Source organism: Streptomyces sp. NPDC091282 (assembly GCF_044757385.1).
GTDB classification, from domain to species: domain Bacteria; phylum Actinomycetota; class Actinomycetes; order Streptomycetales; family Streptomycetaceae; genus Streptomyces; species Streptomyces gramineus.
In genome coordinates this window covers 1,431,798-1,488,830 of sequence record NZ_JBIVUX010000001.1, presented here as the reverse complement: position 1 = coordinate 1,488,830, position 57,033 = coordinate 1,431,798, and the positions used below count along the sequence as shown (strand labels likewise).

At 71.5% G+C, this 57,033-nt stretch carries 53 protein-coding genes, 2 tRNA genes and 1 other RNA gene (2 of these 56 running past the window's edge); 44 read left to right on the top strand and 12 right to left on the bottom strand.

Going from position 1 to position 57,033, the window contains the following annotated elements; genetic code table 11:
- The 3 genes from ACIQOE_RS06860 to ACIQOE_RS06850 all read left to right on the top strand — a co-directional run.
- On the top strand, positions 1-1,067 hold the 3' portion of the coding sequence (locus ACIQOE_RS06860; protein WP_351941276.1) for a serine/threonine-protein kinase. Its footprint begins 166 nt before the window's first position; 1,067 of the gene's 1,233 nt are visible here — the last part of the coding sequence; the start codon falls outside the window, past its left edge; it ends in the stop codon at positions 1,065-1,067.
- Between the two features lie 50 nt (positions 1,068-1,117).
- The gene (gene prfB, locus ACIQOE_RS06855; RefSeq protein WP_351322894.1) at positions 1,118-2,224 is read left to right on the top strand and encodes a peptide chain release factor 2; all 1,107 of its coding nucleotides are present in this window, start codon (positions 1,118-1,120) and stop codon (positions 2,222-2,224) included.
- A 325-nt stretch (positions 2,225-2,549) separates the two neighbouring features.
- The gene (locus tag ACIQOE_RS06850; protein WP_399007978.1) at positions 2,550-3,173 is read left to right on the top strand and encodes a hypothetical protein; all 624 of its coding nucleotides are present in this window, start codon (positions 2,550-2,552) and stop codon (positions 3,171-3,173) included.
- 139 nt (positions 3,174-3,312) lie between these two features.
- Here the strand turns inward: ACIQOE_RS06850 and ACIQOE_RS06845 are convergent, their stop codons facing one another.
- Positions 3,313-3,504, bottom strand: a complete 192-nt coding sequence (locus tag ACIQOE_RS06845) for a hypothetical protein (RefSeq protein ID WP_351322896.1) — start codon at positions 3,502-3,504, stop codon at positions 3,313-3,315.
- A 248-nt stretch (positions 3,505-3,752) separates the two neighbouring features.
- Here ACIQOE_RS06845 and ftsE point away from each other — a divergent pair, with 248 nt between their 5' ends.
- The 7 genes from ftsE to ACIQOE_RS06810 all read left to right on the top strand — a co-directional run bounded on the left by ftsE (position 3,753) and on the right by ACIQOE_RS06810 (position 8,662).
- A complete protein-coding gene (ftsE, locus tag ACIQOE_RS06840) occupies positions 3,753-4,442 on the top strand; it encodes a cell division ATP-binding protein FtsE (protein WP_351322897.1) in 690 nt (229 codons plus the stop codon).
- 22 nt (positions 4,443-4,464) lie between these two features.
- Positions 4,465-5,385, top strand: a complete 921-nt coding sequence (gene ftsX / locus ACIQOE_RS06835) for a permease-like cell division protein FtsX (RefSeq protein WP_351322898.1) — start codon at positions 4,465-4,467, stop codon at positions 5,383-5,385.
- Between the two features lie 68 nt (positions 5,386-5,453).
- Positions 5,454-6,623, top strand: a complete 1,170-nt coding sequence (locus ACIQOE_RS06830) for a S41 family peptidase (protein ID WP_351322899.1) — start codon at positions 5,454-5,456, stop codon at positions 6,621-6,623.
- A 63-nt stretch (positions 6,624-6,686) separates the two neighbouring features.
- Positions 6,687-7,229: an SsrA-binding protein SmpB gene (gene smpB, locus ACIQOE_RS06825; RefSeq protein ID WP_351323130.1), complete on the top strand. Its 543-nt coding sequence runs from the start codon at positions 6,687-6,689 to the stop codon at positions 7,227-7,229.
- A 104-nt stretch (positions 7,230-7,333) separates the two neighbouring features.
- Positions 7,334-7,722: a transfer-messenger RNA gene (gene ssrA, locus ACIQOE_RS06820) on the top strand.
- Between the two features lie 5 nt (positions 7,723-7,727).
- Complete coding sequence (locus ACIQOE_RS06815; protein ID WP_401410009.1) at positions 7,728-7,880, top strand: hypothetical protein; 153 nt, start codon at positions 7,728-7,730, stop codon at positions 7,878-7,880.
- A 179-nt stretch (positions 7,881-8,059) separates the two neighbouring features.
- A complete protein-coding gene (locus ACIQOE_RS06810; RefSeq protein ID WP_401410007.1) occupies positions 8,060-8,662 on the top strand; it encodes a hypothetical protein in 603 nt (200 codons plus the stop codon).
- 26 nt (positions 8,663-8,688) lie between these two features.
- Here ACIQOE_RS06810 and ACIQOE_RS06805 read toward each other — a convergent pair whose 3' ends face one another.
- Entirely contained in the window at positions 8,689-10,017 is a 1,329-nt protein-coding gene (locus ACIQOE_RS06805) for an MFS transporter (RefSeq protein ID WP_401410005.1), read from the bottom strand.
- An 84-nt stretch (positions 10,018-10,101) separates the two neighbouring features.
- On the opposite strand from ACIQOE_RS06805, the gene ACIQOE_RS06800 reads away from it, so the two are divergent.
- From ACIQOE_RS06800 to ACIQOE_RS06785, 4 genes are all read left to right on the top strand, one after another.
- Positions 10,102-11,073 (top strand): LysR family transcriptional regulator, encoded by a 972-nt coding sequence (locus ACIQOE_RS06800; protein WP_365571856.1) that lies wholly within the window; start codon positions 10,102-10,104, stop codon positions 11,071-11,073.
- Between the two features lie 159 nt (positions 11,074-11,232).
- Entirely contained in the window at positions 11,233-12,321 is a 1,089-nt protein-coding gene (locus tag ACIQOE_RS06795; protein WP_401410003.1) for a hypothetical protein, read from the top strand.
- The gene (locus ACIQOE_RS06790) at positions 12,321-14,582 is read left to right on the top strand and encodes a glycosyltransferase (protein ID WP_401410001.1); all 2,262 of its coding nucleotides are present in this window, start codon (positions 12,321-12,323) and stop codon (positions 14,580-14,582) included. Before ACIQOE_RS06795 ends, ACIQOE_RS06790 begins: the two co-directional genes overlap by 1 nt.
- Positions 14,579-15,901, top strand: a complete 1,323-nt coding sequence (locus ACIQOE_RS06785) for an acyltransferase (protein WP_401409999.1) — start codon at positions 14,579-14,581, stop codon at positions 15,899-15,901. The genes ACIQOE_RS06790 and ACIQOE_RS06785 overlap by 4 nt, the downstream gene beginning before the upstream one ends.
- Before the next feature lie 35 nt (positions 15,902-15,936).
- Here the strand turns inward: ACIQOE_RS06785 and ACIQOE_RS06780 are convergent, their stop codons facing one another.
- Complete coding sequence (locus tag ACIQOE_RS06780) at positions 15,937-16,236, bottom strand: hypothetical protein (RefSeq protein ID WP_401409997.1); 300 nt, start codon at positions 16,234-16,236, stop codon at positions 15,937-15,939.
- A 406-nt stretch (positions 16,237-16,642) separates the two neighbouring features.
- On the opposite strand from ACIQOE_RS06780, the gene ACIQOE_RS06775 reads away from it, so the two are divergent.
- The 16 genes from ACIQOE_RS06775 to ACIQOE_RS06700 all read left to right on the top strand — a co-directional run bounded on the left by ACIQOE_RS06775 (position 16,643) and on the right by ACIQOE_RS06700 (position 33,204).
- The gene (locus ACIQOE_RS06775) at positions 16,643-17,311 is read left to right on the top strand and encodes a hypothetical protein (RefSeq protein WP_401409995.1); all 669 of its coding nucleotides are present in this window, start codon (positions 16,643-16,645) and stop codon (positions 17,309-17,311) included.
- Entirely contained in the window at positions 17,299-18,327 is a 1,029-nt protein-coding gene (locus tag ACIQOE_RS06770) for a hypothetical protein (RefSeq protein ID WP_401409993.1), read from the top strand. The genes ACIQOE_RS06775 and ACIQOE_RS06770 overlap by 13 nt, the downstream gene beginning before the upstream one ends.
- A gap of 6 nt (positions 18,328-18,333) precedes the next feature.
- Complete coding sequence (locus ACIQOE_RS06765; RefSeq protein WP_362644191.1) at positions 18,334-18,657, top strand: hypothetical protein; 324 nt, start codon at positions 18,334-18,336, stop codon at positions 18,655-18,657.
- On the top strand, positions 18,654-20,090 hold the full coding sequence (locus tag ACIQOE_RS06760; protein WP_401409991.1) for a hypothetical protein: 1,437 nt from the start codon (positions 18,654-18,656) through the stop codon (positions 20,088-20,090). The genes ACIQOE_RS06765 and ACIQOE_RS06760 overlap by 4 nt, the downstream gene beginning before the upstream one ends.
- A 19-nt stretch (positions 20,091-20,109) precedes the next feature.
- A complete protein-coding gene (locus ACIQOE_RS06755; protein ID WP_401409989.1) occupies positions 20,110-20,712 on the top strand; it encodes a hypothetical protein in 603 nt (200 codons plus the stop codon).
- Between the two features lie 3 nt (positions 20,713-20,715).
- A complete protein-coding gene (locus ACIQOE_RS06750) occupies positions 20,716-21,309 on the top strand; it encodes a hypothetical protein (RefSeq protein WP_401409987.1) in 594 nt (197 codons plus the stop codon).
- A 98-nt stretch (positions 21,310-21,407) separates the two neighbouring features.
- Positions 21,408-22,076 (top strand): hypothetical protein, encoded by a 669-nt coding sequence (locus tag ACIQOE_RS06745; RefSeq protein WP_401409985.1) that lies wholly within the window; start codon positions 21,408-21,410, stop codon positions 22,074-22,076.
- Positions 22,064-23,104 (top strand): hypothetical protein, encoded by a 1,041-nt coding sequence (locus ACIQOE_RS06740; protein WP_401409983.1) that lies wholly within the window; start codon positions 22,064-22,066, stop codon positions 23,102-23,104. The genes ACIQOE_RS06745 and ACIQOE_RS06740 overlap by 13 nt, the downstream gene beginning before the upstream one ends.
- 156 nt (positions 23,105-23,260) lie before the next feature.
- On the top strand, positions 23,261-24,628 hold the full coding sequence (locus ACIQOE_RS06735) for a nitrate/nitrite transporter (RefSeq protein ID WP_401409981.1): 1,368 nt from the start codon (positions 23,261-23,263) through the stop codon (positions 24,626-24,628).
- A gap of 88 nt (positions 24,629-24,716) precedes the next feature.
- Complete coding sequence (locus ACIQOE_RS06730; protein WP_365561021.1) at positions 24,717-25,877, top strand: uroporphyrinogen-III synthase; 1,161 nt, start codon at positions 24,717-24,719, stop codon at positions 25,875-25,877.
- 239 nt (positions 25,878-26,116) lie between these two features.
- Positions 26,117-26,716 carry an ABATE domain-containing protein gene (locus ACIQOE_RS06725; RefSeq protein ID WP_362644183.1) on the top strand — a complete coding sequence of 200 codons (600 nt, stop codon included), beginning with the start codon at positions 26,117-26,119 and terminating at the stop codon, positions 26,714-26,716.
- 449 nt (positions 26,717-27,165) lie between these two features.
- Positions 27,166-27,687, top strand: a complete 522-nt coding sequence (locus ACIQOE_RS06720) for a sigma-70 family RNA polymerase sigma factor (RefSeq protein ID WP_010039908.1) — start codon at positions 27,166-27,168, stop codon at positions 27,685-27,687.
- 59 nt (positions 27,688-27,746) lie between these two features.
- Complete coding sequence (locus ACIQOE_RS06715; protein WP_401409979.1) at positions 27,747-28,508, top strand: anti-sigma factor family protein; 762 nt, start codon at positions 27,747-27,749, stop codon at positions 28,506-28,508.
- Positions 28,509-28,568: 60 nt separating this feature from the next.
- Positions 28,569-30,884 (top strand): HelD family protein, encoded by a 2,316-nt coding sequence (locus tag ACIQOE_RS06710; protein ID WP_401409977.1) that lies wholly within the window; start codon positions 28,569-28,571, stop codon positions 30,882-30,884.
- Between the two features lie 324 nt (positions 30,885-31,208).
- The gene (locus tag ACIQOE_RS06705) at positions 31,209-32,612 is read left to right on the top strand and encodes an NAD-dependent malic enzyme (protein WP_351322918.1); all 1,404 of its coding nucleotides are present in this window, start codon (positions 31,209-31,211) and stop codon (positions 32,610-32,612) included.
- Between the two features lie 310 nt (positions 32,613-32,922).
- Positions 32,923-33,204 (top strand): HU family DNA-binding protein, encoded by a 282-nt coding sequence (locus ACIQOE_RS06700; protein ID WP_189268239.1) that lies wholly within the window; start codon positions 32,923-32,925, stop codon positions 33,202-33,204.
- A gap of 98 nt (positions 33,205-33,302) precedes the next feature.
- Here the strand turns inward: ACIQOE_RS06700 and murA are convergent, their stop codons facing one another.
- Complete coding sequence (gene murA, locus ACIQOE_RS06695; protein WP_351322919.1) at positions 33,303-34,649, bottom strand: UDP-N-acetylglucosamine 1-carboxyvinyltransferase; 1,347 nt, start codon at positions 34,647-34,649, stop codon at positions 33,303-33,305.
- A gap of 307 nt (positions 34,650-34,956) precedes the next feature.
- On the opposite strand from murA, the gene ACIQOE_RS06690 reads away from it, so the two are divergent.
- The 10 genes from ACIQOE_RS06690 to ACIQOE_RS06645 all read left to right on the top strand — a co-directional run bounded on the left by ACIQOE_RS06690 (position 34,957) and on the right by ACIQOE_RS06645 (position 47,391).
- On the top strand, positions 34,957-35,529 hold the full coding sequence (locus ACIQOE_RS06690) for a YqgE/AlgH family protein (RefSeq protein ID WP_351322920.1): 573 nt from the start codon (positions 34,957-34,959) through the stop codon (positions 35,527-35,529).
- Positions 35,530-35,581: 52 nt separating this feature from the next.
- A complete protein-coding gene (locus ACIQOE_RS06685) occupies positions 35,582-35,863 on the top strand; it encodes a DUF3039 domain-containing protein (RefSeq protein ID WP_351322921.1) in 282 nt (93 codons plus the stop codon).
- A 246-nt stretch (positions 35,864-36,109) separates the two neighbouring features.
- Positions 36,110-37,399 (top strand): extracellular solute-binding protein, encoded by a 1,290-nt coding sequence (locus ACIQOE_RS06680; RefSeq protein WP_365561031.1) that lies wholly within the window; start codon positions 36,110-36,112, stop codon positions 37,397-37,399.
- 14 nt (positions 37,400-37,413) lie between these two features.
- Entirely contained in the window at positions 37,414-38,331 is a 918-nt protein-coding gene (locus tag ACIQOE_RS06675) for a sugar ABC transporter permease (RefSeq protein WP_351323132.1), read from the top strand.
- A 5-nt stretch (positions 38,332-38,336) separates the two neighbouring features.
- Positions 38,337-39,182, top strand: a complete 846-nt coding sequence (locus tag ACIQOE_RS06670) for a carbohydrate ABC transporter permease (RefSeq protein ID WP_351322923.1) — start codon at positions 38,337-38,339, stop codon at positions 39,180-39,182.
- Position 39,183: 1 nt separating this feature from the next.
- A complete protein-coding gene (locus tag ACIQOE_RS06665; RefSeq protein ID WP_351322924.1) occupies positions 39,184-40,812 on the top strand; it encodes a beta-N-acetylhexosaminidase in 1,629 nt (542 codons plus the stop codon).
- Between the two features lie 278 nt (positions 40,813-41,090).
- Entirely contained in the window at positions 41,091-41,984 is an 894-nt protein-coding gene (locus ACIQOE_RS06660) for an FAD binding domain-containing protein (RefSeq protein ID WP_351322925.1), read from the top strand.
- The gene (locus tag ACIQOE_RS06655) at positions 41,981-43,594 is read left to right on the top strand and encodes a 2Fe-2S iron-sulfur cluster-binding protein (RefSeq protein ID WP_401409972.1); all 1,614 of its coding nucleotides are present in this window, start codon (positions 41,981-41,983) and stop codon (positions 43,592-43,594) included. Before ACIQOE_RS06660 ends, ACIQOE_RS06655 begins: the two co-directional genes overlap by 4 nt.
- Positions 43,591-45,903, top strand: coding sequence for a molybdopterin cofactor-binding domain-containing protein (locus ACIQOE_RS06650; protein ID WP_351322927.1), 2,313 nt, complete (start codon positions 43,591-43,593; stop codon positions 45,901-45,903). The genes ACIQOE_RS06655 and ACIQOE_RS06650 overlap by 4 nt, the downstream gene beginning before the upstream one ends.
- A 309-nt stretch (positions 45,904-46,212) precedes the next feature.
- On the top strand, positions 46,213-47,391 hold the full coding sequence (locus ACIQOE_RS06645) for an SUKH-4 family immunity protein (protein ID WP_401409970.1): 1,179 nt from the start codon (positions 46,213-46,215) through the stop codon (positions 47,389-47,391).
- A gap of 13 nt (positions 47,392-47,404) precedes the next feature.
- Here the strand turns inward: ACIQOE_RS06645 and ACIQOE_RS06640 are convergent, their stop codons facing one another.
- From ACIQOE_RS06640 to ACIQOE_RS06620, 5 genes are all read right to left on the bottom strand, one after another.
- Positions 47,405-48,082 carry a response regulator gene (locus ACIQOE_RS06640; protein WP_399007996.1) on the bottom strand — a complete coding sequence of 226 codons (678 nt, stop codon included), beginning with the start codon at positions 48,080-48,082 and terminating at the stop codon, positions 47,405-47,407.
- The gene (locus ACIQOE_RS06635) at positions 48,079-49,248 is read right to left on the bottom strand and encodes a sensor histidine kinase (protein WP_401409968.1); all 1,170 of its coding nucleotides are present in this window, start codon (positions 49,246-49,248) and stop codon (positions 48,079-48,081) included. Before ACIQOE_RS06635 ends, ACIQOE_RS06640 begins: the two co-directional genes overlap by 4 nt.
- On the bottom strand, positions 49,245-50,081 hold the full coding sequence (locus ACIQOE_RS06630; protein ID WP_401409966.1) for a lysostaphin resistance A-like protein: 837 nt from the start codon (positions 50,079-50,081) through the stop codon (positions 49,245-49,247). The genes ACIQOE_RS06635 and ACIQOE_RS06630 overlap by 4 nt, the downstream gene beginning before the upstream one ends.
- Before the next feature lie 244 nt (positions 50,082-50,325).
- Positions 50,326-50,397: transfer RNA gene (locus ACIQOE_RS06625), tRNA-Cys, on the bottom strand.
- Positions 50,398-50,417: 20 nt separating this feature from the next.
- Positions 50,418-50,515 (bottom strand) — tRNA-OTHER (locus ACIQOE_RS06620).
- A 178-nt stretch (positions 50,516-50,693) separates the two neighbouring features.
- Here ACIQOE_RS06620 and ACIQOE_RS06615 point away from each other — a divergent pair.
- From ACIQOE_RS06615 to ACIQOE_RS06600, 4 genes are all read left to right on the top strand, one after another.
- On the top strand, positions 50,694-52,124 hold the full coding sequence (locus ACIQOE_RS06615; RefSeq protein WP_365561053.1) for an MFS transporter: 1,431 nt from the start codon (positions 50,694-50,696) through the stop codon (positions 52,122-52,124).
- Positions 52,125-52,243: 119 nt separating this feature from the next.
- Complete coding sequence (locus ACIQOE_RS06610; RefSeq protein ID WP_365561056.1) at positions 52,244-54,046, top strand: DEAD/DEAH box helicase; 1,803 nt, start codon at positions 52,244-52,246, stop codon at positions 54,044-54,046.
- 307 nt (positions 54,047-54,353) lie between these two features.
- On the top strand, positions 54,354-54,995 hold the full coding sequence (locus ACIQOE_RS06605) for a helix-turn-helix domain-containing protein (RefSeq protein ID WP_365561059.1): 642 nt from the start codon (positions 54,354-54,356) through the stop codon (positions 54,993-54,995).
- A gap of 47 nt (positions 54,996-55,042) precedes the next feature.
- Positions 55,043-55,831 carry a S16 family serine protease gene (locus ACIQOE_RS06600; RefSeq protein WP_401409963.1) on the top strand — a complete coding sequence of 263 codons (789 nt, stop codon included), beginning with the start codon at positions 55,043-55,045 and terminating at the stop codon, positions 55,829-55,831.
- Positions 55,832-55,879: 48 nt separating this feature from the next.
- On the opposite strand, the gene ACIQOE_RS06595 is transcribed toward ACIQOE_RS06600, so the two are convergent.
- From ACIQOE_RS06595 to ACIQOE_RS06585, 3 genes are all read right to left on the bottom strand, one after another.
- Positions 55,880-56,056 carry a hypothetical protein gene (locus ACIQOE_RS06595; protein ID WP_351322938.1) on the bottom strand — a complete coding sequence of 59 codons (177 nt, stop codon included), beginning with the start codon at positions 56,054-56,056 and terminating at the stop codon, positions 55,880-55,882.
- Positions 56,057-56,066: 10 nt separating this feature from the next.
- A complete protein-coding gene (locus ACIQOE_RS06590; RefSeq protein ID WP_351322939.1) occupies positions 56,067-56,651 on the bottom strand; it encodes a helix-turn-helix domain-containing protein in 585 nt (194 codons plus the stop codon).
- 81 nt (positions 56,652-56,732) lie between these two features.
- Positions 56,733-57,033, bottom strand: partial view of a glycine betaine ABC transporter substrate-binding protein gene (locus tag ACIQOE_RS06585; RefSeq protein ID WP_401410127.1) — the 3' end only. It continues 581 nt past the right edge of the window; only the last 301 of its 882 coding nucleotides appear in the window; its start codon lies beyond the right edge, outside the window; it ends in the stop codon at positions 56,733-56,735.

The window sequence follows — 57,033 nt, the reverse complement described above, 5'->3', positions numbered from 1 at the left end:
GCACGGCCCTGCTGGGCCTCGACCACCCCCACGTGGTCTCCGTCCGCGACCTCGTCGTCGACGGCAACGACCTCGCCCTCGTCATGGACCTGGTCCGCGGCACCGACCTGCGCACCCGCCTGGAGCGCGAGCGGCGCCTGTCGCCCGAGGCCGCAGTGGCGATCGTCGCGGACGTCGCCGACGGACTGGCCGCGGCGCACGCGGCGGGCGTCGTCCACCGGGACGTCAAGCCGGAGAACGTCCTGCTCGACATGCAGGGCCCGCTCGGCCCCGGCGGCGCCCACCCGGCCCTGCTGACCGACTTCGGCGTGGCCAAGCTGATCGACTCCCCGAAGCGGACCCGCGCCACGAAGATCATCGGGACGCCGGACTACCTGGCACCGGAGATCGTCGAGGGCCTGCCGCCCCGGGCCTCCGTCGACATCTACGCCCTCGCGACGGTCCTGTACGAGCTCCTCGCGGGCTTCACCCCGTTCGGCGGCGGCCACCCCGGCGCCGTCCTGCGCCGGCACGTGACCGAGACCGTCGTCCCCCTGCCCGGCATCCCCGAGGAGCTCTGGCAGCTGCTCGTGCAGTGCCTGGCCAAGGCGCCGGCCTCCCGGCTGCGCGCCTCCGAGCTGGGCGCGCGGCTGCGCGAGCAGCTGCCGACGCTGGCGGGCATGCCGCCGCTGGACGTCGACGAACCGGAGAGCGAGGCGCAGCCGGAGGAGGCCGCCGAGGAGACGTCCGCCGCCCCGGCCGCCGAGGAGCAGCGGACCCGGCGCCGCGGGGCCGTCTCCCTGGTGCCGGGCGCCAAGCCGGACTCCAACCGGGACACCCACACGTCGATGCGGGTGCCGGGGCCGGACGAGCTGGCGGGCGGCGCCCGCGGCACCGCGAGGGCCCCGAGGGCGTCCGGGGCGCCGCGGCCCGGCTCGGCCCGGCACAAGGCGGCGGCCCGGCGGCGCCGGGTGACGCTGGGCGTGGCCGGTGCGGTGCTGGCCGCCGCGGTGGGCGTCGGCGCCTGGCTCGCCACCTCCGGGGACGACGCCCCGCCCCAGGACACCCACAGCACGTCGGCCCCCTGACGTCACCGGCCCGGCGCTGTGCACCGGGCGGAGCCGTTACGCTGGGAGGCGTGGCAGTCGTCGATGTATCCGAAGAGCTCAAGTCCCTCTCCTCGACCATGGAGTCGATCGAGGCCGTTCTGGACCTCGACAAGCTGAGGGCAGACATCGCCGTGCTCGAGGAGCAGGCGGCCGCGCCGTCCCTGTGGGACAACCCGGACGAGGCGCAGAAGATCACCAGCAGGCTCTCCCACCTCCAGGCCGAGGTCAGGAAGGCGGAGGCGCTGCGCGGGCGGATCGACGATCTCGCGGTGCTGTTCGAGATGGCCGAGGAGGAGGACGACCCGGACACCCGTGCCGAGGCCGACTCCGAGCTGGCCGCCGTCAAGAAGGCGCTGGACGAGATGGAAGTGCGGACGCTGCTCAGCGGGGAGTACGACTCCCGCGAGGCGCTCGTGAACATCCGCGCCGAGGCGGGTGGCGTGGACGCCGCCGACTTCGCCGAGAAGCTGCAGCGGATGTACCTGCGCTGGGCGGAGCAGAAGGGCTACAAGACCGAGGTCTACGAGACGTCGTACGCGGAAGAGGCCGGCATCAAGTCGACCACCTTCGCCGTGCAGGTGCCGTACGCCTACGGGACGCTCTCGGTCGAGCAGGGCACCCACCGCCTGGTGCGGATCTCGCCCTACGACAACCAGGGCCGCCGCCAGACCTCCTTCGCGGGCGTGGAGGTCCTCCCCGTCGTGGAGACGACCGACCACATCGAGATCGACGAGTCCGAGCTGCGGGTGGACGTGTACCGGTCCTCCGGGCCCGGCGGCCAGGGCGTCAACACCACCGACTCCGCGGTGCGCCTCACCCACATCCCCACCGGCATCGTCGTCTCCTGCCAGAACGAGCGGTCGCAGATCCAGAACAAGGCGACGGCCATGAACGTCCTCCAGGCCAAGCTCCTGGAGCGGCGCCGGCAGGAGGAACAGGCCAAGATGGATGCCCTCAAGGGCGACGGCGGCAACTCCTGGGGCAACCAGATGCGCTCGTACGTCCTTCACCCGTACCAGATGGTCAAGGACCTGCGGACGGAGTTCGAGGTCGGCAACCCCGAGGCCGTCTTCAACGGCGAGATCGACGGCTTCCTGGAGGCCGGAATTCGCTGGCGCAAGCAGCAGGAGAAGTAACTTTGTCGACTTGCCCATGGTGAGTCGGCCGATCCGAGAACTGCCGTCCCTGGGGCGGCAGTTCTCGTGTTTCCGGGCCGCCCCAAGGGGCGTCGCCAGGATTTACATCACACTCACAGACTTCAACTCCCGGCATTCGGCGCGCAACTGGACATCGCGCCCGCAACGGCCTTGACGTTGCTTTGAAAAATGGGAAGGGTGAAGCGTGGCATGCGTATCTCTGGGGCGCATGAGAACCGGGGGGCTGGCGCATCCGTAGCTACCTCCGTAGAGCACCGCCCCAGCGCCGCCCACCTGACATTCAGCTACTGGGGGTAGCAACCAGATGACCAAGAAGACACGGATCCGGGTCGCGCGGATAGCCGCCTGCGCCGTGATCGCCGCGGGCGCCTCGCTGACCGCCGCCGGCGCCGCCTCCGCCCTCTCCATCGGCGTCGAGGCCAACGAGGACGGTCTGACCGCCACCGTCAACACCGGTGACGACCCGACCGACGGTCCCACCGAGATCCCGACCGGCCCGGCCACCAGCGAGCCGCCCACGAGCGAGCCGCCGACCAGCGAGCCGCCCACCAGCGAGCCGCCGTCCGAGTCCTCCGAGCCCACGGACGAGCCGACCCAGCCGACCGACGAGCCCACCGAGCCGACGGACGAGCCCACCGACAACCCGACCGACGGCAGCGGCACGGGCGGCAACGGCGGCAGCAACGGTGGCGGCAACAACACCGGCACCGACGGCAACTCCGGCACCTCCGCGCAGGAGGAGGGCTCCTCGGCCCTCACCGACACCGGCTCCAACACCCAGACCCAGGGCGGCGGCGACCAGCTCGCCGAGACCGGTGCCGCGCAGACCGGCTTCCTGATCGTCGGTGCGGCCACCATGATCGCGGGCGGTATCGGCTTCCGCGTCCTGCCGCGCCTCATGGGCGGCCGCGGCGGCGCCGCGGCCTGACCGCGCGCGAGCGGTAGGCGGGCGCTCACGGAGCGTACGCGTGACGTACGACGAAGGGCCCGGAGCAGCGGCTCCGGGCCCTTCGGACGCTCTGCACTGCCGGCGGGCCGGCGGCGCCTGCGTGCCTCTGTGACGTTCGCTACGCGGTCTGATGCGCGAGCAGGGCCACGGCGGCGATCAGCACCGCCAGCAGCCCGATCAGCGCCATCGGGTTCAGTCCGCCCAGGAAGCTCTCCTGCTGCAGACGCTGGCGGTTGGCGCGGCACACGGGGCACCGGCCTTCGCTCACGGGCGCCGCGCAGTTCGCGCACACCAACCGGTCGTACGTCATGCGCTCGCCCTCCTTGCACCGGACCATCACCTGCACAACGCGCAGCGGAACGAGAACGTTCCCCCTCCACTGTGCCAGGTTCCCCAGGAAAGGGCGCGGCCGTCCGCGGACCTCGCCCCGGCGTTCCGGAAAGACCTCCCCGGAACAAAACCGCACAAGCCTCACCCAACCGTGACCGGCGCCTGCGCTTCCTCACCCGACTCGCGTATGGTCACGCTCATCTACCCCCGGCGACCCGTGGTGCATCCGTGATCCGATTCGACAATGTCTCCAAGGTCTACCCCAAGCAGACCCGCCCCGCACTCAGGGAAGTGTCCCTGGAAGTGGAGAAGGGCGAGTTCGTGTTCCTCGTGGGATCCTCCGGCTCGGGAAAGTCGACCTTCCTGCGGCTGATCCTCCGCGAGGAGCGGTGCAGCCACGGCCAGGTGCACGTCCTGGGCAAGGATCTGGCCCGTCTCTCCAACTGGAAGGTGCCGCAGATGCGCCGCCAGCTCGGGACGGTCTTCCAGGACTTCCGGCTGCTGCCCAACAAGACGGTCGCCGAGAACGTGGCCTTCGCCCAGGAGGTCATCGGCAAGTCCAAGGGCGAGATCCGCAAGTCCGTGCCCCAGGTGCTCGACCTCGTCGGGCTCGGCGGCAAGGAGGACCGGATGCCGGGCGAGCTGTCCGGCGGTGAGCAGCAGCGCGTGGCCATCGCGCGCGCCTTCGTGAACCGGCCCAAGCTGCTGATCGCGGACGAGCCCACCGGTAACCTCGACCCCCAGACCTCGGTCGGCATCATGAAGCTGCTCGACCGCATCAACCGCACCGGCACCACCGTGGTGATGGCCACCCACGACCAGAACATCGTGGACCAGATGCGCAAGCGCGTCATCGAGCTGGAGAAGGGTCTGCTCGTCCGCGACCAGGCCCGCGGCGTCTACGGCTACCAGCACTGAGGGAAAGGCATAACCCGAGGCCATGCGCGCCCAGTTCGTACTGTCGGAGATCGGAGTCGGTCTCCGACGCAATCTGACGATGACCTTCGCGGTCGTCGTCTCGGTCGCCCTGTCCCTGGCGCTCTTCGGTGGCTCGCTCCTGATGAGCGACCAGGTCAACACCATGAAGGGCTACTGGTACGACAAGGTCAACGTCTCGATCTTCCTCTGCAACAAGAGCGACGCCGAGTCCGACCCCCACTGCGCCAAGGGCGCCGTCACCGAGGACCAGAAGAAGCAGATCCAGTCGGACCTCGGCAAGATGACCTCGATCGTCGAGAAGGTCACCTACGAGTCCCAGGACCAGGCGTACAAGCACTACAAGGAGCAGTTCGGCGACTCCCCGCTGGCCGACTCCCTGACGCCGGACCAGATGCAGGAGTCGTACCGGATCAAGCTGAAGGACCCGCAGAAGTACCAGGTGGTCGCGACGGCGTTCGACGGCCGTGACGGCGTCCAGTCCGTGCAGGACCAGAAGGGCATCCTGGACAACCTGTTCGGTCTGCTCAACGGCATGAACTGGGCGGCCCGCATGGTCATGGCCCTGATGCTGGTCGTCGCCCTGATGCTGATCGTCAACACGGTGCGCGTCTCCGCCTTCAGCCGACGGCGCGAGACCGGCATCATGCGCCTGGTCGGCGCCTCCGGCTTCTACATCCAGGCCCCGTTCATCGCGGAGGCCGCCGTCGCCGGTCTGATCGGCGGCACGGTCGCCTGCGGATTCCTGGTGATCGCCCGGTACTTCATCATCGACCACGGCCTGGCGCTCTCCCAGAAGCTGAATCTGATCAACTTCATCGGCTGGGACGCGGTGTTGACCAAGCTCCCGCTGATCCTCGCAACAAGCCTTCTGATGCCCGCGCTTGCGGCGTTCTTCGCGCTGCGCAAGTACCTGAAGGTGTGACGCATGCCAAGAGGGCCGTACGGGCAAGCGTCCGTGCGGCCCTCTCGGCTTGTCCTAGACTCACCGGCATGTCAGGCCGAGAGCTGTTCTGTCAGCCCCGCCGGGTTCGCCGGGGGGCGGCTCTGACGTTGGTGTTCGCAGGGCTGTTGGTGACCGGGGCGGCCACCGGCGCGTTCCCCGATCCCGGGCAGGGCGACCGGAAGACGACGGGCGGAGCCCCCCGTGCGGCCGCGGGCCACGAGGACGTCACCCGGGCCGCCGCCGAGGCGATGGCCGACGGCAAGTCGCCCATGGAGGCGGCGGAACGGGCCGTGAGCCGCAGCGGCGACCGCTGGGCGGCGGTCTACTCCGAGGGCGAGTACCAGGAGTTCGAGGAAGCGCTCGACGGGCAGTACACCGGCGTGGGGCTCTGGGCCCGGCGGGAGCGCAGCGGCCGGATCGAGGTGACCAGGGTGCAGGCCGGGTCGCCCGCCGCCACCGCCGGCATCAGGAAGGGCGACCGGCTGCGCAGCGTCGACGGCTCGGACGTCGACGGGCGGCCCGTCACGGACGTCGTCTCCTTACTGCGCGGCGACGCCACCGACGCCCGCGCCGGTACGACCGTCACACTCGGTCTGGAACGCGGCACGCGCGCGTGGACCGAGACCCTGCGCCGGGCCCTGCTGTCCACCGACTCGGTGACCGTGCGCAAGCTGTCCGCCGGTATCACCGTCATCAAGGTCTCCGCCTTCACCCGGGGCTCCGGGGAACTCGTCCGCGACGCCGTACGGCAGGCCCCCGCCGACGCCGGGATCGTCCTCGACCTGCGGGGCAACTCCGGCGGCCTGGTCGGCGAGGCCGTCACCGCCGCCTCCGCCTTCCTGGACGGCGGCCTGGTCGCCACCTACGACGTGGACGGCGTCCAGCGCGCCCTGCACGCCGACCCCGGAGGCGACACCGCGCGTCCCCTGGTCGCCCTCGTCGACGGCGGCACGATGAGCGCGGCCGAGATGCTCACCGGCGCCCTCCAGGACCGCGGCCGCGCGGTCGTCCTCGGCTCCCGCACCTTCGGCAAGGGCTCCATCCAGATGCCGACCCGGCTGCCCGACGGCTCCGTCGCGGAACTCACCGTCGGCCACTACCGCACCCCCTCGGGCCACACCGTCGACGGCCGGGGCATCACCCCCGACCTGGAGGTCGGCACCGAAGCCCTGGAGCGGGCCGAGACGGTCCTCAGCGGCCTCGGCGACCCCTCGTAGCACAATCCGCTTCCCTCGCACCCCCTGTGTAGTGCGAAAATGGAGAGCACTATGGCCAAGGGAATGTACGTACCGAAAGAGTCCCAGCAGAAGCAGCAGGGGACGGCCGCCAAAGCCAGGGACGGCGAGAAGGGCGGCAAGCGCAAGATCGTCGCGCAGAACAAGAAGGCGCGGCACGACTACGCGATCATCGACACCTACGAGGCCGGCATCGTGCTGTCCGGCACCGAGGTGAAGTCGCTGCGTCAGGGCCGGACCTCGCTGACCGACGGCTTCGTGCAGATCGACGGGAACGAGGCGTGGCTGCACAACGCCCACATCCCCGAGTACAGCCAGGGCACCTGGACCAACCACTCGGTGCGCCGCAAGCGCAAGCTGCTGCTGCACCGCGAGGAGATCGACAAGCTGGAGGCCAAGTCCCAGGAGACGGGCCACACGATCGTGCCGCTCGCCATCTACTTCAAGGACGGCCGGGCCAAGGCGGAGATCGCGCTCGCCCGGGGCAAGAAGGAGTACGACAAGCGGCAGACCCTGCGCGCGCAGCAGGACCGGCGGGAGTCGGACCGGGCGATCGCGGCGGCGAAGCGGCGGCAGCGGGGCGCGTAGCGCGCGGGAATGCACTGGCACGCGTACCTGTTGATCACGTACAATGACACTGCACCTCACAGAGGGTGCGTGACCCCTCCTCGGAGGGATTGAAAAAACAACATGGGGATGATCGGTTTCGACAGCGGATGTTGAACCAGGGGAAGCGTGTCGAGGAAGCGGCAATGATCTCGTAAACCATATGTCGCAACCAATAATCGCCAATTCCAAGAGCGATTCCCAGTCCTTCGCCCTCGCTGCCTAATAAGCAGTGAGTGAAGGACCCTTAATGGGTGTCAGCCCGGGGGTGTTCCCGACCCGGACCCTGGCATAATCTAGGGAACTAAACCAGCCGGCCCGGTCACGGGGTCGGATGGGAAATCAAACAGTGGCTGGGCCCGTCGGCGACTTGTTCGCGTGATCGCCGGGGCCGAGAAAATCACAGCGAACTGCACACGGAGAAGCCCTGATTTTGCACCGTTGGACGCGGGTTCGATTCCCGCCATCTCCACAGTCTCCATGTCACGAGGGCCCGGTGGTCGCAGACCACCGGGCCCTCGTCGTGTCGCACGTCTGCACACCTTCTACGCGGTGGCGGTCCGGTCCCCGGTGCTCGTCCACAACTGCAACGACATCGTCCTGGACGGCGAGAAGTTCCCCGAGCTGACCTGAAGGGGGACCGTCGGACCGAAGGACTCCTCGCTCGGTACGGTCTACTGGGAGAACCGGGCCGGCGAGGCCGCCGGCAGCGGCTTCTTCATCAAGCTCGTGAGGGTGCCGAAGCCGGCGGGGAAGCACCCCTTCGGCTCCTACGTGCAGACCTGCCACCCGATCTGAGGAGGTGACACACGGTGCCACGGTTCAGTGAATTCGACTTCGGTGTTTCCTGGGTGATGGGTCTCTTCCACCAGGACTGGGGTCACGACGGGCCCACGGCCGCCGACGTCGTCGCGAAACACCTCGCGGCGGAGATCGACGCCGAGGCCCTGGCGGTGCGCCGGGACGCCCGGACACTCGCCGACGGGCTGCCGTCGGCGACCGTCGAGACACTGTGGACGGCCGGAGCCGAGTACATGCCCGGCTTCGCGGGGACCACGGGATCCGCGTGGACCCGAACCGTCGTCGGCCTGTGCGACGCCCGGCTGTCCGCGCACCCCGACGTACGGCCCCTCACCGGGGCCGACACGGAGGACGGGCTCGCCTGCCGGGACGCCGTCGTCGCCGAGATCGAGGGCGCCGGGTTCCTGGCCGCCGAGGTCCGCGCCGCGCTCGTCGACTGCGCCCGCCGCTGCACCCCGGACCTGGCGTTCCGGATCCTGCTGCGGGCCGTCGTGAACACGCGGGGCGCGGCACTGTCCAGGGAGCAGTACGCGAGGCTGGAGGCCATCGGATCGGCCCTCCACTACGGCGAGTACGTGGTGGACGCCGTCGAGTTCCTGGTCGAACAGGACTAGCCGGCGGATCCGGTCCGCCCGCCGTTTCACCAGCGGGCGGACCGGAAACCGCGGGGGGCGATCCGGCCGGCCGTGTGGACCAGAAGGGCCGTGACGGCCGCCGTGGCCGGGGCCGCGAAGGCGGCCGTGGGCGAGACGTGCTCCGCCGCCCAGCCGCCGGCCGCGGAACCGGCCGCGATGCCGGTCAGCAGGGCGGTCACGACCAGGCTCATCCCCTCGTTGAGGCGGTCCCGCGGGGTGCGGTCCTGGACCAGCGTCATCGCGGTCACCATGGTCGGCGCGGTCGCCATGCCGGCCACCAGCAGGGCCGCCGCCAGCGCCCAGAGACCGCCCGCGGTGCGGACCGCGAGGAGGGGCAGGAACATCAGGGCCGCCATCGACAACAGGCAGACCGGCAGCCGCCGTTCGGCCGGACCGGTCGGCCGGAGCGCCCCGTACGCCAGCCCCGCCGCGCAGGAGCCCGCCGCCTGCAGGGCGAGGACGGCACCGGCCGCCGCGCGGTGGCCCTGGGCGTCGGCGTAGGCGATCGTCACCACCTCCATCGAACCGAACACCACGCCGGTCGCCAGGAAGCAGGCGAGGAGGGACGGGATGAGCACCCGGCCCGTGGTGGTGCGGCCGGTCCGCGGCGGCGGCTCGGTGGCCCGCTGGGCGGTGAACAGCAGCATGCCCGCCAGCAGCAGGACCGCACCGGCCAGCGTGCCCGCCTCCGGGAAGAAGGTGCCGGTCAGGAACGCCGCGAGCACCGGGCCGAGCATGAAGCACAGCTCGTCCGCGGCCTGTTCGAAGGAGTTCGCGGTGTGCAGGGCGCCCGGGTCCGCGCGCAGCAGGTGCGCCCAGCGGGCGCGGGACATGCCGCCGAGGTTGGGGGTGGTGGCGGTGGCCGCGTAGGCGGCGAACAGCGTCCAGTCGGGGGCGCCGAAGCGGACGCAGAGCAGCAGGGCCAGGCTGCCGAGGACCGCGGTGAGGGTGGCCGGCACGGCGACCCGGGCCTGGCCGTACCGGTCGACCAGCCGGGCCACCCACGGCCCGGCCACCCCGGTCGCCGCGAGCCCGGTCGCGGTGACGGCACCGGCGAGCGCGTACGAGCCGCGGGTCCCGGCGATCATCACGACCGCGCTGACGCTGAACATGCCCATGGGCAGCCGGGCCAGCAGGTTCCCGGCGGTGAAGGCGCGGGTGCCGGGCAGGGCGAAGAGGCGGCGGTAGGGGCCGGGCGGGCGGGAGCCGGAGCGGCGGCGGGTACGGGGGCCGAAGTCGACGGCGACGAGGGAGTCGGCGGTGACGGTGTACAGAGGACCCGGGCGGGCGCCGGGGCGGGAGTGCGGGGGAGTCGGTGCGGTCGGGTGCGGCATGTCCCTCACCGTCGCGCAGCGCCGATCAAGGGGTCCAACACCTGCTCCGCGCCGATTCACGCACCTGTGTTGTAGGTTCGCGTGATGCCAGCGCCCGCCTCCATCGATCCCCGGCTGCTGCGGGTCTTCGTGACCGTCGCCGAGGAACTGCACTTCACCCGCGCCGCCACCCGGCTGTACGTCGCCCAGCAGGCCCTCAGCCGTGATGTGCGGCGGCTGGAGCGGGAGTTGGGCGCCGAGCTGTTCCTGCGCACCACCCGGCAGGTCGCCCTGACCGCCGACGGAGCCCGCCTGCTGCCGTACGCCCGCCGGGTGCTGGCCGCCCAGGACGCGCTGCTCGCCGCGTTCGGACAGGCCAGGCCGCTGCTGGTGGACCTCAATTCGCCGGGCCTGGAGACCGGCCGCCGGGTGCTGCACCGCGCCCGCGAACTCGCCCCCGACGGCGAGCTGATGGCCCGCTACGAGAGCGGGCTCACCGGAGCGGCGGCCGACCTCCTCGCCGGGCGGCTCGACGCGTCCTTCGGACGGTTCGCGGGACTGGATCCGGCGCTCCGCTCCGGTCTCGAACAACAGCCCGTCCGGTTCGAACGCATGGCCGTAATTCTTCCCTCGGATCACCGGCTGGCGGACCTGACGGAAGTACCGCTGGCCGCGCTGGCGGGCGAGACGGTGTACGCCGGCGCGGGCAACGAGCGCACTCTGGAATGGACTGACCTGGCCTTCTGTCTGTTCGAGGGGCGCGCAGTGGCCGTCGCGCCGCCGCTGCCGCTGGCCGTCGGCGAGGAGGAGTTCGAGCGCATCATGGCCAAGAACCGGAATCCGATCCTCGCGGTAGTGGGATTTCCGGCCATACCTGGGACGGTCGCCAGGCCCCTCGTCGACCCCGTCCCTTTGTCGCCGGTGTCCCTCGTGTGGCGAAAGGGGCTGGTCCATCCGGGGGTGGACGCGCTGCGGCGCGCGGCCGCGGAGATCGCGCGGGCGGAGGGCTGGCTTCAGCGGCCGTCCGACGGTTGGATTCCGGCCAGTGATCAAGAGGTGATGGACGACCACAAATGACACATCGGAAACACGGCATCCCCCCGTGCGCTAGCTTCATGGCCCCGAGCGCGGAGAGCTAGAAGGGGGCGTTCGGAAACGGGTGGGGGCCCGGATCCGATGACGTGTGCTCGGGGTCGTCAGCGCGCCCGGAACAGTCCCGTGGGGGGATACGTGCGCGTGAAGAATTGGCGAGAAGAAACCCAACCCGAACTGCCCCAGGCGGCGCTGGACGCCCGGGATGTGCCGCTCGCCGAAGGCGACCCGCCGGAGGCCGGCCGGGGCCGGGACGGCTCCGGGGCGGCCGGCCGGAGCGGGGCCGCCGGAGCGAGCGGGGCCGCGGACCCGACCGGCGCGACCGAGGTGCTCCCGGTCGCCGTGGAGCGGGATCCGTGGGGCGCGGTCCTCGGCGACGCGACGCGCCGGCTCCCGGTCGGCGGCCAGGACCTGTTCACGGGCCGGGACCCGTACGCGGGCCGGGACCCGTACGGGGGCCGGGACCCGTACGGGGGCCGGGACCCGTACGGGCCCGAGGACCTGCTCACCGCCCGCGACCCGCACACCGCACCGGGCACGCCGTCCGTCCCGGGCCCGCTCACCGGCCAGGGCCAGGGCCAGGTGTTGGGTTCCGGCTGGCCGTCCGTCCCGGACGACGTCGGGTCGGTGCGGATACGGCCGACCGGCGCGGCGGAGGTCTCCGACGCACCGGTCTTCGTCGACGCGTCGGGACGCCGCAGCCGCCGGTTCCGCAGGATCGGGACCGCCGTCGGCCTCGCCTGCGCGGTCTACGCGGTGGTCATCGCCGTCACCCTGCTGTCCGGCAGCTCCGACGCGCCCTGGCTGCCGGTGCCCGGACAGAACCACGACCGGCCGGCCGGGAGGGTCGACGACTCGCCGCGGCCCGCGCGGTCCGCCCCGTCCTCGGGCGACGACACCTCGGTGGCCGGTCCCGCCGTGAGCGGGGACGGAGCGACCCCGTCGGCCCGCGTCTCCTCCAGGACACCCGGGGCGGGCAGGAAGGACGCAGGCCTGCCGAGCGCGTCGACGCCCGCGCGGCCGACGCCCTCCGGCACCGCGGGCGCCTCGCCGAAACCCGGCTCGTCCTCCGTGGCACCCTCGCCGTCCGCGTCGGCACCCGCGTCCGACACCCCGGCCCCGCCCGCCTCGTCGCCCGCCGCCTCGCCCAGCGAATCGGCCGCCCCGACCGGCGGCCCGGTCGCGGAGGGCGCCGCCCCCCGCACCGGCACCTCCCGCACCCCCGTCCTCTGATGGCGGCCCGCACCCGCGGCCGTACCCGCTCGGGTACCGCCGCCCGCCCCGGCGCGCCCGCCCGCTCCGGCACCGCACCCCGGACCCGCGGCCGCCGGCGCGGCTCACCGCCGGCGGCACCCGCCGGCGGAGCCCGGCGCCGCCGCCTGTCCCTGCGCCTGACCCTGCCCGTGCTGGTCCTGGCCGCCGTGATGGCCATGCTGATGCTGCGCGGCTACGTGCACAGCGAGATCCTCGCCGACCACCGGATCCGGCCCGAGGCCGCCTCCGGGCGGGTCCCGGAGAAGATCCTGGACGGCGGCCCGGTCATCGACACCCGCGGCGGCCGTACGACGTCCCTGCGCATCCCCGACCACCGCCTGGTCCTCACCTTCGACGACGGACCCGACCCGACCTGGACCCCGAAGGTCCTGGACATCCTGAAGAAGCACCACGCGCACGCCGTCTTCTTCGTCACCGGCACCATGACCTCGCGCTATCCGCAACTGGTCCGGCGCATGGTGGCCGAGGGCCACGAGGTCGGCGTGCACACCTTCAGCCACCCCGACCTGTCGTACCAGTCGACGAAGCGCATCGACTGGGAGCTGTCCCAGACCCAGCTGGCGATCACCGGCGCGGCCGGCATCCGGACGTCCCTGTTCCGGCCGCCGTACTCCTCCTTCGCCGACGCGATGGACGACCGGTCCTGGCCGGTCACGCGGTACATCGGCAGCCGCGGCTACATCACGGTCGTCAACGACACGGACAGCGAGGACTGGCGCAAGCCGGGCGTCGACGCCATCGTCCGCAACGCGACCCCCGCCGCCGGCAAGGGCGCCGTCGTCCTGATGCACGACTCGGGCGGCGACCGCCACCAGACGGTCGAGGCCCTGGACCGCTTCATCCCGTCGCTCCAGCAGCGCGGTTACACCTTCGGCAACCTCACCGAGGCCCTGAACGCGCCGAGTGCCCACACCCCGGTCACCGGCCCCGACCTCTGGCAGGGCAGGGCCTGGATCTTCCTGGTCCAGGCGGCGGACGGCGTCACCGGCGTGCTGGTGGCCGGGCTCGCGGTGGTCGGCGCGGCCGTGCTGGCCAGGTTCGCGCTGATGCTCTGCCTCTCCTTCGCGCACGCCCGCCGGGTCCGCCGCCGGACCTTCCGCTGGGGCCCGCCGGTGACGGAACCGGTCTCCGTCCTGGTCCCCGCCTACAACGAGGCCAAGTGCATCGAGAACACGGTCCGTTCCCTGACCGCGAGCGAGCATCCCGTCGAGATCCTCGTCGTCGACGACGGCTCGACGGACGGCACGGCGGGAATCGTCGAGGACCTCGGCCTGCCGGACGTCCGGGTGATCCGCCAGGTCAACGCGGGCAAGCCCGCCGCCCTCAACACGGGCCTGGCCGAAGCCCGGCACGACATCGTCGTGATGATGGACGGCGACACGGTCTTCGAACCGGCCACCGTACGCGAGCTGGTGCAGCCCTTCGGCGACCCGCGGGTCGGCGCGGTCGCCGGCAACGCGAAGGTCGGCAACCGCGACTCGCTGATCGGCGCCTGGCAGCACATCGAGTACGTGATGGGCTTCAACCTGGACCGCCGGATGTACGACGTCCTGCGCTGCATGCCGACGATCCCCGGCGCGGTCGGTGCGTTCCGCCGAACCGCCCTGGAACGGGTCGGCGGCATGAGCGAGGACACCCTCGCCGAGGACACCGACATCACGATGGCCATCCACCGCGACGGCTGGCGGGTGGTGTACGCCGAACGTGCCCGCGCCTGGACCGAGGCCCCGGAGTCCGTCTCCCAGCTCTGGTCCCAGCGCTACCGCTGGTCGTACGGCACGATGCAGGCGATCTGGAAGCACCGCGGGGCGCTCCTCGACCGGGGCCCGTCCGGGCGCTTCGGCCGCGTGGGCCTGCCCCTGGTGTCCCTCTTCATGGTCGTGGCCCCGCTCCTGGCCCCGCTGATCGACGCGTTCCTCCTCTACGGCATCGTCTTCGGCCCGACGCAGAAGACGATCGGCGCCTGGCTCGGCGTCCTGGCCGTGCAGGCGGTCTGCGCGGCCTACGCCTTCCGGCTGGACCGCGAACGCATGACCCACCTCGTCTCGCTCCCGCTCCAGCAGATCCTCTACCGCCAGCTGATGTACGTCGTACTCCTCCAGTCCTGGATCACGGCCCTCACCGGCGGCCGGCTGCGCTGGCAGAAACTGCGGCGCACCGGCGTGGTGGAGGCGCCCGGCGGCGACCCGGACCGGACGAAGGGCAGGCAGCCGGCATGACCCGGACCGACACCGCTTTGGCCCGCACGGGCACCGGCGGACCCGTCCGGGACCGCTACCTGGACCTGCTCCGCTCCCTGGCCCTGCTCCGCGTGGTGGTCTACCACCTGTTCGGCTGGCCCTGGCTGACCGTCCTGTTCCCCTCCATGGGCGTGATGTTCGCGCTGGCGGGCTCGCTGATGGCACGCAGCCTGAGCCGGCCGGCGGCGCAGGTGATCCGGGGCAGGCTCCGCCGCCTCCTGCCGCCGCTGTGGCTGTTCGGCGCGGTGCTGCTGACCCTCCTGCTGACGGCCGGCTGGCGCCCGCTGCACGACCCCGACGTCGGCGGCGGCTGGACCGGCTGGGCCAGGCTGAGCACCTACTTCCTGCCGTTCGGCGCCCCGCCGTACCCCGAACACCTCGGCTCCGCCTCGGGGTTGCTGGACGACACCTGGGCGGAACAGGCGGCGGGCCCGCTCTGGTACCTCCGCGCGTACCTCTGGTTCGTCCTGCTGTCGCCGCTGCTGCTGCGGGCGTTCCGCAAGTGGCCCCTGCCGACGGCCCTGGCCCCGCTGGTCCTGACGGCCGTCGTCTCCACGGGACTGCTGACGATCCCCGGCGAGACGGGCAACGCGGTGACCGACTTCGCGGTGTACGGCGGCTGCTGGATCCTCGGCTTCGCCCACCAGGAAGGGGTCCTGGCCCGGGTCCCGCGCTACGCGGCGGTCTCGCTGGCCTGCGGGGTGATGGCGGTGGGCCTGTGGTGGGCGTCGGGCCATCCGGGCCCCGGAGGCTGGGACCTGAACGACATCCCGCTCGCCCAGGCCTGCTGGTCCTTCGGCGCGGTGGTCCTGCTGCTCCAGTACGCCCCGTCCTGGCGCGAACTGCCCCGCCGGCTCCGCCGCTGGGACAGACCGATCACCCTCTCCAACAACCGCGCGGTGACGATCTACCTGTGGCACAACACGCTGATCATGGCGACGTTCCCGATCGTCGACCAGGCGTACAACCTGCCGTTCATGGACTCCGACCGCGCGGCCGGCTTCCTGGACTCGACGTACGGCTTCTGGACGTTCCTCGCGGTGTGGCCGCTGATCGTGACGGCGGTGATCGCGTTCGGGTGGGTGGAGGACGTGGCGGCGGGCCGACGGGCACGGGTGTGGCCGGACGGCCGGGGGCGGGAAAGACCTCGCCGACGACGTGAACGGGCCCGCCCGGAGCCGGAGCGGGCCCGCCCGGAGCCGGAGCGGGCCCGCCCGGAGCCGGAGCGGGCCCGTCCCGAGCCGGATCGGGCTCCGCGGACGCACAGAGGGGGACGCGCTCCGGGTCAGGGGCGTTGACGGGGGCGCGCTCCCTCGCTACGGCCGCGGCTCGCTCAGCCGCGGTGTCGCCGCAGGGCCTGCCGGGCGTCGCCGACCGCGTCCCGGACGCGCTGCCCCCAGTACTCCAGCTTGTCGTGCACGGTCACGAACGCCCACTGGCGTTTGAACCACGGCGGCAGATCCCGGAACGGTACAAAGGTCAAGGTGTTTCTGATGGGGTGCTCCGCGACACCGCCGAGCCCCTCGGCCCGCAGGGCCGCGAACAGCTCCGGGGTCAGACCGCCGTTCAGCCGTGCCGCGTGGCCGGCCGCGACGAAGGCGTTCGCGCCCTGAAGTCCGTCCGGCAACCGCATCGCCCTGACGATCCGGGGCGACGCACCTCCTCCAGCGGTGAATGGAACGCCAGCCCGATCACCGCTGTACCGAGATGAGGTTCGTCGCGTACGCCCCGTCAACCCGTCTGTGCACAAGCGAACTTACGGGAGTTCCCTGTTCGAGGCGGAGAACACTGTGTGGATCACCCTTCCTCGGGACGGCCCAGCTAGGTGCGCGGACCTTTGCGGGAGCCAACCGAGGGTCGTGGAGATGTCACGGGAAGGCACCAAAGGCGTGAGGATGCTGTGGAGTTGCCCGACTATGGTCAGGCCCGCGCGTTTCGTTCCCTTGGGGGTGCAGCAAATCGCTCTGGTGCGTTCCGGATGGACCCCGATACCGTATTCGCTGCTTCGCAGACCCCAACCGCCACACCAGGAGCCCACCGTGACCCGCCGTTCCCGCCGCCTGCTCACGACAGCCACCGCCGGTGTGACGGCCGCACTGCTGCTTGCCGGCTGCGGCGGAGGCGACGGGGACAAGTCCGACTCGAACGGCAGGATCGCGGGGGCGGACACGGGGGGATCGGCGTCGGCGTCGCCCAGCGCCTCGGCTTCGGCCGCGGAAAGCGGGGGGCGGCCGAAGATCACGCTGCCGTCGGATATGACGCTGACCTTCGAGGGCGGCCAGACGGGAGATCCGGTCAAGGACGCGGTGCTCGCGGATGGTGCGGAGAGGGCACGGGCGGAGGACGCGGCCATCACCGGGACCGATCCCAAGGGCGAAGGCCTCGCCTACTACAACACCGGTAAGGCTCTTGAGGCCACGCTGTCCTGGGTCGCCCAGTTCAAGAAGGCCGACGTCACGATCACCGGCGCTGTCCGGTACTACGACCGCAAGGTGACGCTCAGGAGCAAGACGTCGGCCATCCTCACTTTCTGCGGTGACGAGAGCAAGGGCTTCAGCAAGAACAAGAAGACTCACAAGGTCAACAAAACGCCTGTCAACAAGGACAGTTACGTCTCGTACAACACCAGGCTCGACAAGAACTCCGACGGCGTCTGGCAGACATCGCAGATTATTTCCACCAGGGGGGCAGCTCAGTGTCAGCCGTAGCCAGAGGAACAACATGCGCTCTCGTCCTCGGCATCGTGTTGTGGTCCTCCGGGCCGGCCGCGTGGGCCACGATCACTCCCGGAGGCGGATCGGGCACCAACACCCAGGTGAGCGGTGACCAGAAGGACGGCAAGGTCTCCGCGACCGCCGGTGCCGTCGTCTACGACCGGTCCAACAACGGTTCCGGGGCATCCGTCGGTCCGGTGACGTCGACCACCACGTGGACCCCACCAGCCTGCTACTACGCGCCCAAGTACAGCCCCGATCAGCTAGAGGCCCACCTGACACCGATCTGGGGGGTCGACTCGACGGGCTATGAATGGGACGCCACCCAGCGCGACCGCTATGTCAACGGCAAGCCGTACAAGGACTTCAACAAGGACAAGGCCGGCAAGGGCTACTGGTGGGACTCGTATGTCACGCCGGGCCGTGCGGGTGATCCCGGCGCGCTCGACTGCACCAAGGAGATTTTCTGGGTGGACACCGGTGACGCCCCGCCGGCCGACGTTCCCCAGGCGATCACTCCGGAGATCCTTGCTCAACTCGCTTACAACGAGCTCCGCGTCCCCAGCACGAAGGTGACCCTGGCCCCGGCGGGCGGAACCAAGGTCAACCTGCCGACCTGGGCGTGGCTGGACGGCGCCGAGTTCAAGCCGGTCTCCGTCACCGCGTCCGTACCGGTGCTGGGCATCAGTGCCACGACCACCGCCACCCCGTACTCCCTCAAGATCGACCCGGGCACCTCGGACGCGGTGACGTACCCCGCCTCGGGAGTCTGCGAGTTCAGGAACGGCAGCATCGGTGAGGCCTATGCCAAGGGGAAGGCCGACGAGACGCCACCCTGTGGGGTGAAGTATCTGCGCTCGTCCGGCGACGGCTCGTACCCGCTGAAGGCCACGATCACCTGGAAGATCCACTGGACGGGAACGGGAACGGCCGGCGGACCGCTGGACGACGGCACCTTCGGCGCCACCCAGGATGTCGTCGTGCAGGAGATCCAGTCCGTCAACAGGTGAGGCGTCGTGGGCGACAGGACCAGGATCGACGATCTCGACGTGCTCAAGGGCGTCGCCACGGGTATCGAGAAGATCGTCGAGGAGTTGCAGGGGCTCGACGACAAGGGCGCGTACGGCTGGAGCCGGGACATCGTGGGCCACGAGGAACTCACAGACCGACTCGACGACTTCGCCGACAACTGGGATTACAAGCGCGGAAAGCTCGAAGGCGAGCTGGCCAAGCTCGCGGCCATCACGAAGGCCGCTGCCCAGGCGTACGACCAGATGGACACCGATCTCGCCAACGCGGTCCGCAAGCAGGAGAAGCAGCCGCGGAGACAAGGGGGATGATGTCCCGACCGAAGGACTGGTCACCGGTCGGACTGGACTCCGACCCGGTGTCCGGAGACCCCGAGGCGATGGCGAGGCTGGGCCGGCGTTTCCGCTCGGTCGCCGATGCCATCAGGAGGCAGACGGGCAACATCGAGGCACTCTGCGGTGTGGACGGCTGGCAGAGTGACGCCGCGAACGAGTTCCGCAAGACGGCCGAGGGGACTGTCGGACGGCTGAAGAGCGTCCTGGACCGCTTCGAGACGGCGGCCGACGTCCTCGGCGAGCAGACGGAGCAACCGGACGAGAAGTACGCCTCCGTCCTGGCGTCTTCCCAGCAGGCGGCGGACAAGGCCCGTAACGACGCCGAGCGCGACTGCGAGGAACGTGACCGCCTGGACAAGTCGCTCGACGTCCTCGACCCGTCCGCGAGCGACTACGAGCAGCGCAAACACGACCTGACCACCAGGCGTGACGAGGTCGACGGCCGAGTCGGCGACGCCGTCAAGCGGGTGCACGCCGCCAAGAACGCCCGCAACCGGGCCGGGGAGCGAGCGGCCCGCGCTCTGGAGGCGCTCATCGACCACGACCGCTTGAAGGACTCCACCTGGGAGAACGTCAAGGGAGCGCTCAAGAGCATCGCGGACGTTGCGGGCTGGGTCGCGACGGCGTGCGCCCTCGCCTCCCTGCTCGTGGGCTGGATCCCGGTGATCGGCTGGGCGCTGGCGGGTGTCCTGGACGCGATCGCCCTGCTCGCCACCGTGGTGTCCCTGGCCTGCCACCTGGTGCTCGTCTTCTCGGGCGACGCGAGCATCGCCGACCTGGTACTGGACGGCGTGGCCCTGCTCACACTGGGACTGGGGCGTGCCGCGCTGAGCGCCGGCAAGGCGGCCGCGGCGGGCGTGCGAGGCGTACAGACGGCGAGCCGCTCGGCGCGCGCGGACTTCCTCGCCGCCAACTCGCTGACCGGCAGGTCCGCGAAGGCCGCGAACACGCTGAAGGGCAAGGCGACCAAGCTGGCCAACCAGGCCGCCGAAGACGCGTCGCGGAGACTCGCGGGTGACTTGCCGGGGGCATTCGGAAAGCTCGGCGAGTTCAAGCACGTCCTGAATCCAAAGGTGATCTACCGGGACACCGCGGAGGCCGTGAAAGGCCTCAAGGACTTCAAGGACGTCGGGAAACTCCTCGGAAGGGACACCTGGCGGGGCGCGCGGCCCTTCGGCAACCCGGAGTGGGTCGAGTCCAGCAAGGCACTCACGGAGGTGCCGATTCTCGGCAAGTTCGAAAGCATGGGCGGCGTGAAGTTCACCGACTACGTACGGTCCGCCGGGCAGCGGTGGCTCGCCTACACCGCGGCGGCGACCGCCATCGACGGGAATGACAAACTCCACGGCCTCACGGAGTGGGACAACCCCTACAACCGGTGGAAGACCGCTTGGACGGCCGGCTCGTGACGGCCGGAAGGAACAATACGTGAGCGACGACGTGACGTGGCAGTGCCTGATCTCCGAACCCGAGGGCAGCATCAGGCTCCCGGTCGGGCAGGACGCGGAGTTCGAGAAGTGGGCCAAGCAGGCAGCCAGGGAATACCTCGGCGCGGATGCTCCGCGCAGCGAGCTACGAGAACTCTCCTCGGTCCTGGCGCGGGTCTCGGCGACGGCCGATCTGGGTGATCCCACCTTCGCCTACGCCTATGTGATCGACGCGGCCAAGGCGCTGACGGCCGTTTACGAGGTACATGACTACGACGGGGACGGATACCGCTCTGCCGAACGTCTCCCGGACCTCCTGGAAGCCGTGCTGCCGACGTCACCCGAGCGTCGCAGCGTGACCGAGGTGAACCTGCCGGCCGGACCCGGCGTATGTGTCCAGGAACTCCTCTCGGTCGAGACCGGCTCGCTCTTCAGGAAGAAGACGATGATGGAGACGGTCACCTACGCGGTGCTGCCGCCGCAGGTCGACAACATCCTCGTCCTCCGGATGTCGTGGACGAATCTGGTCTTCAGCGAAGCCCTCCTGGAACTGGCCCGGACGCTGGCGGAGTCGCTGGAGCTCACCGAGGCCAAGGAGGGCTGAGCAATGCCGGACGCCGTCGCCGACGGCCGCCGCGAGGACGACGCTCTTCCGCCGGGCGACTACGGCCTGCTCGTTCCGGACGGCTGGTTCAGGATTCCGCTCGAACCCGGCGGCTGGAAAGGCCCCGTTCGCGCGCTGGCGGAGCGGGTCTTCGAAGGTCAGGACGACGCCGTGCTCCTCAAGCGTGAATTCTCCAGAGCCGTCGTGGCGCGAGCGGAAGAGGGCTACGAGAACGGCGGCGTCGAGCTCTACATCTCGACGACGTCCGTCGGCCCGGTGCCTCTCTCCGCCTCGCTCCTCGTCACGGTGGTCCCGGCGGAGGGGGATCTCCGTCTCGAAGCGAAGGGCCGGTCCCAGCAGATCACCGAGGTCGACCTTCCCTTCGCCGGTCCCGCGACGATGCGCCGGACCCGCAGCGTCCCGGACGCCGGGGATCCGACCGGCAACCACCTGCCTGTGACCGTGGTGGACTACGCGGTCAGGGTGCCGAACACCAGGGCCGTCCTGCTGCTCACGTTCTCGACCTCCCTGGATCCGTTCGCCGACGCCATGGTCGAGATGTTCGACGCGGTCGCCCGGTCGCTGCACTGGAGATGACCACCACAGCCCGGCCGTTCGCCCTGGTGCCGTCGCCCTCGACCCCGATACCGTATTCGCTGCTTCGCAGACCCCAACCGCCACACCAGGAGCCCACCGTGACCCGCCGTTCCCGCCGCCTGCTCACGACAGCCACCGCCGGTGTGACGGCCGCACTGCTGCTTGCCGGCTGCGGCGGAGGTGACGGGGACAAGTCCGACTCGAACGGCAAGATCGCGGGGGCGGACACGGGGGCGTTGACGTCGGCGTCGCCGAGTGCATCGGCTACGGCGGCGGAGGACGCGGGGCGCCCGAAGATTACGTTTCCGTCCTATGCCTCGAACGTTTTCGAAGACCAGAAGTCCGGCGACTCCACCAAGGACGCGGTTCTCGCGGACAGTGCCCTCAGCGTGAATTCGATGGATGAAGCGATCTTCCAGGGGAGCACCAGCACGAAGGCCCTCGGCTTCTACAACGCGGACAAGGCTCTGGGCGCGGCGATCACCTACGTGCAGGGGTACATCGACAAGGGCGATACATGGATCGGTAAGACACGCTATTTCGACCGCAGCGTGACACTGTCCGGCGCCAAGGAAGCCTACGTTACGTACTGTTCGGACGAGAGTAAGTCGTTCCTGAAGAACAGGAAGACGGGCAAGGTCAAGAACACGCCGACAACGGCCGACAGTTACGTGCTCTATCACACCAAGCTCACGAAGAACGCCAAGGGTGTTTGGCAGACTACCGACATCGTGTCGAATCGGGGGGACAAGGCGTGCCAGCCGTAAGGAAGGTGGCGAGAGGCACTGCGATCCTGTCGCTCGCGTGGCTCTCGGTTCTCGTCTCGCAGACCGCCTACGCGGGTGGGCGAGGAGACGACGGAACGGTGACCAGTGGGACGCAGGAGCATGGAGACTCTTCCGACGACGGCAAGCTCTCCTCGACCGTAGGTGTGATCGTCTACGACCGTTCCAAGAACGGCTCCGGTCAGTCCGTAGGGCCCGTCACTCCTCTCGCCTCCTGGACCCCGCCCGCCTGCTGGTACGCGCCGAAGTACTCGCCCGCGGCCCTGCAGGCGTACCTGGAGCCGATCTGGGAGGCCGGTTCGACCGGTGATGCGTGGGACGCGACGCAGCGGGACCGGTACGTCAACGGCAAGCCGTACAAGGACTTCAACAAGGACGAGGCCGGCAAGGGCTACTGGTGGGACTCGTATGTCAACAAGTCCTTCCCGCCCGGCTGGGACAAGTGCGACGAGCCCTACTTCTGGGTGGCCACCGGTGACGACCCGCCGGCGGACATCCCGAACACCGTGACGCCCGAGATCCTCGCCAAACTGGCGTACAACGAGATCCGCGTGCCCTCCAAGGACGTGAGCCTGGCGCCCGCGGACACCACCAAGGTCAACCTGCCGACCTGGGCCTGGCTGGACGGAGCGACGTTCAAGCCGGTGTCGGTCACCGCGCGCATCGACGCGCTGGGCATGTGGGCGACGACCACCGCCAAGCCCGTCGCCCTCAAGATCGATCCGGGTACGTCCGACGCGGTCACGTATCCGGCGTCCGGTGTCTGCCAGATCGACGGCAACGGCACGGTGGGGGAGAAGTACGCCAAGGGCGACGCCGACCGGACGCCGCCCTGCGGGGTGCGGTACCTGAGGTCGTCCGGCGACGGCTCGTACCAGCTGAAGGCGACGGTCACCTGGCAGATCAGCTGGACCGGCAGCGACGGCGGCGGCGCCCACGACCTGCCCGACGGCACCTTCGGCCGGTCCCAGGACGTGACCGTGCAGGAGATCCAGTCCGTCAACCGCTGACGAGCCGATCTCTCACCCGCACCCCCGGCAGGGTGAGAGCAACGTTCCCTCGCGGTCACCCGTCGCCACAGTGCGGAAACCCCGTCTCCCTACCTTCGGGCTCAGTCACTCGTCCGAAGTCGGCGGACCGAGGACGCGGAGCACCGTGGAGGCGTCATGGCAGCACCGGCCCCTACCCCGCGCAGTCGGTGGATCCAGGAATGGGACCCGGAGGACGAGGCGTTCTGGCGCGCGAGCGGTGAGAAGGTCGCCCGCCGGAACCTCGTCTTCTCGGTCCTCTCCGAGCACATCGGGTTCTCGATCTGGACCATGTGGTCCGTGCTGGTGCTGTTCATGGGCCCCGAGTACGGACTCACCCCCGCCGACAAGTTCCTCCTGACGTCGGTGGTCACCCTGGTCGGCGCGGTCGTCCGGGTGCCGTACACCTTCGCGGTCGCCCTCTTCGGCGGCCGGAACTGGACGGTCGTCTCCGCGAGCCTGCTGCTCGTCCCGACGGTCGCCGCGTTCGCCGTCATGGAGCCGGGGACGTCGTTCGGCACGTTCCTGCTCGTCGGGCTGCTGGCCGGCATCGGCGGCGGCAACTTCGCGTCCAGCATGACCAACATCAACGCCTTCTTCCCGCTGCGCAGGAAGGGCTGGGCGCTCGGACTCAACGCGGGCGGCGGCAACATCGGCGTGCCCGCAGTCCAGTTGGCCGCGCTCGCGATCATCGGGGCCGGCGGCGGGCCCCGGGTGCTGCTCGGGATCTACATCCCGCTGATCGTCGTCGCGGCCGTCCTCGCCGCGCTGTTCATGGACAACCTCGCCACCGTCCGGAACGACACCGGAGCCGCCGCCGGCGCCGCGAAGGACCCGCACACCTGGATCATGTCCTTCCTCTACGTCGGCACGTTCGGATCGTTCATCGGCTACGCCTTCGCGTTCGGGCAGGTGCTGCAGGTGCAGTTCGGGCGTACGCCGCTGGAGGCCGCCTACCTCACCTTCATCGGCCCGCTGCTCGGCTCGCTCGTCCGGCCCGTCGGCGGCCGGCTCGCCGACCGGTACGGCGGGGCGCGGATCACGCTGTGGAACTACGTCGGCATGGCCGCGGCGACCGCGCTCCTCGTCGTCGCCGGCGCCGGCGGGTCGCTCCCCGTCTTCGTCACCGTCTTCGTCGTGCTGTTCGCGCTCAGCGGGCTCGGCAACGGCTCGACGTACAAGATGATCCCGGGCATCTTCCAGGCCAGGGCCCTCGCCGACGGGCTCACCGGCGAGCAGGCCGCGGCCCGCGGACGGCGGCTGTCCGGCGCCGCGATGGGGCTGATCGGGGCGGTCGGAGCGCTCGGCGGCGTCGGCATCAACCTCGCCTTCCGGCAGTCCTTCCTGACCTCCGGCTCCGGCACCGGCGCCTTCGTCGCCTTCCTGGTCTTCTACGGCCTCTGCTTCGTCGTCACCTGGGCCGTATACCTTCGCGGGCCCGCCGCGCAGGGGCGTGCGGCCACCGCCACCGGGACAGAGCCGCAGCTCAGCTACGCCGAGGTGTGACGTAACACTGGTGACATGGAGCCGAACCGAGCCCGTCACGCGCCGTTGACAGGCTCGTTCGGCATGCGGGTCAGCTAGGAGAGCAGCCATGGACGAGGAACAGCAGCGGCCGGAACCCGGACCGCCGGGCCCGCTCGCGGGCTTCACGGTGGGGGTGACGGCCGCGCGCCGGGCCGACGAGCTGGGGGCGCTGCTGCGGCGGCGCGGCGCCGCCGTGCTGCACGCGCCCGCCCTGCGGATCGTGCCGCTCGCCGACGACGGGGAACTCCTCGCCGCCACCAAGGAGATCATCGACCGGGCGCCGGACGTGGTCGTGGCCACCACCGCGATCGGGTTCCGCGGCTGGATCGAGGCCGCGGACGGCTGGGGCGTCGGCGAGCGGCTGCTGGAGAGACTGCGCCGGACGGAGCTGCTGGCCCGCGGACCCAAGGTCAAGGGCGCGGTCCGGGCCGCCGGACTCACCGAACAGTGGTCGCCCTCCTCCGAGTCGATGGCCGAGGTACTGGACCGGCTCCTGGAGGAGGGCGTCGAGGGCCGCCGGATCGCCGTCCAGTTGCACGGGGAGCCGCTGCCCGGCTTCGTGGAATCGCTGCGGGCGGCGGGCGCGGAGGTGCTGCCGGTGCCGGTGTACCGGTGGATGCCGCCGGAGGACCTCGGACCGGTGGACCGGCTGCTGGACGCCGTCGTCTCCCGCTCGGTCGACGCGGTCACCTTCACGAGCGCCCCCGCCGCGGCCTCCCTGCTCTCCCGCGCCGGAACGCGCGGACTCCAGGCCGACCTGCTCGCCGCCCTCCACCACGACGTGGTCCCGGCCTGCGTCGGCCCGGTCACCGCGCTCCCGCTCCAGGCCCTCGGCGTCGCCACCGTCCAGCCCGAACGCTTCCGGCTCGGCCCCCTCGTCCAGCTGCTCTGCCAGGAACTGCCCTCGCGGGCAAGGGCGTTGCCGGTCGCCGGCCGCCGGGTGGAGATCCGCGGGCACGCGGTCCTCGTCGACGGCGCCCTGAAGCCGGTGCCGCCGGCCGGGATGTCCCTGCTGCGGGCGCTCGCGCGCCGGCCGGGCTGGGTGGTGGCCCGCGCCGAACTCCTGCGGGCCCTGCCGGGCGCGGGACGCGACGAACACGCGGTGGAGACGGCGATGGCCCGCCTGCGCACGGCCCTGGGAACGCCGAAGCTGATCCAGACGGTCGTCAAACGCGGCTACCGCCTCGCCCTGGACCCCGCGGCGGACACCAAGTACGCGGACGTGTGACCTTCCGCCCGCAACGCCCGCAACGCCCGCAACACCCGCGAAGTCCGCGAAGCGAGTGAGGTCCGTGAAGCGCGTCAAGTCGGTGGAGGCCGTGGGGCGGTGCGGCGTTCCGTGCGGCGCCGGTCGGACGGGAGCCCCGCGGAAGACGGGACGGAACACGGGTACGAGGGGTTCCGGCCGCCCGCCGGGCCGGGCACTGTGAGAGGACACGGTTCCCTGTCCTAGGCGGTGGCGGGCACATGGCACTGGGTACGGAGACGGCCCCCTACGAGCTGCGCTTCGACGCCGGGCGGATCTGCCTGGATCTGCTCGCGACCACGCACCCCGGCGAACGGCTCGACGCGCTCGAACCGTTGCGGGCCTGGATCAGAGGCTCCGGCCTCGTCCCGCCGGGCACCCCGCTGGCCCACGCCGACACCGGCTGGCTGGTCGCGTTCCGCGAACTGAGAAGTCACGTCGGCCAGTTGGTGCGCGGCGTCCGGAGCACCGCGAGGACCGGGTCGTACGACCTCGCGCTCGCCGGCGTCAACGGCCTCGCCCGCGCCGCCGCGCCGCCCGCCCCGTGCGCCGTGCCCGGCGCGGACGGCTCCCTGGTACGGGAGTTGGCCGGGCCGCCCGAGTGCGCCGCGCTGCTCGCGGCCGTCGCCCGGGACGCCGTCGAACTGCTCACCGACCCCGTCGCGCGGGCCGCCGTGCGCGAGTGCGAGGGCGACAACTGCCCCATCGTCTACCTGGACACCTCCCGCGGACGCAGACGCCGCTGGTGCTCCAGCGAGATCTGCGGCAACCGCGAACGCGTCGCCCGCCACCGCCGCCGGGCGGCCCTCGCCCGAGCCTGAAGCCCGGCCCTCTTCGCCGACCCCCCTCCCTCCTGCCCGAGTCGCACACCTCCTGTCCGGACGAATCGGGCATCCGCGCCCGCCGGCCGCCGCCCGCGCCGGGCCCGGCCTCCGCAACCGCCGTCCCATTCACGGCATTCGCCGGATCTCCACCGGCGCTCTCCGCACGTGATTTCGACAACATTCAGTTTGTCCGCGGCAACCTCAGGGCAGCGCCGGGGCGTTCGACGATGTGTCGGAAATGTAAAGAACACGCGGTGGGAATGTGGGGTCATGTCCCGCTCGTCATGTCACCTCGCGGAAAAATGTGGCCTCTTGTTGAACACACCGCGGGTCACTTCCGTACCGGTGGGGGAGCGACCGACTGGGGGAACCCCCGGACACCGGAGGTGGGCGTGCGCAAGGATGCGGCCGTGGCCAATGAACGTGGATCGAGGGCCCGACATCGCATGTCCCAGCCCTCGGAGCCTGATGAGGAGCTGATGCGTGCGCTCTACCGAGAGCACGCCGGACCTCTCCTTGCGTATGTCCTTCGGCTGGTCGCCGGTGACCGGCAGCGCGCCGAGGACGTCGTGCAAGAGACACTCATCCGTGCCTGGAAGAACGCCGGTCAGCTCAACCGGGCGACCGGATCGGTACGCCCCTGGCTGGTGACGGTCGCCCGACGCATCGTCATCGACGGTCACCGCAGCCGGCAGGCCCGGCCGCAGGAGGTCGACCCGTCGCCGCTGGAGGTCATCCCCGCGGAGGACGAGATCGACAAGGCGCTGTGGCTGATGACGCTGTCCGACGCGCTCGACGACCTGACCCCGGCCCACCGGGAGGTGCTCGTGGAGACGTACTTCAAGGGGCGTACCGTCAACGAGGCGGCCGAAACCCTGGGTATACCCAGCGGCACCGTGCGCTCACGGGTTTTCTATGCCCTGCGGTCGATGAAGCTGGCACTGGAGGAGCGGGGGGTGACGGCGTGATGAGTGGGTACGGGGGACACGGCGGGTTCGGCACAGGTGGTTCGGGTATGTCTGGTGCTATGCAGGAATCTCCGGTTCCCAACGAGCACGAGACGGTCGGCGCGTACGCGCTGGGGATTCTCGACGACGCCGAGGCAACCGCTTTCGAGGCCCATCTGGCCGGGTGCGAATGGTGCGCCCAGCAGCTCGACGAGCTGGCCGGAATGGAGCCCATGCTGGCGGCCCTGGCCGATCTTCCGGGTTCCGGGTCCACGCCGTCCATCGGCGAGTCGCTGTCCGCCAAGCCCAGCCCCCGGATGGTCGAGAAGCTGGTCGTGGAGGTCGCCGACAAGCGGAAGGTCCGCACCCGGCGCAGCCTGTTCGGCCTGGCGGCCTCGATCGTCCTGATCGCGGGCGGCACGGCGGCCGGTGTGGCGCTGAGCGGCTCGGACGGCGGCGGCGGCGCCGACATGGCCACCGGACCCGCCCAGGCGGCCTTCCAGACGATGTCCGACAAGAAGACGGCCACGGACCCGGCGACCCACGTCACCGCGACCGTCGCGCTGGAGAAGAAGGACTGGGGCACCCACGCGGTCCTCCAGCTCAAGAACGTCGCCGGCCCGAAGAAGTGCTCGCTGATCGCCGTGGGCAAGAACGGCGAGCGCGAGACGGTCACCTCCTGGTCCGTTCCGACCTGGGGATACGGCATCGCGGACGCCAAGTCGGAGAAGGCCAAGGAGCCCCTATACGTGCACGGCGGCGCCGCCTTCACCCCCAACGAGATCGACCACTTCGAAGTCATGACGTTCGACGGCAAGAAGCTCGTCTCGGTCAGCGCGTAGCTTCAGCGGGCCCCCTTCGCGTACGGTTGACGGCTGCCCAGCACGTCAGAAGGGGGCCCGGTGGCCGCTCAGGCTCAACCATCCGCGGTCGGCTCTCACAGCTCCGCACAGGACTCCGGTCAGGACTCCGTTCGGGACCGTGAGATCAGCGTCGAACAGGAACACCTCGACCGGGTGTACCAGCGCCTCGAGGAGAAGATCCACGAAGCGGAATTCCTCATGAACGACGCGGCCCAGCGCGGCCAGGTGGGCACGCCCGGCGCGCTCGCCGAGCGGGACGCCCAGGTGTTCCGCGCGGGCGTCCACCTCAACCGGCTCAACAACGAGTTCGAGGACTTCCTCTTCGGCCGCATCGACCTGCTCCTCGGCAAGGACGGCAAGAAGGGCCCGGACGGCGCCTACACCGCCGTGGAGCCCGCCGAGGGCGCGGTCCGCGCCGACCACACCGCGGACATCGCCGAGACCCTGCACATCGGCCGGATCGGCGTGCTCGACCAGGACTACGCGCCGCTCGTCATCGACTGGCGGGCACCGGCCGCCGCGCCGTTCTACAGGTCCACTCCGGTGGATCCCGGGCGTGTCGTACGCCGCCGGGTGATCCGCTCCAAGGGCCGCCGGGTCCTCGGGGTCGAGGACGACCTGATGCGCCCGGAGCTGACCGCCTTCCTGGACGGCGACACGCTGCCCGTCATCGGCGACGGCGCCCTGATGGCCGCCCTCGGCCAGGCCCGCACCCACTCCATGCGGGACATCGTCGCCTCCATCCAGGCCGAGCAGGACCTGGTCATCCGCGCCCCCGCCGCCTCCGTCACCTACGTCGAGGGCGGTCCCGGCACCGGCAAGACCGCCGTGGCGCTGCACCGCGCCGCCTACCTGCTCTACCAGGACCGCCGCCGGTACGCGGGCGGCATCCTGATCGTCTCCCCGACCCCGCTGCTGGTCGCCTACACCGAGGGCGTCCTGCCGTCCCTCGGGGAGGAGGGCCAGGTCGCCATCCGCGCCATCGGCTCCCTCGTCGACGGCGCCGAGGCCACCTTGTACGACACGCCGGGCACCGCCCGCGCCAAGGGCTCCTCCCGGATGCTCCGGGTCCTGCGCAAGGCGGCCCGCGGCGCCCTGGAGCTGAAGGACTCGCCGAACCGGCTCCGGGTCGTCGCCTTCGGCCGCCGTCTGGAACTGGAGGCCGAGGACCTCGACCGCGTCAGACACAACGCGCTCGGCGGCACGGCCCCCGTCAACCTGCTGCGGCCCCGCGCCCGCAAGCTCCTGCTGGACGCCCTGTGGGCCCGCTCCGGCGCGGCCGGCCGGCACAGCGACCCGGAACTCGCCGCCGAACTGCGCTCCTCCTTCGACGAGGACATCGTCACGGAGGACTCCTTCATCGAGTTCCTCGACGCCTGGTGGCCCGAGCTGACCCCGTCGGCCGTCCTCGCCGCGATGGCCGACGAGCGCCGCCTGGGCCGCTGGGCGCGCCGGATCCTCAACCCCGGCGAGGTCCGCAGGGTCGCCCGCTCGCTGCGCCGGGACGGCCACTCCGTGCACGACATCGCCCTGCTCGACGAACTGCAGGCCATCCTCGGCGCCCCGGTCCGCCCCCGCAAGAAGCGCGAGCTGGACCCGCTGGACCAGCTCACCGGCCTGGAGGAGCTGATGCCGACGCGCGAGGAGTCCCAGCGCGAGCGCGCCGAACGGCTCGCCCAGGAGCGCGTCGAGTACGCCCACGTCATCGTCGACGAGGCGCAGGACCTCACGCCCATGCAGTGGCGGATGGTGGGCCGCCGCGGCCGGCACGCCACCTGGACGGTCGTGGGCGACCCCGCCCAGTCCTCCTGGTCCGACCCCGACGAGGCGGCCGAGGCCCGCGACGAGGCGCTCGGCAGCCGCCCGCGCCGCCGCTTCGAGCTCACCGTGAACTACCGCAACCCGGCGGAGATCGCCGAGCTGGCCGCCAAGGTGCTGGCCCTCGCCATGCCCGGCTCCACGTCGCCCACGGCGGTCCGCTCCACCGGCATCGAACCGCGTTTCTCGGTCGTCCGGGACTCGCTGGACAAGACCGTGCGGGCGGAGGCCGAGCGCCTGCTCGGCCTGGTCGACGGCACGGTCGGCGTGGTCGTCGCCATGGACCGGCGTGCCGAGGCCGCCCGCTGGCTCGCCGGGCTCGGCGACCGGGTGGTGGCGCTCGGCAGCCTGGAGGCCAAGGGCCTGGAGTACGACGCGACGGTCGTCGTGTCGCCCGCGGAGATCGCCGACGAGTCCCCGGCCGGGCTGCGCGTGCTCTACGTGGCCCTCACCCGGGCGACCCAACAGCTGACCGTGATCTCCGGAGAACGTGACGAGCCCGACACGGCAGGGGTTCCGGACCTGCTCAGGGAGTGAGCACGGGGCCGTTCGGCTGGAGCTTTCCTGTGAAGTCCGGCGACGGGAATGGCTGTGCGGGATCTGTTTGTTAGCCTTGTCGTGACACCGGCTCGATCCAAGCCCCCGGGCCCAACCTTCGTCGCCACGAGCGACCACTTGCCGCGAGGCGAGCATGGCGGGCCGGTGTCGTGAACGGAGAGAGGCCCACATCACCCTGTGATGTGGGCCTCTTTTTTGCGCGAACAATACGCACGAAACCAGGCCCGGCTAACGCCTACCCGACGGTAGGTGCGACGATCGGACCGCACTACACGCGACACGGTGAAACGAAGGAAGTCGGCCATGGCAACGGCGCCCAGCGTCTCCTACTCGATGACCATCCGGCTGGAGGTGCCCGCGAGCGGAACCGCCGTCTCGCAGCTCACCACCGCCGTGGAGTCCTCCGGAGGCTCGGTGACCGGCCTCGACGTCACCGCGTCGGGCCACGAGAAGCTCCGTATCGACGTCACCATCGCGGCCAGCTCGACCGCCCACGCCGACCAGATCGTCCAGCAGCTGCGCACCATCGAGGGCGTCGTCCTCGGCAAGGTCTCCGACCGTACGTTCCTCATGCACCTCGGCGGCAAGATCGAGATGCAGTCCAAGCACCCCATCCGCAACCGTGACGACCTCTCCATGGTCTACACCCCGGGCGTGGCCCGCGTGTGCATGGCGATCGCGGAGAACCCCGAGGACGCGCGCCGCCTCACCATCAAGCGCAACTCCGTTGCGGTCGTGACGGACGGCTCCGCGGTGCTGGGCCTCGGCAACATCGGCCCGAAGGCCGCCCTGCCGGTCATGGAGGGCAAGGCCGCCCTCTTCAAGCGGTTCGCGGGCATCGACGCCTGGCCGCTGTGCCTGGACACCCAGGACACCGACGCGATCGTCGAGATCGTCAAGGCGATCGCCCCGGGCTTCGCCGGCATCAACCTGGAGGACATCTCCGCGCCGCGCTGCTTCGAGATCGAGGCCCGCCTGCGCGAGGCCCTGGACATCCCCGTCTTCCACGACGACCAGCACGGCACCGCGATCGTCGTCCTCGCCGCCCTGACCAACGCACTTCGCTGCACCGGCAAGGCGATCGAGAACATCCGGGTCGTCATGTCCGGTGCCGGCGCGGCCGGTACGGCCATCCTCAAGCTGCTCCTGGCGGCCGGTGTGAAGAACGCCGTCGTCGCCGACATCCGCGGTGTCGTGCACTCCGCCCGCGAGGACCTGGTGGCGGCCCCGGCCGACTCGCCGCTGCGCTGGATCGCCGACAACACCAACCCGGAGAACCTCACCGGCACGCTGAAGGAGGCCGTGCGCGGCGCGGACGTCTTCATCGGCGTCTCGGCCCCGAACGTCCTCGACGGCGACGACGTGGCGGCCATGGCCGAGGACGCGATCGTGTTCGCACTCGCGAACCCGGACCCCGAGGTGGACCCGGCGGTCGCCCGCCAGACGGCCGCCGTCGTGGCCACCGGCCGCTCCGACTTCCCCAACCAGATCAACAACGTGCTGGTCTTCCCGGGCGTCTTCCGCGGGCTCCTGGACGCCCAGTCCCGCACCGTGAACACGGAGATGATGCTCGCGGCCGCGAAGGCCCTCGCGGACGTGGTCAGCCAGGACGAGCTGAACCCGAACTACATCATCCCGAGCGTCTTCAACGAGAAGGTCGCCGGAGCGGTGGCGGGAGCGGTGCGCGAGGCCGCCAAGGGCGCCTGACGGCGCTCCCGCCGGGACCGCCCGGAGGGACGGGGGGACCGCACGGGCGGACCCCGCCGGGCCGGCCCCCGGAACACGACGCGCCCGGCTTCACAGGGGTCCGGGGCCGACGGCCCCAGTAAACGTCTGTGAAACTTGCCACGCCATCCAATCGGCGCGTCGTGAAACCACCCCTTCGGGCCCCCCGTAGGGTATGGGCGGCAACGGATTGGCGTTCCCGCCGCAGGTGGGGGCAGGATGCGTCCCGGCCCAACATGCGGCTCAGCCGCGTGGCACGCCTCAATGGCAAGAAGAACACGGGAGTAACAACATGAACCGCAGTGAGCTGGTGGCCGCGCTGGCCGACCGTGCCGAGGTGACTCGCAAGGACGCCGACGCCGTGCTGGCCGCGTTCGCCGACGTCGTCGGCGACATCGTCTCCAAGGGCGACGAGAAGGTCACCATCCCCGGCTTCCTGACCTTCGAGCGCACCCACCGTGCCGCTCGTACCGCGCGCAACCCGCAGACCGGCGAGCCGATCAACATCCCCGCCGGTTTCAGCGTGAAGGTCTCCGCGGGCTCGAAGCTGAAGGAATCCGCCAAGGGCAAGTGACCTTGCCTTCCGTAGGCCTCGGGACGACGGCGTACGGCGTGTGACACGACGATGGGGCGGCCCCTCCACCAGGGGCCGCCCCATCGTCGTACGCGTTCCTAGCCGAGCGCCTTGCCCGGCAGTTCCACCTTCGCGCCCAGCTCCACGAGCTTCTCCATGAAGTTCTCGTAGCCGCGGTTGATGAGTTCGATGCCGTGCACGCGGGACGTGCCCTGGGCGGCCAGGGCCGCGATCAGGTACGAGAAGCCGCCGCGCAGGTCGGGGATGACCAGGTCGGCGCCCTGGAGCTTGGTGGGGCCCGAGACGACCGCCGAGTGCAGGAAGTTGCGCTGGCCGAAGCGGCAGGCCGCGCCGCCCAGGCACTCGCGGTAGAGCTGGATGTGCGCACCCATCTGGTTGAGCGCGGAGGTGAAGCCGAGCCGCGACTCGTACACCGTCTCGTGCACGATCGACAGGCCCGTCGCCTGGGTCAGCGCCACCACCAGCGGCTGCTGCCAGTCGGTCTGGAAGCCGGGGTGCACGTCCGTCTCCAGCGCGATCGACTTCAGCTGGCCGCCGGGGTGCCAGAAGCGGATGCCCTCGTCGTCGATCTCGAAGGCGCCGCCCACCTTGCGGTAGGTGTTCAGGAACGTCATCATCGAGCGCTGCTGGGCGCCCCGGACGTAGATGTTGCCCTCGGTCGCCAGCGCCGCCGACGCCCAGGACGCGGCCTCCAGCCGGTCCGACAGGGCGCGGTGGGTGTAGCCGCCGAGCTTGTCCACACCGGTGATGCGGATCGTCCGGTCGGTGTCCATGGCGATGATCGCGCCCATCTTCTGCAGCACGCAGATGAGGTCCTCGATCTCCGGCTCGACGGCCGCGTTGGACAACTCCGTGACGCCCTCGGCGAGTACGGCCGTCAGCAGCACCTGCTCGGTCGCGCCGACGGACGGGTACGGCAGCCGGATCTTGGTGCCGCGCAGCCCCTTGGGAGCCTCCAGGTACTGGCCGTCCGCGCGCTTCTCGATGGTCGCGCCGAACTGCCGCAGCACGTCGAAGTGGAAGTCGATGGGCCTGCCGCCGATGTCGCAGCCGCCCAGGCCCGGGATGAAGGCGTGGCCGAGCCGGTGCAGCAGCGGGCCGCAGAACAGGATCGGGATGCGGCTGGAGCCCGCGTGGGCATCGATGTCGGCGACGTTGGCGCTCTCCACGTACGTCGGATCCAGCACCAGTTCGCCGGGTTCCTCACCCGGACGGACCGTCACCCCGTGCAGTTGGAGCAGGCCGCGTACGACGCGCACGTCACGGATGTCCGGAACGTTGCGCAGCCGACTCGGCGCACTGCCCAGCAGCGCGGCGACCATGGCCTTCGGTACGAGGTTCTTCGCACCGCGGACCCGGATCTCGCCCTCCAGCGGGGTGCCGCCGTGGACAAGCAGTACGTCGTCAGAGCCGTTGACGGTCATGAATCTCGCGTTCCGTGGAGTGGGGCAGGGCCGGAGTCACAGAGTAATCGCCCATTGGCCCCCCGCCGTAAGCCCAACGGCCGCCCGGCTACGTCATAGCTGTGTCACAACACGAACGGTTCCCCGTCGGGCACGAGGGGTCACCGCCCGTCACCGGGCGCCGGGGCCGCCTCCCGCCGCACTCCCGTCCACCCCCGCCCCCCTCGTACGACGCCCCACCAGGCAGCCCCTCCCCGGCGTGGCCGCATTCACCCGCACACCCGCATTGGCTCCCCATGCGGGCGGAAGATGCGGGATCATGTCAGGCATGACCGAGGTGTCCTCGCTCACAGGGCGGCTGCTCGTGGCCACGCCCGCCCTGGCGGACCCGAACTTCGACCGCGCGGTGGTGCTCCTCCTCGACCACGACGAGGAGGGCTCCCTCGGTGTCGTCCTCAACCGCCCCACCCCGGTGGACGTCCGGGACATCCTGGAGGGCTGGGCCGCGCTCGCCGGCGAGCCGGGGGTGGTCTTCCAGGGCGGCCCGGTGTCGCTGGACTCGGCGCTCGGCGTCGCGGTCATCCCGGGCGGCGGCAACGGCGACCGGGCCCCGCTCGGCTGGCGCCGGGTGCACGGCGCGATCGGCCTGGTGGACCTGGAGGCCCCGCCGGAACTGCTCGCCTCGGCCCTCGGTTCGCTGCGGATCTTCGCCGGTTACGCCGGCTGGGGACCGGGCCAGCTGGAGGACGAACTGGGGGAGGGCGCCTGGTACGTCGTCGAGTCGGAACCCGGCGACGTCTCCTCGCCGGCGCCGGAGAGACTCTGGCGCGAGGTGCTGCGCCGCCAGCGCAGCGAGCTGGCGATGGTCGCCACCTACCCCGACGACGCCTCCCTCAACTGAGGGCGCACCTTCTCCGGACCGTAGTCCCGGCGCTTCAGTACCCTTGGCACTTATGAGCACTCTTGAGCCCGAGCGCGGGACTGGTACGGGGACCCTCGTAGAGCCGACGCCGCAGGTGTCCCACGGCGACGGCGACCACGAGCGCTTCGCCCACTACGTCCAGAAGGACAAGATCATGGCGAGCGCCCTCGACGGCACGCCCGTCGTGGCGCTGTGCGGCAAGGTGTGGGTGCCGGGCCGCGACCCGAAGAAGTACCCGGTCTGCCCCATGTGCAAGGAGATCTACGACTCCATGGGCAGCAGCGGCGACGGCGAGGGCGGCAAGGACAAGTAGCACCTCAGGTTCCTCGGAGGCCCCGGGCGCGCTTTGGCGCGCTCCGGGGCCTTTGTCGTACCCGCGCGTTGCACGGAGTGCGGCCGCCGGTCACAGAGTGGTCGAGACCTCTTGTCGGCATGTTCATGTTGTCCCTACCCTCCGTGGTGTTGTGCAGAGCGAAACCGCCGTTGCGCATAGTGCAACGAGTGGAGTGTGTGCAGTGCCCGAACACGTACGCTTCAGCGCGCCCCGGAGGGTCACTCCATGAAGCTCCCCGTCCCCGCATTCCTCGTCGCCGCCCTGTTCCTGGCGGCCTGCGCCCCGCAGACCTCCTCCAACTCCGCCTCCGACAAGGACGACAAGAGCGGCACCCTGCGGGTGTGGCTCTTCCAGGAGGTCGGCAACGACCCCAAGCAGAAGGTCGTCGACTCGGTCGTGGCCGGCTTCGAGAAGGCGCACTCCGGCACCCGGGTCGACGTGGAGTACATCCCGGTCGACACCCGTGCGCAGCGGGTCAAGGCGGCGTTCAACGACCCGAAGTCGGCCCCGGACGTCATGGAGTACGGCAACACCGACACCGCCGGCTACGTACGGGACGGCGGACTGCTCGACGTCACCCGCGACTTCGGCGCGTGGCCCGAGGCCAAGGACACCGACCCGACGGCCAGGCAGTCGGTGACCGTCGGCGGCAAGGTCTACGGCGCCCCCTTCTACGTCGGCGTCCGGGCCCTGTACTACCGCACGGACGTCTTCGGGGAACTCGGCCTGAAGCCTCCCGCCACCCTGGCCGAGGTCGCCTCCGCGGCCCGCCGCATCCGCGCCGCGAAACCCGGCCTGTACGGCCTGGCCGTCGGCGGCGCCTACACCTACGGCGCGATGCCCTTCATCTGGGCCGGCGGCGGCGAACTCGCCACCGCCCGGGGCGGTTCGTACACCTCGGCGATCGACAGCGCGGCCGCCCGCAAGGGCATCAAGGAGTACACGTCGCTCTTCGGCGACGACAACTGCCCGGCCGCCAAGTGCGCCGGCTTCGGCGGCAACGACACGGTCACCGCGTTCGCGGCCGGCAAGGCCGGCATGGCCATCGGCGGCGACTTCAGCCACACGGCCGTGGAGGCGGGCACGGTCAAGGGCAAGTACGCGGTGGTGCCGCTGCCCGGCACCACGGCCGGATCCGTCGCGCCGGCCTTCGCGGGCGGCAACAACATCGGGGTGCTGAAGAGCACGGCCCACCGCACCCTGGCCGTCGCGCTGATGGAGCAGCTGACCGCCAAGAAGACGCAGGCCGCGATGTTCGACGCGATGGGGTTCCTGCCGACGTTCACGGACGTCCGTGACCAGGCGGCCGCGAAGGAACCGTTCGTGAAGCCGTTCGTGGCGACCCTGGCGGCCGGGACCAAGTTCGTGCCCGCGTCGGCGGGCTGGTCGCAGATCGACTCCTCGCTGGTGCTGCCGACGATGTTCCAGGAGGTCATCAGCGGCCGCAAGAGCGTGGAGGCCGCCTCGCAGGAGGCGGCGACGAAGATGGACGAGGCGTTCGGCTCGGCCGGATGACGCCGGCGGTGGACATGCCGGCCCGGCGCGGACGGTCGCGCGGAGCCGCGCACCCTTCGGCGAGCCGGACCGTGCCCTGGCTCTATCTGGCCCCCGCTCTCGTGGTCCTCGGCGGCCTGCTGCTCTACCCCGTCTACCAGCTCGGGCTGATCTCCGTCTTCCGGTACACCCAGGCCCAGGTCAGCGGCGGCGAGCCCACCGCCTTCGTGGGACTGGACAACTACGCGGAGGTGTTCGGCGACGACCGGTTCTGGTCGGTCCTGCTCGCCACCGTCCTCTTCGCCGCCGCGTGCGTCGTGTCGACGCTCGCCGTCGGCTGCGCGCTCGCCGTGCTGCTCACGCGCGTGCGCGCGGTGCCGCGGACGGCGCTGATGCTGGCCGCGCTCGGAGCCTGGGCGACGCCGGCCGTCACCGGGTCGACCGTCTGGCTGTTCCTCTTCGACCCGGACTTCGGGCCGGTGAACCGGCTGTTCGGCCTCGGCGACCACTCCTGGACGTACGGCCGGTACAGCGCCTTCCTGCTCGTACTGCTCGAAGTGGTCTGGTGCTCCTTCCCGTTCGTCATGGTCACCGTGTACGCCGGGATCCGCGCCGTACCGTCCGAGGTGCTGGAGGCCGCCGCGCTGGACGGGGCCTCGCAGTGGCGGATCTGGCGGTCGGTGCTGGCACCGATGCTCCGGCCGATCCTCATGGTCGTCACCGTCCAGTCGGTGATCTGGGACTTCAAGATCTTCACGCAGATCTACGTGATGACCGGCGGGGGCGGGATCGCGGGACAGAACCTGGTGCTCAACGTGTACGCCTATCAGCAGGCCTTCGCCTCCTCGCAGTACGGGCTCGGCGCCGCCGTCGGCGTCGTCACGCTGCTGGTCCTGCTCGCCGTGACCCTCGGCTACCTGCGGCTGCTGCGCCGGCAGGGGGAGGAGCTGTGATCCTCGTGAATCTTGTGCGCGGATCGCTGCGCAGGCCGGGGCGGACGGCCGCCGAGGCGGCGGCGCTGGTGATCGCCGCTGTGGTCGCGTTCCCGCTGTACTGGATGGTGCTGGGGGCCGTCGAACCGGCCGGCGAGATCGAGTCGGACCGGCCCCGGCCGTGGACGTCCGCGCCGTCCGCGGACTCCTTCCGACGGGTCTTCGGACAGCAGGAATTCGGCCGCTACTTCGTCAACAGTCTCGTCGTCGCGGGCACGGTCGTCGTCGTCTCGGCACTGATCGCCTTTCTCGCCGCGACCGCCGTCACACGATTCCGGTTCCGCTTCCGGACCACCCTGCTGATCATGTTTCTGGTGGCCCAGATGGTGCCCGTGGAGGCCCTCGCCATCCCCTTGTTCTTCCAGCTGCGGGACTTCGGTCTGCTGAACACGCTGGGCTCGCTGATCCTGCCGCACATCGCCTTCTCCCTGCCCTTCGCGATCTGGATGCTGCGGGGGTTCGTGAAAGGGGTGCCGCAGGCGCTGGAGGAGGCCGCCTACATCGACGGGGCGAGCCGGTCGCGCTTTCTCTGGCAGATCCTTTTCCCGCTCGTGCTGCCGGGCCTGGTGGCCACGAGCGTGTTTTCCTTCATCTCCGCCTGGAACGACTTCCTCTTCGCCAAGTCCTTCATCATCAGCGACACCTCGCAGTCGACGCTGCCGATGGCGCTCCTGGTGTTCTTCAAGCCCGACGACCCGGACTGGGGCGGGGTCATGGCGGCCTCCACGGTGATGACGATTCCGGTGCTGGTGTTCTTCGTACTCGTACAGCGACGGCTGGTCTCCGGACTGGGCGGAGCGGTTAAGGACTGACATGGCGGACGTGATCCCCGAGCCCCGGAGCATGGCCTCCCACGGGGACGGATTCTTCGAACTGGACGCGGACACCGCGCTGGTGGCGCAGGAGGGCGCGGAACGCACCGCCCGCTGGCTGCGCGACACGCTGGGAGCCGCCTGCGGACTGCCGCTGCCGACGCGGCCGGACGCGCGGGACAACGCCGTACGGCTGTCCCTCGACCCGGCGGTCACCGAGGAACTCGGCGCGGAGGGCTACCGCCTCGCGGTCACGCCCGCCGGCGTGCACCTCGCGGGCGGCGGCCCCGCCGGACTCTTCTGGGGCGCCCAGACGCTGCGCCAGCTGCTCGGGCCGGACGCCTTCCGGCGCGCCCCGCTGCCCGGCCGTACCTGGCGGCTGCCGCTGAGCCTCGTCCAGGACGCGCCGCGATTCCGCTGGCGCGGCCTCATGCTCGACGTGGCCCGGCACTTCATGCCCAAGGAAGGCGTCCTGCGCTACCTGGATCTCATGGCGGCGCACAAACTCAACGTCTTCCACTTCCACCTGACGGACGACCAGGGCTGGCGCATCCGCATCGAGCGCCATCCCCGGCTCACCGAGGTCGGCTCCTGGCGGGCCCGCACGAAATTCGGCCACCGGGCCTCACCGCTGTGGGAGGAGAAGCCGCACGGTGGCCACTACACGCAGGACGACATCCGGGAGATCGTCGCCTACGCGGCCGAGCGGCATATCACCGTCGTCCCCGAAATCGACGTGCCCGGCCACTCGCAGGCCGCCATCACCGCGTATCCGGAACTCGGCAACACCGACGTCGTCGACACCGCCTCCCTGACCGTCTGGGACTCCTGGGGGATCTCGCCGAACGTCCTCGCCCCCACCGACAACACCCTGCGCTTCTACGAGGAGGTGTTCGAGGAAGTGCTCGAACTCTTCCCCTCGGAGTTCATTCACGTCGGCGGCGACGAATGCCTCAAGGACCAGTGGCGCGCCTCTCCCGCCGCACAGGCCCGGATCAAGGAACTCGGGCTGGCCGACGAGGACGAGTTGCAGGCGTGGTTCGTCGGTCACTTCGCGGCGTGGCTTTCCGCGCGGGGCCGCCGGGTGATCGGCTGGGACGAGATCCTGGAGGGCGGGATCGCCGAGGGCGCGGCCGTGGCGTCCTGGCGCGGATTCGGCGGCGGGATCGCGGCCGCGCGGGCCGGTCACGACGTGGTCATGTGCCCCGAGCAGCACGTGTACCTGGACCACCGGCAGGCGGACGGCGCGGACGAGCCCGTACCGATCGGATATGTGCGCACCCTTGAGGACGTGTATCGGTTCGAGCCGGTTCCACCGGGACTCGACGCATCCCTGACGCACCGGGTCCTGGGCACCCAGGCCAACCTCTGGACCGAGGTCATGGAGAACCCCGCGCGCGTCGACTACCAGGCCTTTCCCCGGCTCGCCGCCTTCGCCGAGGTCGCCTGGAGCGCCCTCCCGGCCCCGGCGGAACGGGACTTCACCGCCTTCGAACGCCGTATGGCGGCCCACTACCGGCGGCTCGACGCCCTGGGGGTCGGCTACCGGCCACCGGCCGGACCGCTGCCCTGGCAGCGCCGCCCCGGCGTGCCCGGCCGCCCGATCGACGGCCCGCCCCCGAGCCGCTAGGCCGGACACGGCCCGACCCCCTGTCCGTCACCTTCCCGTCCCGAACGCGTAATGGAAAAAGACCTCAAGGGTCACCGAAGAGTGTCAATCGGCATCCACCGGCGATGGCGTACGAAATCGGGCCAAGCCGCCGGTGAGGTGGGCGAATGCCTCCTAGCGGACCCGTGCGTTCGAGGCTTGCGAAGATGTGCCAGAGTTGCCACGTCCGCCCTGTGAGCACGTACCGTACGGCCACACAGGTGGGACCAGGTGGGGGCAGCGGGAAGGGGCAGCCGGTTTTGACCACGCACGCACCGCAGGCGGGGCAGTCCGTCACGCTGCCCACGACACTGAACGAGGCCGTGGCGGCCCTCACCGCGATGCCGGCCGCCGTCCCCGTGGCGGGCGGCACCGATCTGATGGCCGCCGTGAACTCCGGCCAGCTGCGGCCCGCCGCCCTGGTCGGTCTCGGCCGGATCAGCGAGATCCGCGGCTGGCAGTACCAGGACGGCAACGCGCTGCTCGGCGCCGGACTCACGCACGCGCGCATGGGCCGGCCCGACTTCGCGGCCCTGATCCCGGCGCTCGCCGCCGCGGCGCGGTCCGCGGGTCCGCCGCACATCCGCAACGCGGGCACCCTGGGCGGCAACATCGCCACGGCCGCGCCCACCGGCGACGCGCTGCCGGTGCTCGCCGCCCTGGAGGCGACGCTGATCATCGCCGGACCGGGCGGGTCCCGCCGGGAGATCCCGGTCTCGCACCTGCTGGCCGGCGTCGAGATGCTGCGCGCGGGCGAGCTGATCGCCTTCGTCCGGGTGCCGCTGCTGCACGCCCCGCAAGTCTTCCTGAAGGCCACCGGACGCACCGGACCCGGCCGCTCGGTGGCCTCCGTGGCGCTCGTCCTGGACCCCGCGCGGCGCGGGGTCAGATGCGCCGTCGGGGCCATAGCGCCGATGCCGCTGCGGCCGCTGGAGGCCGAGCAGTGGGTGGCCCGGCTGATCGACTGGGACAACGACCGCGCGCTCGTCCCGGAGGCGCTGCACGCCTTCGGCGAGTACGTCGCCGCCGCCTGCATCCCCGACCCGGCGCCCGAACCGGACGGCTCGGTGCCGCCGCTTCCGCCTGCCGTACTGCACCTGCGGCGCACCGTCGCCGCGCTGGCCCGACGAGCACTGGGGAGGGCGCTGTCATGACCGACGAGCAGCACGAAGAGGGCGCGCCCTCGGGCGGCGGCCGCTGGGATCCGTTGCCCCAGGGCGACTACGACGACGGCGCGACCGCCTTCGTGAAGCTCCCCGAGGGCGGCATCGAGGCCCTGCTGTCCGGCGACAGCCCCCTGGCCGCCCCCGGTCACGGCTACGTGCCGCCGCAGATAACGGTGGCGCCCGGCACCGAGACCTGGGGCGCGCAGGGCGACGGCGCGCAGTGGCCGGACCCGAACGCGGTCCCCCAGGAACGGCCCGTCGACGACCGGTTCACCTACCAGCCCGCCGCGACCCAGCAGTGGACCTACGAGGAGCCGCCGCCCGCGCCCGGCCACGACGTGACCGGGCAGTGGTCGATCCCGGTCGCGAGCGGTGATGTTCCGGACGAATCGGGCGAGTTCACCACATCCGCGCTCATGGAGCAGTGGGGCGGCACACCCCCGGCGACCCTGCCCGGCGGCGCGGCCGCGCCGTGGGCATCCGAGCTCCAGGCCTGGGAACACCCCGCGGAGGCCCCTGGAGGCCCCTCAGGCGCCCCGGTGGACCACGGGGACACTCGGACCCCGGACGCCCCGCCCGAGGCCGCCAGCGAGGCGCCTGCGCCCGACGCGGCCGTGGCGAACGAACGCGACGAACAAGGCGACACGGGCGAGTTCCACGCGCTCGGCGAGCCGCCCGCCCGTGACACGACCGGCGAGCCGGACGACCCCCACGCCACGCCCGCCCGGCACCTCGGCCCGCCGGCCGCCGACGGCGACACGCCCCCGCCCGCGCCGGACGGCGAGGCTCCCGAGCCCGCCGAGGCCGCAGCGGAACCCGCCGAGGCCGAGCCCGAGGCGATCGACGACCACCCCCTCGCCTCCTACGTCCTGCGCGTCAACAGCACCGACCGCCCCGTCACCGACGCCTGGATCGGCGAGTCGCTCCTGTACGTGCTGCGCGAACGCCTCGGCCTCGCCGGCGCCAAGGACGGCTGCTCCCAGGGCGAATGCGGCGCCTGCAACGTCCAGGTCGACGGCCGCCTCGTCGCCTCCTGCCTGGTGCCCGCGGTCACCGCGGCCGGCAGCGAGGTCCGCACGGTCGAGGGCCTCGCCCAGGACGGCCGGCCCTCCGACGTCCAGCGCGCGCTGGCGCTGCGCGGCGCAGTCCAGTGCGGCTTCTGCGTCCCGGGCATGGCGATGACCGTCCACGACCTGCTGGAAGGCAACCCGGCCCCGACCGAGATGGAGACCCGGCAGGCCCTGTGCGGCAACCTCTGCCGCTGCTCGGGCTACCGGGGCGTGCTGGACGCCGTCCAGGAGGTCGTCGCCGAACGCGAGGCGCACGCCGCCGCCGACGCCGAGACCGACGGCGACGAGGCCCGCATCCCGCACCAGGCGGGACCGGGCGCCGGCGGCGTCAACGCGTCGGCCTTCGACTCCCCGGGCACCTTCGCGACGCCCGCCCAGCGCGAGCAGTCGTCCTACGACGCCCGGCACGAGCAGTCGTACGACCAGACGTTCGGCGGCGACCGGACGTTCGGCGGCGACCAGACCTTCGGCGACCAGAGTCAGAGCTACGGCGACCAGCCCTACGGGTCGGACGGAGGCCAGGCGTGACCAACGAGACCGTCACCACGACCACCGCCGCGGACAGCGCCGACCCCGCCCCCGAGCCGCCCCCGCACGGCCTCGGCGTGTCGCTGCCGCCCGCCGACGCGCGCGCCAAGACCGAGGGCACCTTCCCGTACGCGGCCGACCTGTGGGCCGAGGGTCTGCTGTGGGCGGCCGTCCTGCGCTCCCCGCACCCGCACGCGCGCATCGTGTCGATCGACACCACCCACGCGCGCGAGATGCCCGGCGTACGGGCCGTCGTCACCCACGAGGACGTGCCCGGCACCCCGCTGCACGGCCGCGGCACCGCGGACCGCCCGGTGTTCGCCGCCGAGGTCGTACGCCACCACGGCGAGCCCATCGCCGCCGTCGCCGCCGACCACCCCGACACCGCCCGGATGGCCGCCGCCGCGGTCATCGTCGAGTACGAGGTGCTCGACCCGGTCATCGACCCCGAGCAGGCCTTCGAGGCCGAACCGCTGCACCCCGACGGCAACCTGATCCGGCACATCCCGCTGCACCACGGCGACCCGGACGCGGCCGGCGAGATCGTCGTCGAGGGCCAGTACCGCATCGGCCGCGCCGACCCCGCCCCGATCGGCGCCGAGGCCGGACTCGCCGTGCCCCGCCCCGACGGCGGGGTCGAGCTGTACCTGGCCTCCACCGACCCGCACACCGACCGCAACACGGCCGCCGCCTGCTTCGGCCTGTCGCTGGAACAGGTGAAGATCGTCGTCACCGGCGTGCCGGGCGCCACCGCCGACCGCGAGGACCAGGGCTTCCAGCTGCCGCTCGGCCTCCTCGCCCTGAAGACCGGCTGCCCGGTCAAACTCACCGCCACGCGCGAGGAGTCCTTCCTCGGCCACGCCCACCGCCACCCCACCCTGCTCCGCTACCGGCACCACGCCGACGCCGAGGGCAAGCTGGTCAAGGTCGAGGCACAGATCCTGCTCGACGCGGGCGCCTACGCCGACACCTCCGCCGAGTCCCTGGCCGCCGCGGTCTCCTTCGCCTGCGGCCCCTACGTCGTCCCGAACGCCTTCATCGAGGGCTGGGCCGTGCGCACCAACAACCCGCCCTCCGGCCACGTCCGCGGCGAGGGCGCCATGCAGGTGTGCGCCGCCTACGAGGCGCAGATGGACAAGCTGGCGAAGAAGCTCGGCCTCGACCCGGCCGAGATCCGCCTGCGCAACGCGCTCGCCACCGGCGACGTGCTGCCCATCGGCCAGACGGTGACCTGCCCGGCCCCCGTCGCCGAACTGCTCCAGGCGGTACGGGACTTCCCGCTGCCCGCGCTGCCCAAGGACACACCCGAGGACGAGTGGCTGCTGCCCGGCGGCCCCGAGGGCGCGGGCGAGCCGGGCGCGGTGCGCCGGGGCGTCGGCTACGGACTCGGCATGGTCCACATGCTCGGCATCGAGGGCGCCGACGAGGTCTCGACGGCCACCGTCAAGGTCCACGACGGCATCGCGACCGTGCTCTGCGCGGCCGTGGAGACCGGGCAGGGCTTCACCACCCTGGCCCGCCAGATCGTCCAGGAGACCCTCGGCATCGACGAGGTCCACGTGGCCCCGGTCGACACCGACCAGCCGCCGGCCGGCGCCGGCTGCCGCGGCCGCCACACCTGGGTCTCCGGCGGCGCCGTCGAACGCGCCGCCAAGATGGTCCGCACCCAGCTCCTGCAGCCCCTCGCCCACAAGTTCGGCATGTCCACCGAACTGCTCCAGATCACCGACGGCAAGATCACGTCGTACGACGGCGTCCTGTCGACCACCGTCACCGAGGCGATGGACGGCAAGGAGCTGTGGGCCACGGCGCAGTGCCGTCCGCACCCGACCGAGCCGCTGAACGCGGAAGGCCAGGGCGACGCCTTCGTGGGCCTCGCCTTCTGCGCGATCCGCGCGGTCGTCGACGTCGACATCGAACTGGGGTCGGTGCGGGTCGTGGAGCTGGCCGTCGCCCAGGACGTGGGCCGGGTCCTCAACCCGGCGCAGCTCAACGCGCGGATCGAGGCCGGTGTCACCCAGGGCGTCGGCATCGCGCTCACCGAGAACCTGCGCACCCCGCGCGGGCTGATCCGCCACCCCGACCTCACCGGCTACGCCCTCCCGACCGCGTTGGACGCGCCGGACATCCGGATCGTCAAGCTCGTCGAGGAACGGGACGTGGTCGCCCCCTTCGGCGCCAAGTCGGTCAGCGCGGTCCCGGTCGTGACGTCCCCGGCGGCCATCGCCTCCGCCGTCCGCGCGGCCACCGGCCGCCCGGTCAACCGCCTCCCGATCCGCCCGCAGGCGGCGGTGGTCACCGGCCAGTGAGCCGGCCGGCCCCCGCCGCCCACCGCTGACTCCGCCGTCCCCGCTACCGGTTCCGCCCGCTCCCGGGGCCCCGTCCACGGCCGCGGGACGGGCGGTGGCGGTGACGTGCTCCGGGACGGAACGTTCGAGGGCCGCCCCGCGTCTGTTCTCCACGGGGCGTTGTCAGTGGTGCGGCGTAGTGTTCTGGCAGTGGGGACGGCCGTTTCGCAGGGGAAGCCCGGACGGCACGCCATGCCCTGCTCAGGACGGCCTACGGCACACCACTCCGACCCACTTGCATGTCTGAACTCTTTGATCGCGGGGGCAGCGATGAGCACGACCAGCACGACCGGCAGCGGTGCGGCGGCGATCACGCTGACCGAGGCAGAACTGGACCGTTACATCACGCACGAACCCACCCGCATGTGGCTCTCCGGCCCCGGACTCCCCGACACCGGCGGCCTGTTGACGTTCGCACCGCTGCGCACCGCAGGCCTGCGCAGACTCGCCGACGTCACCGACGCCGCGGCCGGTCCGTCCCGGCTCGCGGAGGAACTCCGGGACCGGCTGGTGATCGGCGAGCTGCTGTCCCCGGCCGGCCTGGACACCGAGTCGATCCTCCTCGACGGCGGCACCGGCGAGATCAGCACCGCCTACCTGGTCGACCCGGCCGACCCGCGCCCGCTGGCGCCCTCGCTGGAGACGCTGCTGCGCTTCGCCTCGGTCACCGAGGAACTGACCGGCCTGCGCGGCCGTTTCGCCTCCCTCGCCGGCACGCACGGGACCAAGGCGGCCACCGAGGCCTCCCGCAAGCTGCTGGAACTCTTCGAGGAGGGCACGGCCGGCCGGGTGCCGTCGTACTGGAAGGCGACCGCGCTGATCCGTCCCCTCAGCCTCGTCGCGGGCCCCGGCACGGACTCCGGGCTCGCCGTCGACCTGCCGGCCCGGCTGCTGGACCAGGAGTTCGGGCAGGGCCGGGTGGCCCGCTTCGAGGAGGTCGACTTCCCGCCCACGCTCACCCACGAGCCGACCCGCCGCTTCCTGCGCGAGACCGGCCTCCCGGAGGACGCGGTCCTCTTCCAGCTCGACCCGGACGCCCCGCTGCCCACCCTGCGGGAGTACTACACGGACCTGCACACCGGCGACTTCCCGCCGGACGCCCTGCCGGCCCACGCCGACCGGCTCATACGCCTGGGCTACCTGGTCGAGGAGAACAGCCTGGTCGTGGACGGCACCACGGGCGCGATCCTCAACTTCTCCGAGCCCGAGGCCACCCTCTACCCGCTCAACACCGACATCTCCACGCTCGCCTTCACCCTCTGGCTCCTGCACCACGAGCGCACCATCGACGAGCACCTGGGCCACGAACTCACCACGGAGGCCTACGACCAGCTCGCCGCGACCATGCTCCACACGCTCGCGGCGATCGACCCGACGCCCACCACCATGGACGCCGACTGGCACTACTGGACGGAGCTGTTCCAGGACGAGGCGGGCGGGGTGCTCTGAGCGGACGGCCGCGTCAGACCACCAGGCCTTGCCGGTAGGCGTAGACGACCGCCTGGACCCGGTCGCGCAGGTCGAGTTTGGCGAGGATGCGCGAGACGAAGGTCTTCACGGTCTCCGGGCTGATCACCAGGGCCGCGGCGATCTCGCCGTTGGAGAGGCCGTCCGCGATCAGCCGCAGGACCTCCAGTTCGCGCGGCGTCAGCGGGATGCCGTCGGGGGTGCCGCCGTCGGCGGGCCGGATCCGGGCGGCGTAGCGGCCCACCAGCCGGCGGGTCACGTCGGGGTCCAGCAGGGCCGCGCCGGTGGCCACGGTCCGGATGCCGTGCAGCAGCCGGTCCGGCGGGGCGTCCTTGAGCAGGAAGCCGCTCGCGCCCGCGCGCAGCGCCTCGTACACGTACTCGTCCAGGTTGAACGTGGTCACCACGAGCACCTTCACGGGATGCGGCACCCCGGCGCCGGCCAGCAGCCGGGTGGCCTCGATGCCGTCGAGCACCGGCATCCGGACGTCCATGACGACCACGTCCGGGCGCAGCCGGCCGGCCAGGTCGACCGCCGTCCGGCCGTCCCCGCACTCACCGGCCACCGCCAGGTCGGGCTGCGCGTCGATGATCGTCGCCAGGCCGGTGCGGATCAGCACCTGGTCGTCGCAGACCAGGACCCGGATCGGCGCCGGCCCGTCCGCGGCGGTCACGACGGGTTCCCGGCGGGTATCCGGGCCCGTACGACGAAGCCGCCGCCGGGAGCGTGCTCCGCGCTGAACTCGCCGCCCAGCACGTCCACGCGTTCCCGGAGACCGGCCAGGCCCCGTCCGCTGCCGCCGGGCGACCCGGCTGCCGAGCCGGACCCGTCCGTGCCGACCTCCACGGTGATCTCCTTCGCGCCGTGCCGCACCCGAACCGAAGTGCGGCTGCCGTGGGCGTACTTGAGGGCGTTCGTCAGGGCCTCCTGCACAACCCGGTAGGCCACCAGGTCGGCGCTGCCCGACGACGGCGCCGGCGTGCCCTCCTCGGTGAACTCCACCGGCTGCCCGGCCCGCCGCGTCCGCTCCACCAGCGTGCGCAGCCGCCCGGCGGACGGCGCCCTGTCACCGCCACCGGTGCCGGTGCCGTGGTCGGGGTTGAGCAGGTCGAGCAGATGGCGGAGGTCCGCGATGGCCAGCCGACCGGTGTCGGTGACGGCCGTCAGGGTCCGGTCGAGCCGGTCCGGCGCGGCGGTCAGATACCGGGCCGCCTCGGCCTGCACGACCATCGCCGTCACGTGGTGGGTCACCACGTCGTGCAACTCCCTGGCGATCCGGGTGCGTTCGGCGATCCGGGTGTCCTCGGCGACCCGCCGCCGGTGCTCGGCCTCCGCGCCCCGGCCGGCCCGCAGCCACGCCCCGGTGCCCCAGGCCAGCACCAGCGCCAGGTAGAACGTCACGAACTCGCTCGCCGTCTCGCCGCCGGATCCCAGCCGGTGCAGTACGACCGCCAACGGCACGTAGGCCGCGGAGAACAGGAGCGCGGCGGCCCGCCGGTGCCGGTCCAGATGGGCACCGGCGCTCAGCAGGGCGAGGGGCAGCGCGACGCCCGCGACCGAGTGGTAGGCGCGGACCTGGTCGACGGCGAAGCCGAGCGACACCAGGGCGAGACAGACGGCCGGCCCGCGCCGGCGCAGGGCCAGCGGCAGGCACTCCAGGCCGAGCGCCAGCGCGGTCAGCGCGTCGAAGGGGCGGGTGGGCAGGTCACCGACCCGGGTTCCGTTGCCGTGCAGCGCCGGCAGGAAGGAACCGGCCAGGATCAGCAGCCCGAGCGGCAGATCCCGGACCGTCACGTCGAGCCGTTGCCACCGGCCGGACAGCCGCCGAGGACTGATCACCGGGGCAGTGTAGCGACGGAGCCGGCCGCCGTGTCCCGGCCCCGGCGCGGCACGAGGTGTCCCCGGCGCCGGGCCAGCCGCAGGAACGCGAACGTCACCAGGATGCCGAGCAGGACCGAGTAGAGGCTCGCCTCAGGACCGAACTCGCCGCCGGTGACCAGCTGCGAGCCGGAGGTGGAGGCGTCCAGCAGGCCCCGCTGCGCGCCGCTGCCGGAGACCTCCGTGCCGAAGACCGCCGACTCGGCCCAGTTCCAGCCGAAGTGCAGGCCGATCGGCAGCCACAGGGTGCGGGTGGCGGCGTACGCGGCGCCGAGCATGCCGCCGGCCTCGACGGCGATGGCGAGGGCGCCCCACAGGGTCGCGTCCTTGTTGAGCAGATGCATCATCCCGAACAGCACGCCGGTCGACGTGAGCGCGATCCAGGTCCCGGTGCGCTCCTCGACGATCCGGAACAGGACCCCGCGGAAGAGGAGTTCCTCGGTCGCGGCCGCGGCGGCCATGAAGCCCACCAGGCCCACCGCGCCCGTCACCGAACCCGCGCCGTGCACCGTGTAGTCGCCGAGGAGGGCGATGTTCGCGATCACGCACGCGAACGTCGCCACACCGATCAGCGCACCGCGCCCGAACGCGGCCCGGGCGCCGTCCCGCCCCACCTCGGTGCTCGGCCGGTGCTCGGTCCGCCGCACCACCCACCCGTAGACGGCCACCGCGGCGGCGGACGTCAGCAGTCCCAGCACCAGCGTGAGGAACCAGTTCTCCTGCACCGCGGCGACCGCCTGCCCGCCCACGAAGGCGACCGCGCCCACCGCCACCAACTGCCAGACCACCCGCATGACGACTCCTCCCCGGACCCCGCGAACCGACCGCCGCGGAACTGGCCCGAACGCTACGGATCCACCACGCGGGAATCGTCACCACAGGGTGGACACCCGCACGTAGCTCGCACGGGGGACGGGGCGCCGGGAGATCGCCGGGCAGGCCCTCACGGGGCCCCTCCGCCGCCCGGCGGCGAGCGCGCGAAAGGGCGGCACCCTCGCAGGGATGCCGCCCTTTCCGCTTGCCTGGTCACGCAACCAGAGGCCATGGCGGGATTCGAACCCACGTAACTCGCTTTGCAGGCGAGCCCCTAAACCACTCGGGCACACGGCCGGGAACTGCTTCTTCCTCTACGGCCGTGGTGGGATTCGGACCCGCGTGACTCCCCGCGAGCGGAGCTCGCTGATGGATACAGCGCAAGCGAGCCCCTGAACCACTCGGGCACACGGCCGTGTCGGTGATCTGAAGGTAGGCCGGGTCCCGCGGTCGGCTCAAGGGGGACCGGGGGGCTGCAACGGGACTGCCATGTGGCGTTCATGAATGGGGCGTGGGGTCTACGACCAAGGTCCGAGGCCGGGTGGGGCTCGGGACAGGGGTCAAGGGCCGGAACGGGGCTTACCGTGGTCGGTATGACCGCCCTTGATCCCAGCGACGCCGTCGTCGCAGATGAGACCGCCGACAGCGTCGATGACCAGGGAGTGCTCGGGCGGTCGTACCGGGCGCTGAGCGTCGGGATCGTGTCCGTCGTGCTGCTGATCGCGTTCGAGGCGACGGCCGTCGGGACGGCGATGCCGGTGGCGGCCCGGGAGCTGGACGGGGTGTCGCTGTACGCGTTCGCCTTCTCCGGGTACTTCACGACCAGCCTCTTCGGGATGGTGCTGGCCGGGCAGTGGTCGGACCGGCGCGGACCGCTCGGCGCGCTGACGACCGGGATCGGGGCCTTCGCCGCGGGGCTCGTCGTCGCCGGGACCGCGCAGGCCATGTGGGTGTTCATCCTGGGGCGGGCCGTGCAGGGGCTGGGCGGCGGGCTGGTCATCGTCGCGCTGTACGTGGTGGTCGGGCGGGCCTACCCGGAGCGGCTGCGGCCCGCGATCATGGCCGCCTTCGCCGCCGGCTGGGTGGTGCCGTCCATCGTCGGACCGCTGGCCGCCGGAGCGGTGACCGAGCACCTCGGATGGCGCTGGGTGTTCGTCGGGATCCCGGTGCTCGTGGTGTTCCCGGTGGCACTGGCCCTTCCGCAGATACGGCGCCTGGCCGGCGGACCGGTCGCCGACGAGCCGCGGGAGCCCTTCGAGCGGCGGCGGATCCGGCTCGCGTTCGCGATCTCCGCCGGCGCGGGCCTGCTCCAGTACGCGGCCCAGGACCTGCGCTGGGTCTCCCTGCTGCCGGCGGCCGTCGGGGCCGCGCTGCTGGTCCCGGCCGTCCTCGGGCTGCTGCCGCGCGGGACCTACCGCGCGGTCCGCGGGCTGCCGTCGGTGGTGCTGCTGCGCGGGGTCGCGGCCGGCGCGTTCATCTCCGCCGAGTCCTTCGTGCCGCTGATGCTGGTGACCCAGCGCGGTCTGTCGCCCACCCTCGCCGGGTTCTCGCTGGCGGCCGGCGGGGTGACCTGGGCGCTGGGCTCGTGGGTGCAGGCGCGGCCGCGCGTGGCGCCGTACCGGGAGCGGCTGATGGGCCTCGGGATGGTGCTGGTCGCCGCGGCGATCGCGACCGCGCCCAGCGTGCTCGTGCACGGCGTGCCGGTGTGGACCGTGGCCGTCGCCTGGGCCTTCGGCTGTTTCGGGATGGGCCTGGTGATCGCCTCGTCGAGCGTGCTGATGCTCCGGCTCTCCGCCCCGCACGAGGCCGGGTCCAACTCGGCCGCCCTGCAGATCTCCGACGGCCTCTCGAACGTCGTCCTGCTCGCCGCGGCCGGTGCCGCCTTCGCCGCGCTGGGCGGCGGCAGCACGACGGGTACGGCCGGCTCCGGTGCCCACCCGGCCGCCTTCGCCTTCGTGTTCCTGCCGATGGCCGCCGTGGCGCTCGTCGGGGTGTGGGTGACGACCCGGCTTCGTGATCTGTGACGTGGGTCCCACCCGGGGCGCGGGCGGGCTTGTCTGCGCGTCGCCCGTGACAGGACGCCGGTAGGGTGGCCCGGTTGTCATACGCATACGTAGCCGCTCGACCCCTTACTACGGAGACCGTGACTACCTCCACCGCTTCTGCCGCCTCGTCCTCCCACCACCTTTCGCCGGCCTTCCCGGGCCGGGCGCCCTGGGGCACCGCCAGCAAGCTGCGGGCCTGGCAGCAGGGGGCCATGGAGAGGTACGTCCAGGAGCAGCCGCGCGACTTCCTCGCCGTGGCGACGCCCGGCGCCGGCAAGACGACCTTCGCGCTGACCCTGGCGTCCTGGCTGCTGCACCACCACGTCGTGCAGCAGATCACCGTCGTCGCCCCCACCGAGCACCTGAAGAAGCAGTGGGCGGAGGCCGCGGCGCGGATAGGGATCAAGCTCGACCCGGAGTACAGCGCGGGGCCGCTGAGCCGGGAGTACGACGGGGTCGCCGTCACCTACGCCGGTGTCGGGGTGCGGCCGATGCTGCACCGCAACCGCTCCGAGCAGCGCAAGACGCTCGTCATCCTCGACGAGATCCATCACGCCGGTGACTCCAAGTCCTGGGGCGAGGCCTGCCTGGAGGCGTTCGAGCCGGCCACCCGCCGGCTGGCGCTGACCGGTACGCCGTTCCGGTCCGACACCAACCCCATCCCCTTCGTGACGTACGAGGAGGGGCAGGACGGGATCCGGCGGTCCGCCGCCGACTACACCTACGGGTACGGCAACGCGCTCGCCGACCATGTCGTGCGGCCGGTCATCTTCCTCTCCTACAGCGGCAGCATGCGCTGGCGGACCAAGGCCGGCGACGAGATCGCCGCCCGGCTCGGCGAGCCGATGACGAAGGACGCCGTCAGCCAGGCGTGGCGCACGGCGCTCGATCCGCGCGGCGAGTGGATGCCGGCGGTGCTGCGGGCCGCGGACCAGCGGCTGACGGAGGTGCGCAAGGGGATCCCGGACGCCGGTGCCCTGGTCATCGCCTCGGACCAGGAATCCGCCCGCGCCTACGCCAAGCTCATCCGCGAGATCACCGGCACCAAGGCCACCCTCGTCCTCTCCGACGACACCGGCGCGTCCAAGCGGATCGACACCTTCAGCGCGAGCGACGACCGGTGGATGGTCGCGGTGCGGATGGTGTCCGAGGGCGTCGACGTGCCCCGGCTGGCGGTCGGCGTCTACGCCACCACCATCTCGACCCCGCTCTTCTTCGCCCAGGCCGTCGGCCGTTTCGTGCGGTCCCGGCGGCGCGGCGAGACCGCGTCCGTGTTCCTGCCGACCGTCCCCGACCTGCTGACCTTCGCCAACGAGATGGAGGTCGAGCGCGACCACGCCCTCGACAAGCCGAAGAAGGACGGCGAGGAGGACCCGTACGCCGAGTCCGAGAAGGAGATGGAGGAGGCGAACAAGGAGCAGGACGAGGACACCGGCGAGCAGGAGCAGTTCGCCTTCGAGGCGCTGGAGTCCGAGGCCGTCTTCGACCGGGTGCTGTACGACGGCGCCGAGTTCGGCATGCAGGCGCACCCGGGCAGCGAGGAGGAGCAGGACTACCTCGGCATCCCGGGGCTCCTCGAACCGGATCAGGTGCAGCTGCTGCTGCAGAAGCGGCAGGCCCGGCAGATCGCGCACAGCCGCAAGAAGCCGGACGACGAGGCCGACCTGCTGGAGCTGCCCGCGGAACGGCGGCCGGTCGTCTCCCACAAGGAGATGATGGAGCTGCGCAAGCAGCTGAACACGATGGTCAGCGCGTATGTGCACCAGAGCGGCAAGCCGCACGGCGTGATCCACACCGAGCTGCGCCGGGTGTGCGGCGGGCCGCCGAGCGCGGAGGCCACGGCGGGGCAGCTGCGGCAGCGGATCGCCAAGGTGCAGGAGTGGGCCACCCGCATGCGGTGACCCGCGGCGCCCTGTGGTGACTTCGGGGCGTACGGCGTACATACCAGCACATAGCGAAGCAGTCCGTACCGGAGCGTGACCGGATTCTGGACGGAGGCTTCCGCTCAGCGAACCCTCTTCGCTACTGTCCGCCTACGCACACGCCCCGTGGCAGCGCCGCCGCGGAGCGCAGCCGTGAAGCGACTGGGCCCGGAGCCACCGGGCCCTTCTGCCGATCGGCGGCCTCTGAAGCGCGTCGCTGACGGGACTCGGCGACGCATCCGCCGCGTCGGAGGCTGCCGGCCTCACCACTTAAGGAGTGGGCGTCGTGACCGCGGAGACCTCTCAGACGCTCGACCGGGGCCTCAGGGTCCTGAAGCTGCTCGCCGACACGGACCACGGGCTGACCGTCACCGAGCTTTCCACCAAACTGGGCGTGAACCGGACCGTGGTGTACCGGTTGCTCGCCACGCTCGAGCAGCATGCGCTGGTACGGCGTGACCTGGGCGGGCGAGCCCGGGTCGGCCTCGGCGTGCTGCGCCTGGGACGGCAGGTGCACCCGCTCGTCCGGGAGGCCGCCCTGCCGGCCCTGCGGTCGCTGGCCGAGGACATAGGGGCGACGGCGCACCTGACGCTGGTCGACGGGACCGAGGCGCTCGCCGTCGCGGTGGTCGAGCCGACCTGGACCGACTACCACGTGGCCTACCGGGCCGGTTTCCGGCATCCGCTGGACCGGGGGGCCGCCGGGAAGGCGATCCTGTCCGCGCGGCATTCGCCTAAGGACGACCCCGGGTACACGCTGACCCACGGTGAACTGGAGGCGGGGGCGAGCGGTGCGGCCGCGCCGCTGCTCGGTGTCACCGGGGTCGAGGGGAGCGTCGGGGTCGTGATGCTGGCCGACGCCGTGCCCGAGCGGGTCGGGGCGCGGGTCATGGACGCGGCGCGGGAGGTCGCGGAGGCGTTGCGCTGAGGGGCCGGGGCGATGGCCCGGCGTGGCCGCCGCGTTAGATTGACTCCGTGCTCTCACGTCTCACACGTCTCCAGGCCGTCGCCGTCTGCGCGATTCCCGTCGCGGCCCTGATCGCCACGGCCGTCCTCGCGCCGCTGCCGTTCTCGGTGGCCCAGCCCGGGATGACGGCGAACGTGCTCGGCGAGAACCAGGGCACCCCGGTGATCACCATCGCCGGGGCGCCCGTCCGGCCGACCGGCGGGCAGCTGCGGATGACGACGATCGAGGCGACCGGACCGGACGCCCGGGTGTCGCTGGGCGACGTCGTCGGCAACTGGTTCCGCACGGACCGCGCGGTGATGCCGCGCGACTCGGTGTATCCGGGCGGCGGCGACGTCAAGGAGATCGAGCGGCACAACACCGAGCAGATGGAGCAGTCGCAGGACGCGGCGGCGCAGGCCGCGCTGCGGTACCTGAACCTCAGTGCCGACAAGGTCAAGGTGACCCTGAAGCTGGCGGACGTCGGAGGACCGAGCGCCGGGCTGCTGTTCTCGCTCGGGATCATCGACAAGCTGGACGGGAACGGGAGCGGCGGTGACCTGACCGGAGGGAGGAACATCGCCGGTACGGGAACGATCAGCGCCGACGGCACGGTGGGCGCCGTGGGCGGGGTCGCGCTGAAGACGCAGGCCGCGCGGCGGGACGGGGCGACCGTCTTCCTGGTGCCGAAGGACGAGTGCGCCGACGCGAAGTCCGAGCTGCCCGCGGGGCTGCGGCTGGTGCCGGTGACGACACTCAGGGGTGCCGTGTCCGACCTGGTCAAGCTGGAGAAGGGGACGAAGGTCCCCGGCTGCTGAGTCCGGGGCGCGGCGGGCGGGGCCGGTCGCGCGGTCCTGCCGTGCCGGTCAGGGAGTCGCCGGTGCCGGCGCCGCCAGGCGCAGGCCCACTTCCACCAGGGTCCAGCCCAGGCGGGTGCGCAGTTCCTGCCGTGGCGGCCGGGCCTCGGCCGCCAGGCGGTGGGCCCGCGCCTGGCGGTGCAGTTCCGTCATCCGGTGCCGGGCGAGCTGGGTCTGGGTGTGCATGCGGTGCCTCTCAGTCCGTCTCGATGGGGAAGAGGTGCGTGTGGACGCGTACCTGCTCGGCGTGCGGGTCGTCCTCGGCGGGGGCCAGGGCGCGGTAGCCGTCGACCAGGGCGTGCAGTTTGCCGATCAGCTCGACGGCGAGTTCCGGGGTGAGCCGCAGGGTCATGTCGCTCATGTCGGTGGAGTGGGACCAGGCCTGGGGCCACCTCTCGCGGGTGCCGAGCCAGGCCGACAGCTCACGGGCGTGCCGTGCGGCGCCCTCCTGGAGGAACACCTCCGTCAGTCCGCGGACCTCCGGGCCCGCGTCCTCGAAGTCGGCGCTGTCGAAGGTGAGGCCCTGGTCCACCGCCCGCCACCACCGCTCCCGGCCCTTGCCGCGCTCCGGGTCGTCCTCGACGAAGCCGTGTTCGGCCAGCTGGCGCAGGTGATAGCTGGTCGAGCCGCTGGACTCGCCCAGCCGGGCGGCCAGTTGGGACGCGGTGGCGGGGCCGCGGTAGCGCAGGGTGTCCAGCAGCTGCATCCGCAGCGGGTGGGCGAGCCCGCGCAGTGAACGTGCGTCGAGCCGGCGCGGTGTGCGGTCCTGGTGCTCCGTCATGCGTACGAAGGTAGCCGTGCAAAGGACCTTTTGCAACGCCTTCTTTGCATAGAGTTCGAGGTAACTCCGCTCCGGTGTGCGCTACTTGACGAACCCCTCCGCCTTCATCCAGTCCAGCGCCACCTGGTGCGGGTCCTCCCCGGCCACGTCCACCTTCGCGTTCAGCGTCTGGGCCACCGTGTTGTCCAGCTTCGCCGTCACCGGGTCCAGGACCGCCGCGATCGCCGGCCACTTCTCCAGGGCCTTGGTGTTGATCACCGGTGCCGCGTTGTAGTTGGGGAAGAACTTCCGGTCGTCCCGCATCAGCACCAGGTTCATGGACCTGATGCGGCCGTCGGTGGTGAAGACCTCGCCGTAGGTGCAACTGCCCTTTCGCACCTGG

Excerpts from the sequence above, each read along its gene's own strand:
- ACIQOE_RS06850 (WP_399007978.1), top strand. The coding sequence starts at position 2,550 with ATGACCAAGAAGACACGGATCCGGGTCGCGCGGATAGCCGCCTGCGCC.
- ACIQOE_RS06845 (WP_351322896.1), bottom strand. The coding sequence starts at position 3,504 with ATGACGTACGACCGGTTGGTGTGCGCGAACTGCGCGGCGCCCGTGAGC.
- ftsX (WP_351322898.1), top strand. The coding sequence starts at position 4,465 with ATGCGCGCCCAGTTCGTACTGTCGGAGATCGGAGTCGGTCTCCGACGC.
- ACIQOE_RS06830 (WP_351322899.1), top strand. The coding sequence starts at position 5,454 with ATGTCAGGCCGAGAGCTGTTCTGTCAGCCCCGCCGGGTTCGCCGGGGG.
- smpB (WP_351323130.1), top strand. The coding sequence starts at position 6,687 with ATGTACGTACCGAAAGAGTCCCAGCAGAAGCAGCAGGGGACGGCCGCC.
- ACIQOE_RS06815 (WP_401410009.1), top strand. The coding sequence starts at position 7,728 with ATGTCACGAGGGCCCGGTGGTCGCAGACCACCGGGCCCTCGTCGTGTC.
- ACIQOE_RS06805 (WP_401410005.1), bottom strand. The coding sequence starts at position 10,017 with ATGCCGCACCCGACCGCACCGACTCCCCCGCACTCCCGCCCCGGCGCC.
- ACIQOE_RS06800 (WP_365571856.1), top strand. The coding sequence starts at position 10,102 with ATGCCAGCGCCCGCCTCCATCGATCCCCGGCTGCTGCGGGTCTTCGTG.
- ACIQOE_RS06790 (WP_401410001.1), top strand. The coding sequence starts at position 12,321 with ATGGCGGCCCGCACCCGCGGCCGTACCCGCTCGGGTACCGCCGCCCGC.
- ACIQOE_RS06785 (WP_401409999.1), top strand. The coding sequence starts at position 14,579 with ATGACCCGGACCGACACCGCTTTGGCCCGCACGGGCACCGGCGGACCC.
- ACIQOE_RS06780 (WP_401409997.1), bottom strand. The coding sequence starts at position 16,236 with ATGCGGTTGCCGGACGGACTTCAGGGCGCGAACGCCTTCGTCGCGGCC.
- ACIQOE_RS06760 (WP_401409991.1), top strand. The coding sequence starts at position 18,654 with ATGATGTCCCGACCGAAGGACTGGTCACCGGTCGGACTGGACTCCGAC.
- ACIQOE_RS06750 (WP_401409987.1), top strand. The coding sequence starts at position 20,716 with ATGCCGGACGCCGTCGCCGACGGCCGCCGCGAGGACGACGCTCTTCCG.
- ACIQOE_RS06735 (WP_401409981.1), top strand. The coding sequence starts at position 23,261 with ATGGCAGCACCGGCCCCTACCCCGCGCAGTCGGTGGATCCAGGAATGG.
- ACIQOE_RS06730 (WP_365561021.1), top strand. The coding sequence starts at position 24,717 with ATGGACGAGGAACAGCAGCGGCCGGAACCCGGACCGCCGGGCCCGCTC.
- ACIQOE_RS06725 (WP_362644183.1), top strand. The coding sequence starts at position 26,117 with ATGGCACTGGGTACGGAGACGGCCCCCTACGAGCTGCGCTTCGACGCC.
- ACIQOE_RS06720 (WP_010039908.1), top strand. The coding sequence starts at position 27,166 with ATGTCCCAGCCCTCGGAGCCTGATGAGGAGCTGATGCGTGCGCTCTAC.
- ACIQOE_RS06715 (WP_401409979.1), top strand. The coding sequence starts at position 27,747 with ATGCAGGAATCTCCGGTTCCCAACGAGCACGAGACGGTCGGCGCGTAC.
- ACIQOE_RS06705 (WP_351322918.1), top strand. The coding sequence starts at position 31,209 with ATGGCAACGGCGCCCAGCGTCTCCTACTCGATGACCATCCGGCTGGAG.
- ACIQOE_RS06700 (WP_189268239.1), top strand. The coding sequence starts at position 32,923 with ATGAACCGCAGTGAGCTGGTGGCCGCGCTGGCCGACCGTGCCGAGGTG.
- murA (WP_351322919.1), bottom strand. The coding sequence starts at position 34,649 with ATGACCGTCAACGGCTCTGACGACGTACTGCTTGTCCACGGCGGCACC.
- ACIQOE_RS06690 (WP_351322920.1), top strand. The coding sequence starts at position 34,957 with ATGACCGAGGTGTCCTCGCTCACAGGGCGGCTGCTCGTGGCCACGCCC.
- ACIQOE_RS06685 (WP_351322921.1), top strand. The coding sequence starts at position 35,582 with ATGAGCACTCTTGAGCCCGAGCGCGGGACTGGTACGGGGACCCTCGTA.
- ACIQOE_RS06680 (WP_365561031.1), top strand. The coding sequence starts at position 36,110 with ATGAAGCTCCCCGTCCCCGCATTCCTCGTCGCCGCCCTGTTCCTGGCG.
- ACIQOE_RS06675 (WP_351323132.1), top strand. The coding sequence starts at position 37,414 with ATGCCGGCCCGGCGCGGACGGTCGCGCGGAGCCGCGCACCCTTCGGCG.
- ACIQOE_RS06665 (WP_351322924.1), top strand. The coding sequence starts at position 39,184 with ATGGCGGACGTGATCCCCGAGCCCCGGAGCATGGCCTCCCACGGGGAC.
- ACIQOE_RS06655 (WP_401409972.1), top strand. The coding sequence starts at position 41,981 with ATGACCGACGAGCAGCACGAAGAGGGCGCGCCCTCGGGCGGCGGCCGC.
- ACIQOE_RS06645 (WP_401409970.1), top strand. The coding sequence starts at position 46,213 with ATGAGCACGACCAGCACGACCGGCAGCGGTGCGGCGGCGATCACGCTG.
- ACIQOE_RS06630 (WP_401409966.1), bottom strand. The coding sequence starts at position 50,081 with ATGCGGGTGGTCTGGCAGTTGGTGGCGGTGGGCGCGGTCGCCTTCGTG.
- ACIQOE_RS06615 (WP_365561053.1), top strand. The coding sequence starts at position 50,694 with ATGACCGCCCTTGATCCCAGCGACGCCGTCGTCGCAGATGAGACCGCC.
- ACIQOE_RS06595 (WP_351322938.1), bottom strand. The coding sequence starts at position 56,056 with ATGCACACCCAGACCCAGCTCGCCCGGCACCGGATGACGGAACTGCAC.
- ACIQOE_RS06590 (WP_351322939.1), bottom strand. The coding sequence starts at position 56,651 with ATGACGGAGCACCAGGACCGCACACCGCGCCGGCTCGACGCACGTTCA.